Below are 54806 nucleotides of genomic sequence, written 5' to 3'. Positions count from 1 at the left end.
CGGCCGTACGCCCCGGCCCTCCCGCCCCCGCCCTCCCGTCCCCGTCCGCGGGCCGCGGTCGCCGCCGGGGTGGCCGTGGCCGTCCTGGCGGCGGGTTCCGCCGGCACCTGGCTGGTCTGGGGGAGGGACGACGGGAAGCCCCCGGCGGCGGGCCCGCCCGTCTCCGCCACCGCGGCGACGGAGGAGCCTCCACCCGGTCCGACCGGGGACACGCCGTCGCCCTCCGTCTCCGCCACCGCCACGTCCACCCCCTCGGACGACGTGCCCCCGCCCGGCTACCGCGCCGTGAAGGACCTCAAGAGCTTCACGATCGCGATCCCCGAGGGCTGGAACCGCACCGAGTCCGACCAGGGCGTCTTCTACAACGCGCCGGACGGCCGGAGCCTGCTCCAGGTCTTCGTCGTCACCGAGCGGGGCCTGACGCCGTACGAGGCCCTGCGCGCGGTCTCCGAGAACAGCAGGACCGCCAAGCCCGGCTACGAGGAGATCGGCCTCGAACGGGTCACCGGCGATCCGGACGCCCCGGCCGACGCCGCCGAGCTGGTGTACGCGTACTCCCGCGAGGGAGGGCGCCGCAAGGTGGTGGACCGGGCGTTCACGGCGGAGGACGGCAACCACTACGCGATCCTGGCCGCCGGCCCGGAGGCGGACTGGCCGAAACAGCGCGAAGTGCTCCGCGTGGCCCTGGACTTCTTCCGGCCGGGTCCGTACTGATTCGGGCCCGTACCGACCCGGGCCCGGCCCGTACGGCTCCGGCCGGGCCCGGGGCCCGCCGGCCCCCTCGCGGGAGCCGGCGGGTCGCCGGGAGGGGCCCTACGCGGAGCGCGGGGCGTAGTGGCCGGGCGCCATCCGGGTGGTGACGCCGATCCGGTTCCAGGCGTTGATGGTGACGACGGCGGCGATGACCCGGGCCAGCTCGGTCTCGTCGAAGTGGGCGGCGGCCCGCGCGTACACCTCGTCGGGGACGAAGCCGTCGGTGAGGACGGTGACGGCCTCGGTCAGGGCGAGCGCCGCCAGCTCCCGGTCGGTGTAGAAGTGCCGCGACTCCTCCCAGGCGGAGAGCTGCACGATCCTCTCCACGCTCTCGCCCTCCGCCAGGGCGTCCTTGCTGTGCATGTCCACGCAGAACGCGCAGTGGTTGATCTGCGAGGCCCGGATCTTGATCAGGTGGTACAGGACGGGGTCGATGTCCTTCGCGGCCGCCGCCTCCAGGCGGGTCATCGCCCGGTAGAAGTCGGGGACCCGCTCGGCGAGGAGGAGCCGGGGCGCGTGCTCGTGGGCGGTTCCGGCCCGTCCGGCCGGCGCGGCGGACTGTCTCGTGGTCGTCATGGTTTCACGGTAGGAGCCGGGTGGCGCAGGGGTATGGTCCATTTCCATGGCGAACGACTGGTCCACTTTCGGGGCCGACCTCCATCTGGAGCTGCGGGGGCCGCGCCTGCGCGCGGGCCTCACGGACGCCCTGCGGGAGGCGGTGCGCGGCGGACGCCTGGAGGCGGGCACCCGGCTGCCGTCCTCCCGCTCGCTCGCCGCCGACCTGGGCATCGCCCGCAACACCGTCGCCGACGCGTACGCGGAGCTGGTCGCCGAGGGCTGGCTGACCGCCCGGCAGGGTTCCGGCACCCGGGTCGCCCACCGCACCGCCCCGCGCGCCCCGGCGCCCCGGTCCCGGACGCGCGCCCCCCGGCCCGCCGCCCCCGCCCACGACCTCAAGGCCGGCACCCCCGACCTCGCCTCCTTCCCCCGCGCCGACTGGCTCAAGGCGTACCGGCGCGCCCTCACCACCGCCCCCCACGCCGCCTTCGGGTACGGGGACCCGCGCGGCCGGGACGAACTGCGCACCGCGCTCGCCGGATACCTCGCCCGCGCGCGGGGCGTGCACGCCCGGCCCGAACGGATCGTGGTCTGCGCGGGGTTCACGCACGGCCTGTCGCTGCTCGGGCAGGTGCTGCGGGCCCGGGGGGCGCGAGCCGCGGCCGTGGAGTCGTACGGGCTCCGGCTCCATGCCGACGCCCTCGGCCGGGCGGGGCTCGACACCCCCGTCCTGCCCTTCGACGGGGCCGGCACGAGCGTCCGGGAGCCGGCGGACCTCGACGGCTGCGGGGCGGTCCTCATGACGGCGGCCCACCAGTTCCCGCTCGGCGGCGCCCTGCCGCCGGACCGGCGCGCGGCCGTGGTCGACTGGGCGCGCGGAGCGGGCGGCTTCGTCCTGGAGGACGACTACGACGGGGAGTTCCGCTACGACCGGCAGCCGGTGGGCGCCCTCCAGGGCCTCGACCCCGAACGGGTCGTTTACCTCGGGACCGCCAGCAAGTCCCTCGCGCCCGCCCTCCGCCTCGCCTGGATGGTCCTGCCGGAGGGCCTGGTGGACGAGGTGGTGGAGGCGAAGCGGGCCGCCGACCAGGTGTCCGCGGTGCCGGACCAGCTGGCGTTCGCGGAGTTCCTGGGGTCGGGGGCGTACGACCGGCACGTGCGGGCGATGCGGCTGCGCTACCGGCGCCGCCGCGACCAGCTCGTGGCGGCGGTGGCCGCCCGCTCCCCGGAGACCCGGATCGCCGGGATCGCGGCCGGCCTCCACGCCGTTCTCGTCCTCCCGCCGGGCACCGAGCGGGAGACCCTGCGCTCCGCCGCCTGGCACGGGCTCGCCGTCCGGGGCCTGGACGACTACCGCCGCCCCGGCGCGTCCCGGGCGGCGGACGGCCTCGTCGTCGGCTACGCCACGCCGTCGGACAGCGCGTGGCCGGGAGCCCTGGAGGCCCTTCTCCGCACGCTCCCCCTCCGCGCCGGATAGCGGGCGGACCCAGGGCCGGGGCCCGGCCGGAACGGGCGGCCGGGCGGACGCGCGCCGTCCCGGGGGGCGCGGAACGGCTCCGGTCGGCGGGGCCGGGAACCACCGGCCTACACTGTGCGGTCGCGAGCGGCGCGAGCGCGCCGGCCGCGAGCGCGAAGGGGAGGGCGCCGAACATGCGGAGGCTGAGGTCGAGCACGGTGGTGCTCGGGGGGATGGGTGTGCTGGCGGCGGCGATCACCTCGTGCGGCAGCGAACCGGACAAGCGGTGCGTGGACCCGGTGACCCGGGAGGAGCTGCCCAACTACCGCTGCGACGGCGGCGGGCGGGGCGACGACGATGACGACGGCGGCACCCGCGGCTCGTACTACTACGGCGGTTCCGTCCGCGACAGGAAGGTCAGCGGCGGCAGCTTCGACAAGACCGCCGTCGACACCGGCGGATTCGGCTGCTCCGGCTCCAGCGGCGGCTGAGGCGGACCCGGCACCGTGGAACGCCACACCATCGAACCCCGCCCCGACTGGCAGCGGATCGTCGAGGAGCAGGGGCTCGTCTACCCGCTGACCCGCCACCCCGACGGCTCGCTGCGCCCGTACTGGGACGAGAGCGCGTACTACTCCTTCTCGCTGCCCGAGGTCGAGGCCCTGGAGGAGACCGTCGAGGAGCTGCACGGGATGTGCCTCGCGGCGGCCGCGCACATCGTCGAGCGGGAACGTTTCGCCGACCTCGGCATCACCGATCCCGCGCTGGCGGCCCTGGTCGCCGAGTCCTGGCGGCGTCGCGCCGAACTGCCCACCATCTACGGCCGGTTCGACCTGCACTACGACGGCACGGGCCCGGCCAGGATGCTGGAGTACAACGCCGACACCCCCACCTCGCTCGTGGAGGCCGCCGGCCCGCAGTGGTTCTGGATGGAGGAGCGGTTCCCCGGCGCCGACCAGTGGAACTCCCTCCACGAACGGCTCGTGGACGCCTGGAGGCGACAGGCCCACCTCCTGCCGCCCGGCCCCGTCCACTTCGCCCACTCGGACGGCGACGAGCTGGGCGAGGACCTGATGACGGTCGCGTACCTGCGGGAGACCGCCCAGCAGGCCGGCCTGGAGACCGAGGCGCTCTCCGTCGAGCGGATCGGCTGGGACCGGCTCTCGCGCCGCTTCGTGGACGACCGGCTCCGCTTCCTCCGCAGCTGCTTCAAGCTCTACCCGTGGGAGTGGCTGACCACCGACCGCTTCGGCCCGCACGTCCTGGACACCCTCGACAACGGCGGCGGCACCGGCACCACCTGCTGGATCGAGCCCGCCTGGAAGATGCTGCTCTCCAACAAGGCGCTCCTCGCGATCCTGTGGGAGCTGTACCCGGGCCACCCCAACCTGCTGCCCTCCTACCTCGACGGCCCGCGCGAACTCGCCGCCACCACGGGCTGGGCCGCCAAACCGCTGCTCGGCCGCGAGGGCGCGGGCGTCACCCTCCACGAGGCCGGCACGGAACCCTTCGCGCGGGACGGGGAGGCGTGCTGCTACCAGGCCCTGGCCCCGCTCCCCGACTTCGACGGCAACCGGGTGGTGCTCGGCGCGTGGGTGGTCCGGGACGAGGCGGCGGGCCTCGGCATCCGCGAGTCGGCCGGGCCCGTCACCGACGAGTACGCCCGCTTCCTGCCGCACGTGATCCTGTGACGGGGCGGGCGGACCGGCCCGGCCGCCCCGCCCGCCCCGGGAGCGGGGATCAGGCCGACAGCACCTCCCGCAGCTGTTCGAGACCCCAGTCCAGGTCCTCCTTCGAGACGACCAGCGGCGGGGCGATCCGGATCGTGGAGCCGTGGGTGTCCTTCACCAGGACCCCGCGCTCCAGCAGCCGCTCCGAGATCTCCCGGCCCGTCCCCCGCGCCGGATCGACGTCCACCCCGGCCCACAGCCCGCGCCCGCGCACCGCCCGCACCGCGCCGCCGCCCACGAGCAGCCCCAGCTCGGCGTGGAGGTGCTCGCCGAGCACCGCCGCCCGCTCCTGGTACTCGCCCGTCCGCAGCATCGCGATCACCTCCAGGGCCACCGCGCAGGCCAGCGGGTTCCCGCCGAAGGTCGAACCGTGCTCGCCCGGCCGGAAGACCCCGAGCACGTCGCGGTCCGCGACCACCGCCGACACCGGCACCACCCCGCCCCCCAGCGCCTTCCCGAGCAGGTACACGTCCGGGACCACCCCCTCGTGCTCGCACGCGAACGTCCTCCCCGTGCGGCCGAGGCCCGACTGGATCTCGTCCGCCACGAACAGCACGTTCCGCCGGCGCGTCAGCTCCCGCACCCCCGGCAGGTAGCCGGCCGGGGGGACCAGGACCCCCGCCTCGCCCTGGATCGGTTCGAGGAGCACCGCCACCGTGTTCTCGGTGACCGCCGCCTCCATGGCCGTCAGGTCCCCGTACGGCACGATCTCGAACCCCGGCGTGTACGGCCCGTAGTGGTCCCGCGCCTCGTGGTCCGTGGAGAAGCTCACGATCGTCGTCGTCCGGCCGTGGAAGTTGTTCGCCGCCACCACGATCTTCGCGTGCCCGTCCGGCACGCCCTTCACCTCGTACCCCCACTTCCGGGCCGTCTTCACCGCCGTCTCCACCGCCTCCGCGCCGGTGTTCATCGGCAGCACCGCCTCCTTGCCGCACAGCTCCGCGAGCCGCGCGCAGAAGTCGGCGAACCGGTCGTGGTGGAAGGCGCGCGAGGTCAGCGTCACCCGCTCCAGCTGGGCCTTCGCCGCGTCGATCAGACGCCGGTTGCCGTGCCCGAAGTTGAGCGCCGAGTACCCGGCGAGCAGGTCGAGGTACCGGCGGCCCTCGACGTCGGTCATCCAGGCGCCGTCCGCCGAGGCGACGACGACCGGAAGGGGGTGGTAGTTGTGGGCGCTGTGCGCCTCCGCCGAAGCGATCGCGTCTGCTGTCCTCGACACGGGGTCTCCGTTCGTCCTGCGGCCCGGGGCGGGTGTGGCCCCTTTTTCTATCGTCGGTCGGATGCCGGACGCGGAAACCTCGGCCGCGGCGCGCCCGCTACCCTGTCGGCACGCGCGGCGACTGGCGCACGGGGAAACGACCCCGGGGGAGCCGCGCGCGGCAGACCGCACGAGACGCCGCCCGCCTGGGCGTCCCGGGACCGACGTCCCGGCGGCGCCGCGCCCCGGGACCCCGCACACGCCCGGAGGACGCCACCGTGACCGTCACCACCAGCGAAACCGCCACCCGCCCCGCGCCCGCCCCGGCCGGAACCGCCGCCCACCCCGCGCTCGCCGCCACCGACCCCGAACTCGCCGCCCTCGTCGGTGCCGAGGAAGAGCTCCAGGCCGAGACCCTGCGCCTCATCCCCAGCGAGAACTACGTCTCCGCCGCCGTCCTCGAAGCCTCCGGCACCGTCCTCCAGAACAAGTACAGCGAGGGCTACCCCGGCCGCCGCTACTACGAGGGCCAGCAGAACATCGACAGGATCGAGGCCCTGGCCGTCGAACGCGCCAAGGCCCTCTTCGGCGTCGAACACGCCAACGTCCAGCCCTACTCGGGCTCCCCCGCCAACCTCGCCGTGTACCTCGCCTTCGCCGAGCCCGGCGACACCGTCATGGGCATGGCCCTGCCCATGGGCGGCCACCTCACCCACGGCTGGGGCGTCTCCGCGACCGGCTCGTGGTTCCGGGGCGTCCAGTACGGCGTACGCCGCGACAACGGGCTCGTCGACCTCGACGAGGTCCGCGAGACCGCCCTCAGGGAGCGACCGAAGGTGATCTTCTGCGGCGGCACCGCGCTGCCCCGCACCGTCGACTTCGCCGCCTTCGGCGAGATCGCCCGCGAGGCCGGCGCCGTGCTCGTCGCCGACATCGCCCACGTCGCGGGCCTGATCGCGGGCGGTGCCCACCCCTCCCCGGCCGGGCACGCGGACGTGATCTCCACGACCACCCACAAGACCCTGCGCGGCCCGCGCGGCGCCATGCTCCTGTCCCGCGAGGAGCACGCGAGGGCCCTCGACCGGGCCGTCTTCCCCGGCCTCCAGGGCGGCCCCCACAACCAGACCACCGCCGCCGTCGCCGTCGCCCTGCGCGAGGCCGCCCTGCCCTCCTTCCGCACCTACGCCCACGCCGTCGTCGCCAACGCGAAGGCCCTCGCCGACGCCCTCCTCGCCCGCGGTTTCGACCTGGTCTCCGGCGGCACCGACACCCACCTGATCCTGATGGACCTCACCTCCAGGGGCGTCCCGGGCAAGACCGCCGCGAAGGCCCTCGACCGGGCGGGCGTCGTCGTCAACCACAACACCGTCCCCCACGACCCCCGGAAGCCCTTCGACCCCTCCGGCCTCCGCGTCGGCACCCCCGCCCTCACCTCCCGCGGCCTCGGCACGGAGCACATGGACCGGGTCGCGGACTGGATCGACCGGGGCGTCGCGGCGGCCCGCCGGGGCGACGAGGAGGCCCTCGCCGCGATCCGCCACGAGGTCGCCGACCTGATGGCCGCCTTCCCGGCCCCGGGCCTCCCGGTCTGACCCCCGGCGGGACCGGGCGGGGGCGCCGCGCGCCGCGCCCCCTCCCGGTCCCGCCCCCGCTCCCGCCCCGCCCGGGACACCGGCAGTCCGGGGCACCCTCCGTACCTGAGAGAATGATGTGCATGGCCTTTGACAGCCCGCCCGTCGCCCACCACCACCCCCAGGGGAATGGCTCCGCCATGCAGCATCGTCCGCGCGTGCTCTCCGGAATCCAGCCCACCGCAGGCTCGTTCCACCTCGGCAACTACCTCGGCGCCGTGCGCCAGTGGGTCGCCCTGCAGGAGACGCACGACGCCTTCTACATGGTCGTCGACCTCCACGCGATCACGGTCCCGCAGGACCCCGCCGAGCTGCGCGCCAACACCCGGCTCGCCGCCGCCCAGCTCCTCGCCGCCGGCCTCGACCCGGAGCGCTGCACCCTCTTCGTCCAGAGCCACGTGCCCGAGCACGCCCAGCTCGGCTGGGTCATGAACTGCCTCACCGGCTTCGGCGAGGCGTCCCGCATGACCCAGTTCAAGGACAAGTCCGCCAAGCAGGGCGCCGACCGCGCCACCGTCGGCCTCTTCACGTACCCGGTGCTCCAGGTCGCGGACATCCTGCTCTACCAGGCGAACGAGGTCCCGGTCGGCGAGGACCAGCGCCAGCACATCGAGCTGACCCGCGACCTCGCGGAGCGGTTCAACGGGCGCTTCGGCGACACCTTCACGATCCCCTCGCCGTACATCCTGAAGGAGACGGCGAAGATCTACGACCTCCAGGACCCCTCGGTCAAGATGAGCAAGTCGGCCTCCACGCCGAAGGGCCTCATCAACCTCCTGGACGAGCCGAAGGCCACCGCGAAGAAGGTGAGGAGCGCCGTCACCGACACCGACACGGTGATCCGCTTCGACCCGGAGAACAAGGCCGGCGTCTCCAACCTCCTCACCATCATGTCCACCCTCACCGGGACGGCCGTCGCCGACCTGGAGAAGAGCTACGAGGGCAAGATGTACGGCGCGCTGAAGACGGACCTCGCCGAGGTGATGGTGGACTTCGTCACGCCGTTCCGGACCCGCACCCAGGAATACCTGGACGACCCGGAGACGCTGGACTCGGTCCTGGCCAAGGGCGCGGAGAAGGCCCGCGCGGTCGCCGCCGAGACGCTCGCGCAGACGTACGAGCGCATCGGCTTCCTGCCCGCCAAGCACTGATTCCGGGGACGCTGGCCACGAAGGCGGTGCAGGCCGCACACTGGCGGCTGCACCACCGCACACGAGTCGCCCCGGGGCGACGGACGACGGAGGAGAACGACGTGGGGACCGTAACGCTCGGCGTTTCGATCGCGGTCCCGGAGCCCTACGGCAGCCTGCTCCAGGAGCGGCGCGCCGGCTTCGGGGACCGGGCGGCGCACGGCATCCCCACCCACGTCACCCTCGTCCCGCCGACCGAGGTCCCGGGGGAGCGGCTGCCGGAGATCGAGGCGCACCTCGCGCGCGTCGCCGCCGGCTACCAGCCCTTCCCGGTCCGCCTGAGGGGCACCGGGACCTTCCGGCCGCTCTCCCCGGTGGTCTACGTGAAGCTGGAGGAGGGCGTCGCCCCCTGCGACCGGCTCCAGCGGCGGATCAGGGACGAGTCGGGGCCGCTCGTGCGCGAGCTCCAGTTCCCGTACCACCCGCACGTCACCGTGGCGCACGGCATCTCCGAGGAGGGGATGGACCGGGCGTTCGAGGAGCTGGCCGGGTACGAGGCGGCCTGGACCTGCCGCTCCTTCGCGCTGTACGAGCAGGGCGCGGACGGGGTGTGGCGGAAGCTGTACGACTACGAGTTCGGCAGCGGCCACTCGATCCGCGCCGTCCCGGCACAGGGCGGCAGCCCGGTGGACGCCCCGACGACGACACCGGCGGCCGGCTGAGCGCCCCCGCCCCCCGGGGCGCCTTCCCCCGTAGGGGCCCGCAGGGAACCCGTAAGGGAAACCCTCCTCACACCGGCAGCCGCCGGAACAGCGGTCTCGGGACGTGCCGGACCGCCGCCATCACCGGCCGCAGCACCCCCGGCACCCACACCGTCTCCGCGCGCCGCCGCAGCCCCCGCTCGATCGCCGTCGCGACCTCCTCCGGGGTGCTCGCGAACGGCTCCCCGGGGCGCCCGCCCGCCCTCCCCGGCCGGACGGGGCCGGGCCGCACCACCATCACGTGCACCCCGGTGCCGTGCAGCGCGTCCCCGAGGCCCTGGGCGAAGACGTCGAGTCCCGCCTTCGAGGAGCCGTAGATGAAGTCGGCGCGCCGGGCCCGCTCGGCCGCCACCGAGGAGAGCACCACGAGCGAGCCGTGCCCCTGCGCCTGGAGCGCGCCCGCGCACACCAGGCCCGCCGAGACGGCGCCGGTGTAGTTGGTCCCGGCGACCCGGACGGCTGCGGCCGGGTCGGTCTCGTCGCGCGCCTGGTCGCCCGGGACGCCGAAGGCGAGGAGCACCATGTCGACGGGCCCCTCGGCGAAGACCCCGCCGAGCCGTTCCCCGTGCGACGCGGGGTCGAGCGCGTCGAAGGGGACCGTGCGCACCTCGGCGCCGAGCGCGCGCAGCGAGCCGGCGGCGGCCGTGAGCGCGGGGGAGGGGCGGCCGGCCAGCCGGACCGTACGGGTGCGCCGGGCGATCAGCCGGCGGGCGGTGGCGAGCCCGATCCCGGAGGTGCCGCCGAGGACGAGCAGGGACTGCGGCGCGTGGAAGACGTCCTGCACGGTGAACTCCTCCTGGGGTCCGGGACGGCGGGAAGGGCCCGGACGGAACGGCCCCGGCCGGTGACCGCCGCGCGGTCGCCGCCCCGGGCACGGGTCCCGACGGCCATGAAGGCGACCGTATATCCGCTGGTGCGGCTTATGTCGGTATTGCCGGGCGGTTCGGCGAAACGGGTGATGAACCGATCGAAGGACCATCGGAAGACAATCCCCGCCCCCTCGCCATGTCGGTCGCGCATACACGGACCGGAGCGGGGGATTCTCGTACTCCGGTCAACCCGCGGCGCACGGATCGAGGGGAACACGCACGACATGGACTGGCTGACCACGCTCCCCGTCATCGGCCCCTGGGTCGCCCGCCTCATGCGCACCCACGCCTGGCGCTCCTACGAGACCCTCGACAGGGCCCACTGGACCCGGCTCGCGGCCGCCCTCACCTTCCTCTCCTTCCTCGCCCTCTTCCCGCTCATCACCGTCGGCGCCGCGATCGGGGCCGCGCTCCTGAGCGACGGACAGCTCGACCGGATCGAGGAGAAGCTCGGCGAGCAGGTGCCCGGCATCTCCGACCAGCTCGACATCGGCGGGCTGGTCGCCAACGCGGGCACCGTCGGGGTCGTCGCCGGCGCCGTCCTCCTCTTCACCGGCATCAGCTGGATCGGCTCCATGCGGGAGTGCCTGCGCGCGGTGTGGGGCCTCGACGACGTCGAGGCCAACCCGATCGTGCTCAAGGGGAAGGACGCCGTCGTCCTCGTCGGGCTCGGCGGCGTCGCCCTCGGTTCGTTCGCCGCTTCCTGGCTCGGCTCCACCGCGATCGGCTGGAGCGCCGAGCGGCTCGGCATCTCCGAGGGCGGGGCGGGCGGCGTCCTCCTCCAGACCGCCGCCGTCCTCGTCGCCGCCGTCGCCGACTTCCTGATCCTGCTCTACGTCCTGACGCTGCTGCCCGGCGTGGAACCGCCCCGCAAGGCGCTCGTGGTGGCCGGGCTCATGGGGGCGGTCGGCTTCGAACTGCTCAAGCTGCTGCTCGGCGGGTACATGAGGGGGGTCGCGGCGAAGTCGATGTACGGGGCCTTCGGCGTCCCGGTCGCCCTGATGGTGTGGATCAACCTGACGGCGAAGCTGCTGCTGTTCTGCGCCGCCTGGACGGCCACGGGAACGCCCGGGAAGGACGGGGAGCCCGACCGGACCGACGACCCGGACCGTCCCGGCCGACCCGGCCGTCCGGACCCGGACTCCCCGGACGGCGGGGGAGGCGTCCCGCTCGCGAAGTCCCCGGACGGGGAAGGGGACGCCCGCCCGCCGGGGCCTCCGGGACGGACGGGCGGCTCCCACCTGGCGCGGGCGCCGGGCCGGAGGCCCTCGGGCCCGGGGGGCGCCTTCCTCGCGACGCTCCTGGGCCGTTCGGGGCCCTCCGGCCCCCTGTGGTTCTGACCGGCCCGGGGACCTTCCGCCCTTCGCGGCCCCGGTCGGCCCGGGAGCCCGCCCGCCGTGGTCCCGGCCGTTCCGGCGGTCTTCCGCCTACGAGGTCTTCCGGCCGTCCGGGGAGTCCCCGTCCGCCGGAACGCCCGCGTCCCCGGCGCGGCGGCGGAGCGCCCCCGGCGCGGCGGACGGCCAGCGGCGGTTGACCAGGAAGACGCCGCTCGCCAGGAGGACGACGGCCCCGCCCGTCACGGCCAGCGCGATCCCGATCCCGCCGGATCCGCCGGCGACGGTCGCGTGGGCGGCCTCCGGCGCGGTGCCCTTGCCGGAGGCCGGATCCGACGCGGCGGAGGGACCGGTCGTCGCCGTGCGGACCGAGCGCGGCGGCACCAGCTCGCCCACCGGCTCCACCTTCCCGATCGCCGCGAACCCCCAGTCGAACAGCCGGGCGGTCTCCCGGTAGACGGCGTGCTGCTCCTTCGAGGAGGGGTTCATCACGGTGACGAGCAGGACCTTGCCGTTCCGCTCCGCGACCCCGGTGAAGGTGGCGCCCGCGTGCGTGGTGTTGCCGTTCTTCACCCCCGCGACCCCCTGGTACGGGGGGACGCCGAAGTCGCCCGTGAGCAGCCGGTTGGTGTTCTGGATCTCGAAGGTCTCGCGCTTCTTCTCGCCCGGCTTCTGTATGCCGGGGAAGGCGGCGCGGGGCGTGGCGGCGTACTCGCGGAAGTCCGCCTTCGTCATGCCGTTGCGGGCGATGAGCGTGAGGTCGTACGCGGAGGAGACCTGGCCCGGGGCGTCGTAGCCGTCCGGGGTGACCACGTGGGTGTCGAGCGCCTGGAGCTCGACCGCGTGGTCGTTCATCTCCTTCACGGTCTGGGCGAGGCCCTTGTTCATGTTCGTCAGGACGTGCACGGCGTCGTTGCCGGAACGGAGGAAGACGCCGAGCCACAGGTCGTGGACGCTGTAGGTCTGCTTCTCCTTGACGCCGACCAGGCTGGAACCCGCCCCGAGCCCCGCCAGGTCCTGCACGGTGACCAGGTGCTTCTCCTTCTTGTCGAACTTCGGGAGGAGCGTGTCGGCGAAGAGCATCTTGAGGGTGGACGCCGGGGCGAGCGGCCAGTGCGCGTTGTGCGCGGCCAGGACCTTCCCGCTCTCCGCGTCCGCGACGATCCAGGAGCGGGCCGACAGCTCCTTCGGCAGCACGGGGACGCCGGGCGCGAGCCGCACCTGTGTGCCCGGCATGCCGAGCAGGGCGCCGCCGACCCTGGACATGGAGGCGGGGGGCCTGGGCTGCTTGTCCTGGGAGTCCTTGCCGTCGGCGTGGGCCGCGGGCGCGGCGAGGACGAGCGGGAGGAACACGGCGGTGGCGGCGGCGACCGCCCGGGCGGTCATCTGGGAAGCGGACACACTCGTGAAATTACAGGCACGGAACAGATATCCGAACCCGGGTGGTCCGTTCGATCCGCTCCGTCCACCCGGACGCGGGGCGCGCGGGGCCGGTGGTGATACTGGGTGCATGAAGCTCAGCCGTCGCGTCTCCTGGTTCCTGCTCGCGTTCGGGGTGTGGAGCTGGTTCATCTGGGTCACTTTCGTCAAGAACCTGTGGAAGGACGGGAGCGGTCTCGCCTTCGACGACGCGGGCGACCCGACGGCCTACTTCTGGGTGCATCTGATGCTCGCCGTCACGTCCTTTGTTCTGGGGACGGTCATCGGCGGTATCGGGTTGCGCGGGGTGCGCGCCGCGCGCCGCGCGGACGTCTAGAAGAGACCTCGGGAAGAAGGGGTACCGGGACGTGATCGTCCTCCTGCTGGTCGTGGTCCTCGCGCTGCTCGGCGCCGTCCACGGATACGTGTGGCGGCGCCTGGTGCGCGACGTGACGTCCCCCGGCGGCCTGCCGCGCCGCCTGGGCACGGCCGCCGCCGTGGTCCTGCCGCTGCTCTCGCTCGCGGCCCTGGTCTCCTCCCGGGCGGGCGTGCCCTTCCGGCTCCAGCAGGTGCTCGCCTGGCCCGGCTTCCTGTGGCTCGCCGTGCTGCTGTACCTGGTCCTGGCCCTGGTGGCGGGCGAGGCCGTCCGCCCCGTCCTGCGCGCCTGGCTCGCCCGCCGCGCGGGCGCGACCGCCCCGGCCGCCCCCGCCCCCGTGCCGGCGCCGGTCGCCGCGGAACCGGCGGGCGTCCCGGCGGGCCCTGCCGCCGGAGCCCCCGCCGGAGTCCCCGCCGACGCCCCTCCGGAGCCCTCCGCCGGGCCTCCCGCCACCGCCCCGGCCACCGCGTCCGCCGACGTCTCCCGCCGTCTCTTCGTCTCGCGCGCCGTCGGCGGCGCGGCCGCCGCCGTCGCCCTCGGGACCGTGGGGTACGGCACGTACGGCGTCCTGCGCGGCCCCCGGGTCGAGCGGGTCACCGTGCCGCTCGCCAAGGTGCCGCGCGCCGCGCACGGTTACCGGATCGCCGTCGTCTCCGACGTCCACCTGGGGCCGATCCTGGGCCGCGCCCACACCCGGCGCATCGTGGACGCGGTCAACGCCACGCAGCCCGACCTGATCGCGGTCGTCGGCGACCTCGTGGACGGCACCGTGGCGGACCTCGGCTCCGCCGCCGAACCGCTCGCCCGGCTCCGCGCCCGCCACGGCTCCTTCTTCGTCACCGGCAACCACGAGTACTTCTCGGGCGCCGACGCCTGGGTCGACCACGTACGGGAACTCGGTCTGCGTCCGCTGCGCAACGAGCGCGTGGAGATCGCGGCCGGCTTCGACCTCGCGGGCGTGGACGACGTGGCGGGCGAGAGGGAGGGCGGGGGTCCCGACTTCGGGCGCGCCCTGGGCGACCGCGACCGGAGCCGCGCCGCCGTCCTCCTCGCGCACCAGCCGGTCGTGATCCACGACGCCGTGCGCCACGGCGTGGACCTCCAGCTCTCCGGCCACACCCACGGCGGCCAGCTCTGGCCCGGCGGCATGATCGCCGGACTCGCCAACCCGACCGTCGCGGGGCTCGAACGGTACGGCGACACCCAGCTGTACGTGTCGCGGGGCGCGGGCGCCTGGGGACCCCCCGTCCGGGTCGGCGCGCCCTCCGACATCACCCTCGTCGAAATCGCCTCGAAACAGGCGTGATCCGACGTGGTCACTCACCGCACCGAGAGCGATACGTGCTGCTCATCGACTTAAAGTCTCATATCCCGGACATATGCCTGTGATATGAAATTTTTCTCTTCCGCTTGCGAAAACGGTGTGATGGGATGACGCCATCGCGACGGTTTTCGGGGGATGTCGTCGCAACTGGGGTGGTACCAAAAAAAGGAAGCACGGCAATGCGGTCGACGGTCCGTCTGCGGATCCTCATCACTTGTGGAGTACTGGTGGCGGCCGGAGTGGGGGGCTGGCAACTCCTGCCCTCCAACGGCGTCAAGGCGGATCCGATCACCGTCGGCACCACCGACGAGGTCACTTCACTCGACCCGGCCGGCGCGTACGACGCCGGTTCCTGGGCCATGTACAGCAACATCTACCAGTCGTTGCTGACGTTCAAGCCGGGCTTCACCACGCCGGTCCCGGACGCCGCCGAGAGCTGCAGGTTCGTGGGCACCGCGCTCACCACGTACGAGTGCACGCTCCGCGACGACCTGACGTTCGCCGGCGGGCGCAAGATCACCGCCGAGGACGTCAAGTACTCCTTCGACCGGATGATGCGGATCAAGACGGACGTCGGTCCGCAGCCGCTGTTCCCGATGCTGAAGGGCGTCGACGCCGCGGGCCGCGTCGTCACCTTCCACCTGAGCGGCAAGGACGTCACCTTCCCGCTGAAGCTGGCCACCGGCGCCGGCTCGATCGTGGACCGCGAGCAGTACCCGGACAAGAAGCTGCGCGAGGGCGGCACGGCCGAGGGATCGGGGCCGTACGTCCTCAAGGAGTACAAGCCGGGCGAGTCCGCCCTCCTGGAGCCCAACCCGAGGTACAAGGGCGCCGTCACCAAGACCGGCCGGCCGGTCCTCGTGAAGTACTACGCCAAGTCCGAGGACCTCGCCAACGCCTGGAAGGCGAAGCAGGTCGCGGTGACGCACCGCGAGCTGCCGCCGGCCTTCCTCTCCACCCTGGAGAGCACGGACAGCGTCCGGGTCACCGAGGCGGAGAGTGCCGAGATCCGCAACATCAACTTCAACGTCCGGCCCGGCTCGCCCATGGCGGACAAGGCCGTACGGCAGGCCGTCGCGGCGGTCATCGACCGCCCGGCGATCACCACCGGGGCCTACAAGGGCACGGTCGAGCCGCTCTACTCCCTCATCCCGCAGGGCTTCGTCGGCCACAGCACCGCGTTCTACGACCTCTACCCGGAGCCGAGCGCGAAGAAGGCGAAGCAGATCCTGAAGGACGCCGGGGTCAAGACGCCGGTGAAGTTCACCTTCGGCTTCCGCAAGGGCGACACCTACGCCACCGAGACCACCGAGATCAAGCGGCAGCTGGAGGAGACCGGCCTCTTCGAGGTCGAGACCGTCGAGGTCAAGTGGGAGGACTTCCAGAAGCAGTACGCGAAGGGCACCTTCGACGTCTACACCGTCGGCTGGCTCCCCGACTTCCCCGACTCCGACAGCTTCACCGCGCCGCTCGTCGGCACCGACAACACCCTGCACAACGGGTACTCGAACAAGAAGATCGACACGCTGATCGCCTCCACGCAGCAGTTCAGCGACCGCTCCCGGGCCACCACCGACTTCAGGACGATCCAGAGCGAGGTCGCGGCCGAGGTCCCGCTCGTGCCGCTGTGGCAGAAGAAGGACTACGTCCTCGCCACGGACGCGGTCGCCGGCTCCCAGTACCTGACGGACGGCACCGGCATCTGGCGCCTGTGGGAACTCAGCTGGATCTGAGGCCCGGCGCGGAGGGCTGCGGCGCGGGGGCGGGACCCGGAGGAATCCGGGTCCCGCCCCCGTACGCGTTCACGGCCGCTTCGCGGCGGCCCGGCCGGGCCTGCCCGAGGCCGCCATGCCCGCCGCCGTCGGCATGAAGTCGGCCAGCAGCTCGTGCGTCTCCTTGACCAGCGGGCGCAGGACGCGGAAGCGGGAGAGCGAGATCGCGCGGGCGGTGACCGGCGCCAGCCGCTCCACGAGCCGCCGGCTGTTGGCGGCCCCCTCCGAGCGGTCGTACACCCAGAACAGCACCAGGCCCATCTGCTGGAGCCACAGCAACCGGGGCAGGGCCTCGGACAGTTCGGGGTCGACCTTCACCGAGGCGCCGGAGATGACGCGCCGGTGCACCTCGATCACCGCCTCGCGCGGGCCCTCCGACTCGGGCGAGAACGGGCTGAGCGGACTGTCCGGGTCGGCGGCGTTCTTGAAGAACTGGGCCGCGAACTCGTGGTACGGCTCCGCGATGTCGAGCCAGCTGAGGAGGACGCCCCGGATGCGGGCCGCGAGGTCCTTCTCGCCGCCCGCCAGGACGGTTTCGACGGCGGCCTGGTGCTCCTCGGCGATCCGGTCGTAGAAGCCCTGGACCAGGTGCTCCTTGGACGAGAAGTAGTAGTAGGCGTTGCCGACGGAGACCCCGGCCTCCTGGGCGACGGCCCGCATCGTCGTCTTGTCGTAGCCGCGCTCCCTGAACAGCCGGAGCGCGGTTTCGAGGATGAGCGTGCGGGTCTGCTCGCTCTTGGGGGCCTTCTTCTCTTCCTTCGCGTCCTTCACGGCGCCGAGCCTAACCGGGCGGACCGGGGCGGCGGCGCCGTCCGGCCCCGCCGTCCCCGTCACCGGGTGAACCTCCGCACCCCCGGCACCAGTGCCGTCCCCAGGCAGCAGCCGCCCACCGCCACCGCGGCGGCGGCCAGCGGCACCCCGGGGCCCCAGGCGGAGGCGGCGAGCGGGGCCAGGGCGTAGCCGAGGGGCATCGCGCCCAGCGAGAGCAGCCAGTCGTACGAGGTGACGCGGGCCAGCGCGTGGGCGGGCACCGCGCGCTGGACGGCGGTCTCCCAGACGGGGGAGAGGAAGCCGAGCCCCGCCTGCGCGAGCCCGTACGCCGCGATCGTCACCGGCGCGGGCGCGTCGGCGGCCAGCAGGGCCAGCGGCAGCGCGTACGTGGCGAGTCCGAGGTTGGCCGCCAGGACCGGGCGCCGGGGGCGGGCCCGGTCCGCGAGCAGCGCGCCGAGGAGGAAGCCGACGGCGCCGGTCTGGAGGAGGGCGACCCAGACCGCCGCCCCGCCGAGGCGCTGCACGGCCAGGGCGGGTCCGAGGGTCATCAGGACGGCGGCGGCGCCGTTCCAGGCGCTGTGGCCGATCAGGCTGGTCCAGTACCAGTCCCGGGAGCGGACCTCGCGCCACCCCTCCACGAGGTCGGCGCGCAGCGAGCGGCGGGGGAGCGGCACCCGCTTCGTCCGTACGGCGGTCAGGAGCAGGGCGGCGGCGCCGAAGGTGGCCGCGTCCAGGACGAACACCCAGCCCGCGCCCGCGGTCAGCACCAGCGTGCCCGCGAGCGCCGGACCCGCGAGGCGGGTGGCGCTCTGGGCGACGCCCATGGCCGCGTTGGCCCGGTGCAGCGCCTCCGCCGGCACGGTGCCCTTCACCAGGGGCGCCCCGGTCGGCACGGCGAAGGCGCCGGCGGCCCCGCCGAGGGCCTCCGCGACCGCCAGCACGGCCAGGCTCGGGGCGCCGCCGAGGAGCTGGACGCCGACGAGGAGCTGGGTGGCGCAGCGTACGAGGTCGGTGGTGAGCGCGACCGTCCGCGCGTCGAAGCGGTCGCCGACGACTCCGCCCACCGGCAGCAGGAGCAGTTTGGGGACCATGGCGCAGCCGAGCACCAGGGCGAGTGCCGAGGTGGAGCCGGTGGCCTCCAGGACGGCGAGGGCGAGGGCGGCGGGTAGGGCGGCGTCGCCCAGGAGCGAGAGGGCCCGGCCGGTGAACAGGAGCCGGAAGGAGCGGGTGCGCAGGGGGTGGGGGACGGGGGCCGGGACGGCGGGCGCGGCGGACATGGCCCGAAGGGTATTTCCGTACCGAATGATTCGTCAACGAAATATTTGCCGCCGAATTACCTTGGGGGAGTGGCGCGCACCTCCCCGACGTACGATCTGACCATGGACCCGACCGAAGAGGCCGGCCCCGCGGACGCGGCCCCCGCCCCCTCCGGGCGGAGCGACTGGACCGACGCGCACGTGGCCCGCTGGCAGCCCGTCCTGCCCGGCCTCGACCCCGTGGTCGAGGGCGCCGTCACCCGGATGAAGAAGCTCTCCGTCCACCTGCGCCGGGTCAGGGAGCAGTCGCTCGTCGACTTCGACCTGGAGCGCCACGAGTTCGACACGCTCCACAAGCTGGCCGGCCGCGGCGGCAGCGCCGCCCCCTCCGAACTGGCGCAGGACCTCGACCTGGCCCCCGCCTCCGTCTCCGGGCGCCTCGACGCCCTGGAGCGGCGCGGCTTCGTCCGCCGCATCCGGTCGACCGCCGACCGGCGCCGGGTCGTCGTCGAGCTCACCGGCCCCGGCCGCGAGACCTGGCTCGGCGCCATGGACGTCCTCGGCCACGAGGAGGAGCGGCTCCTCGGCGTCCTCGGCCCCGCCGAACGCGTCCTGCTCAACGACATGCTGCGGCGGATCATGGTCGCCGCGGAGGCGGGGGAGAACCCGGCTCCCCCGCCGGAGAACCCGGCGCCCCGGCACGGCTGACCCGCGCCGCCGCCCGGGGCCGGGCCCGGGGCCGCCACCGGCCCCGGGGCGTCACACGCTCAGCGTGCGCGCGTAGTTGATCTGGCCCATCACCTGGTGGAAGGTGTCCGGGGTCGTCGCCGGGACCATCGTCACGTGGTGGCGTCCCCCGCTGGTCACCATGATCTGGACGAAGCCCGTCGTCTGCTTCTCCTTCATCAGGAGGAACAGCAGACCCACCAGGCAGAACAGCGCGAAGACGATCGCGAGCACGATGGCGACCGTCGGGATCTTCTCCTCGACCCGCGACATGTCCGTCGCGTTCCACACCGCGCCCTTCAGGGGCATCGTCCCGGCCGGCGTGATGATGTGGTCCCCCACGACGGTGATGTCACCGAGCGCGAGCAGCGGCATCGCCCCGGCCGCACCGGGCGGGAACGGCGCGAAATGCGGCGGCACGGGCACGCCCCCGGCCAGGGTCGGCGGGTGGGACGGCCCGGTCTGCGGGTAGCCGTACCCCGGAACCGCGTCCTGCGGGTAGCCGTACCCCGGAGCCCCGGGCGCGCCCCCCTGCCCCGGTCCCCACGTGTACTCACCGTCCGCGTAAGGGTTCGGCTCGCTCATCAGTCCCCGCTCTCCACGACGTCACCTGCGAAAGGAAAAGCCCGCTCCCGCACGCCGCAGCGTACAGAAGCGGGCATCCCGCCGCGTCCGGGCTCAGAAACGACGCGTGATCAGCGCGCGCTTCACTTCCTGGATCGCCTTCGTGACCTCGATGCCGCGCGGGCAGGCGTCCGTGCAGTTGAACGTCGTGCGGCAGCGCCACACGCCGTCCTTGTCGTTCAGGATCTCCAGGCGCTGCTCGCCCGCCTCGTCGCGCGAGTCGAAGATGAAGCGGTGCGCGTTGACGATCGCGGCCGGACCGAAGTACTGGCCGTCGTTCCAGAAGACCGGGCAGGACGACGTGCACGCGGCGCACAGGATGCACTTGGTGGTGTCGTCGAAGCGCTCGCGGTCCTCGGCGGACTGCAGGCGCTCACGGGTCGGCTCGTTCCCCTTGGTGACCAGGAACGGCATGACGTCCCGGTACGCCTGGAAGAACGGCTCCATGTCCACGACCAGGTCCTTCAGGACCGTCAGGCCCTTGATGGCCTCGACCGTGATCGGCTTCTCGGGGTTGATGTCCTTGATCAGCGTCTTGCAGGCGAGCCTGTTCTTGCCGTTGATCCGCATCGCGTCCGAGCCACAGATGCCGTGGGCGCACGAGCGGCGGAAGGTCAGGGTGCCGTCGACGTCCCACTTGATCTTGTGGAGGGCGTCGAGCACGCGCTCCTTGGGGTCGATCTCGATCCGGAAGTCCTCCCAGACCGCCGCGTCCGAGATCTCGGGGTTGAAGCGGCGGATCCGCATCGTGACCGTGATGTACGGCGAGGCGGCGGAGTCCTTCTCCACCTTGTCCAGTACGGGGGTAGCCATCAGTACTTACGCTCCATCGGCTGGTAGCGGGTCTGGACGACCGGCTTGTAGTCGAGACGCACGGTCTCGGTGCCGTCCTCGCCGACCTCGCGGTACGCCATCGTGTGGCGCATGAAGTTGACGTCGTCGCGGTTGGGGTAGTCCTCGCGGTAGTGACCGCCGCGGGACTCCTTGCGCGCCAGGGCCGAGACGGCCATGACCTCGGCCAGGTCGAGCAGGTTGCCCAGCTCGATGGCCTCCAGGAGGTCGGTGTTGAAGCGCTTGCCCTTGTCCTGGACGGACACGTTCCGGTAGCGCTCGCGCAGCTCGGCGATCTTCTCGACGGCCGTCTTGATGGTCTGCTCCGTGCGGAACACCATCACGTTGGCGTCCATCGTCTCCTGGAGCTCGCGGCGCAGGTCGGCGACCCGCTCGTCGCCCGTGGAGTTGCGCAGCTTCTCGATCTGCCCGACGACGAACGCCTCGGGGTTCTCGGGGAGCTCGACGAAGTCGGTCGTGGCGGAGTACTCGGCCGCGGCGATGCCGGACCGCTTGCCGAAGACGTTGATGTCGAGCAGCGAGTTGGTGCCGAGGCGGTTGGCGCCGTGCACCGACACGCAGGCGACCTCGCCGGCCGCGTACAGGCCCGGGACGACGGTGGTGTTGTCCGACAGGACCTCGCCCTGGACGTTGGTCGGGATGCCGCCCATGGCGTAGTGCGCGGTGGGCTGGATCGGGATCGGGTCCGTGTACGGCTCGATGCCGAGGTACGTACGGGCGAACTCGGTGATGTCCGGCAGCTTGGCGTCGAGCTGCTCCGGCGGGAGGTGCGTCAGGTCCAGGTAGACGTGGTCGCCCTCGGGACCGCAGCCGCGGCCCTCGCGGATCTCCGTGTAGATGGAGCGGGAGACGACGTCACGGGACGCGAGGTCCTTCATGACCGGCGCGTACTTCTCCATGAAGCGCTCGCCGTCCTTGTTGCGCAGGATGCCGCCCTCGCCGCGGGCGCCCTCCGTGAGCAGGATGCCCATGCGCCAGATGCCCGTCGGGTGGAACTGGAAGAACTCCATGTCCTCCAGCGGGATGCCGCGGCGGTAGCAGGCGGCCTGGCCGTCACCGGTCAGGGTGTGCGCGTTGGAGGTCACCTTGAAGAACTTGCCGGTGCCGCCGGACGCGTAGATCACGGCCTTGGCCTGGAAGACGTGGATCTCGCCGGTGGCCAGCTCGTAGGCGACGACGCCCGCGGAGTGCTTGACCCCGTCGACCTCGGTGATCAGCTGGTCCAGGACGTAGAACTCGTTGAAGAACTCCACGCCCTCCTTGACGCAGTTCTGGTACAGCGTCTGGAGGATCATGTGGCCGGTGCGGTCCGCGGCGTAGCAGGACCGGCGGACCGGGGCCTCGCCGTGGTTGCGGGAGTGGCCGCCGAAGCGGCGCTGGTCGATGGTGCCGTCCGGGGTCCGGTTGAACGGCAGGCCCATCTTCTCCAGGTCGAGGACGGCGTCGATGGCCTCCTTCGCCAGGATCTCGGCGGCGTCCTGGTCGACCAGGTAGTCACCGCCCTTGACCGTGTCGAAGGTGTGCCACTCCCAGTTGTCCTCCTCCACGTTGGCCAGCGCGGCGGCCATGCCGCCCTGCGCGGCGCCCGTGTGGGAGCGGGTGGGGTAGAGCTTCGTGAGCACGGCGGTGCGGCTGCGCTTCGTCGCCTCGATGGCGGCGCGCATGCCGGCGCCGCCGGCGCCGACGATGACGGTGTCGTACTTGTGGATCTTCATGACGTGGTTTACCTCAGCCCCGTGCCTAGCGGATGTTCGGGTCGAAGGTGAAGATCACCAGCGTGCCCAGAAGGATGGTGAACACCGTGGCGGTGTACAGCAGGCCCTTGAGCCACAGGCGCGTGCCGGCCCGCTCCGCGTAGTCGTTGATGACCGTGCGGAGGCCGTTGGCGCCGTGCAGCATGGCGAGCCAGAGCATCAGCAGGTCCCAGACCTGCCAGAACGGGGACGCCCAGCGGCCGGCCACGAAGGCGAAGCCGATCTTGGAGACGCCGCCGTCCAGGAAGAGCTGGATCAGCAGGTGGCCGAGGACCAGGACGACGAGGACCACGCCGGAGAGGCGCATGAAGAGCCACGCGGCCATCTCGAAGTTGCCGCGAGTCGCGCGCGGGGTCCTGCCCGTGCGCTTGCGGGGGGCCTCGATGTACGGCGCGGGGTTGTCCACGTCGTAGGGGGCGCCGTCCTCGACGGGGCCGATCGCGGAAGTGGTGTCAGTCGACATGTCTGGCGTCAGCTCCCGAACAGTTCACGTGCGGCGTGCCCGAGCACGGGGTAGAGCGAGCCCGCCATCAGCACGACCCAGATGCCCACGACGGTCCAGAGCATCTGCTTCTGGTAGCGCGGGCCCTTGGACCAGAAGTCCACGGCGATGACCCGGAGGCCGTTCAGCGCGTGGAAGAGGATGGCGGCCACGAGGCCGTACTCCAGCAGAGCGACGATCGGCGTCTTGTAGGTCGCGACGACCTCGTCGTACGCCTCGGGGGAGACGCGGACGAGAGCGGTGTCAAGGACGTGTACGAACAGGAAGAAGAAGATGAGGACGCCGGTGACTCGGTGAGCCACCCAGCTCCACATTCCTTCCCGGCCGCGGTACAGCGTTCCAGCCGGCACGGAAAAACCCTCCGGGAGCGGGGATCAGGGTCGGCCGGCTTCTCTGTCGGTCTGACCCGGCCGGGTACGGTCCACCGGCCCCGGTCATCGTAGCGACGAGTCGTCGGTTCGCTCGCGCGGGGTCCATAGGTGTGATCAAACAGGCACGGACGGGCTATCGCGGGGCCCGAATCGTCGCGTTCCGGGCGTCCTCACGGCTCGGAGCGGCCGGAAACGGTTCTTTCGGCCATCCGGAAGGCCAGCCGGGCGCGGGCGAGCCGGCGCAGTTCCTCGGCCGCGATCACCCGTTCCTCCTCCGGTTCGTTGCCGAGACGTGACCGGATGCCCGTCAGGACCCGGTCCAGCCGTTCCCCGGGACGCACTCCGTCGAGGCTGATCACGAACGCGTGTCCGAAACTGCTCTCGTACGCGGCGTGCGCGGCCCGCAGCGCGGTCCGGGCCGCGGGCGGGGCGCCGGGGTGCGGCGGCGCCGGGCACTCGGCCGCCAGGGCCCCGTCGAGATCGGTGCGGGACAGGTCGTACCCGGCCTCGTCGGCGGCGGCGAGCAGCGCGTCCACGGTGGGGTAGGGGCGGTGCGCCACCACCCGTTCGGCCCAGCGGAGGCTGCGGCAGCAGGAGAGCAGCAGCTCCACGGCCTCGGCGGGGGAGGCCGCGTTGAAACCGGCGAGGCCGTCCGGGCGGGACGGAAGGGTCCCCCGGGCGGATATGGCGGGCGTGTCCCCGGGCCCCGGTGTCCGGCAGGGGGCGTGGGTGTCGCTGGTCAGCGTGGGCTCCGGTGCTCCGGGATGAATGGGGTGGGCGTGACGCAACGTTACCGACGGGCGGGGGAAAGTGTCCGACGGATGCGCGATTTTCACCCGGAAGGGAGAGTTTCGGAACAGGCGATGGACGCTCGGGTCCCGATGGCCCCGTCCTGGGCGGCCGACGGACCCCGGGCCGGCCGCCTCCCCCTCGGGCGGCGCGCTCCCGGTCGTTCGCGCCATCCTCGGAGGGCGGGCTTCCGGTCGCTCCCCTCCCCGGCGGAGGATGGGCTTCCGGCAGCTTCTCCGTTCCGTCCCCCGAGGGGCCGGACCGCTCGCCCTACGGAAGGATTCCGATGACGCGGTACTCCATACGGGGGCCCCGGCGGGGCCCCGCCCTCCTGGCGGCCTCGGTGGCGCTGGCGGCCACCGCGGCCTGTTCCGGCGGCGGCCCGTCGGGCCCGTCCGGCTCCCCCTCGGCCGCCCCGCCCCCCGGCGCGGGCACCGGCGCCACCCCCACGGGCGCGTCCCCCTCCCCGAAGCCGACGCCCACCCCGACCCGTGCGTACCCCCTCTCCGCGGCGCCCCGCACGGTTCCGGCCGTCCGCGCCCACGAGGCCGCCCGGGGCCCCGGCTGGAAGCCCGCGGGCGCCGGCGGGGTCGTCGTCGCCGCGAACGGCGCGGGCCTCGCCGACGAGGGGAAGCTGCTGGCCGGGGAGCTGGGCATCCCCTACCGGGGCGCCGTCGCCGCCGGACCCGGGGACGTCGAGCTGGCCCTGGGCGGGAAGGGCGCCCCCGAGTCGTACACCCTGACCGTCCGGGACGGCCGGGTGCGGATCAGCGGCCCGGACGAGGCCGGGGTCTTCTACGGCACCCGCACCCTCAAGCAGTCGGTGCGGGCGACCGGCGCGATGCCCGAGGGGACCGTCACCGACCGGCCCGCCAAGCCGCAGCGCGGCCTCAACCTGGACATCGCCCGCAAGCACTTCACGGCCGCCTGGATCGAGGACCGGATCCGGGAGATGGGCGACCTCAAGCTCAACCAGCTCGGACTGCACTTCTCCGACGACCAGGGCTTCCGGATCGAGTCGGAGAGCCACCCCGAGGTGGTCTCCGCGCAGCACCTCACCAAGGCCGAGGTCCGCCGCATCCTGGCCCTCGCCGCCGAACGGCACGTCACCGTCGTCCCCGAGATCGACTCGCCGGGACACCTCGGCGCCGTCATCGACGCCCACCCCGGCCTCCAGCTCCGCAGCGCGAGCGGCCGGGCGCCGCGCGGCGCCGTGGACATCGCGGACCCGGAGTCGGCGAGGATCGTCGACGACCTGCTGCGCGAGTACTCCCGGCTCTTCCCCGGCGCGTACTGGCACCTCGGCGCCGACGAGTACGTGGCCCTCATGGCGAAGGACCCCGAGGCCACCTACCCGGAGCTGGCGCGGGCCGCGAAGGCGAGGTACGGGCCCTCCGCCCGCGTCCAGGACCTGGCCACCGGCTGGCTCAACGACCGCGCCGCCGTCGTCCGCCCCACCGGCAAGACCCTCAAGGCGTGGAACGACGGCTTCTTCACGGGCGGGGTCGTGGACGCGGCCCGTGACCTGGAGGTCGAGTACTGGACCGGCAAGGAGATCGGCGCCCGGCAGCCCGTCTCGTACCTGAGCCGGGGCCGGAAGATGGTCAACCTCAACGACGAGTACCTGTACTACGTCCTCGGCCAGCCGAACGACTTCACCTACCCCACCGGCCGCCGGATCTACGAGCAGTGGACCCCGCTCGTCGTGCGCGGCACGAGCCCCGTCCCGGCGAAGTACGACGCCCAGATCCTCGGTGCCCGGTTCGCCGTCTGGTGCGACCTGTCGAAGTCCCAGACCCCGGGGCAGGTGGCGAACGGCATCCGGCTGCCCCTGGCGGCGCTGTCCCAGAAGCTGTGGAACCCGTCCAAACCGACGATGAGCTGGGCCCGGTTCCAGGAGCTGGCGACGAAGGTACGGGGCTGAGCTGGGCTTTTGGCATGGACGTACCGACTTCGCATCGCGTACGTTCCCCCGGCGGCGGCCGTTCGGCCGCCCGGCGCCCCGGGGGAGGGGCGCCGTCTCGTTCCTGGGGGGAACAGCTTCCGTGCTCCGCAATCCCAACGGCCTCTCGTACGCCGTCGTCATGCTGCTCGGCGTGACCGCCTTCGTCGACCTGCTCGGCCTCTACGCCACTTTCGTGCTCCGGACGGCGGTCTCGGGCGCCTCCGGGGGCGACGTGGCCCCGCTGGACGACGCGGTCGTCTTCCTGGGCGTGGTGGGAGTGCTCCAGTTCCTCGCGTTCCTCGTGACCGGCATCCTCTTCCTCGTCTGGTTCCACCGGCTGCGGCAGAACGCCGAGGTGTGGGCCGGGGACCTGCAGGAGCGGAAGCCGGGCTGGGCCATCGGCGGCTGGTTCGTCCCGATCGCCAACTTCTGGATTCCGCGCGGGGTCGCCGCGGACATCTGGCGGGCGAGCCGCGCCGAACCCTCGGCGGCGGACCGGCCGGGCGAGTTCAGGCTGCTCAACTGCTGGTGGGCGCTCTTCGTGGCCAGTGCGTTCGCGTCGCGGGCGGCGGGCAGGATCTACGACCGGGCCGAGACGTTGGAGGCGTACGCGTCCGCCACGAACTGGCTCCTCGCCAGTGACGCCCTCGACGTCGCCGCGGCCGTCTCCGCGATCCTCTTCGTCCGGCGCCTCACCTCCCTGCAGCACGCCAAGGCCACGGGCCTGGTTCCGGCCGCGCGGTAGGGGGCGCCCGGGGCGGGACCGCCGCCGAGACCAGGGTCCGGACCAGGGTCCGGACCCTGGCTTCCGGCTAGGACCCCGCCCCGGTCTCCGTCTCCGTCTCCGGCGCCTGGATCGCGAGCGACGCGACCGTCTCCGAGATCTCCCGCTCCGCCCGCTCCTTGTCGAGGCCGAGCCCGCTCAGGACGCCCTGCCCGTCCTCGTGCTCCAGGAGCGCGAGCAGGATGTGCTCGGTGCCGACGTAGGGGTGCCCGAGGCGCAGGGCCTCGCGGAACGCCAGCTCCAGGACCTTCTTCGCCGCCGCGTCGTACGGGACGAGGGCGGGCGGCTCCTCCACGGCCGGCGGCAGGGTCGCCGCGACGGCCTCGCGGACCCGCTCGGGGGACACGCCCCGCGAGGCGATCCAGTGCGCCGCGAGCCCCTCGGGCTCGGCGAGCAGGCCGAGCGCCAGGTGGGCGGGGGTGATCTCGGCGTTGCGGGCGGCCGTGGCCTCGTTCTGGGAGGCCATGACCACGTTCCGCGCCCGGGGGGTGAAGCGGCTGAACCCGGCGTTCGGGTCCGCCTTCTCCGCGTCGGGCTCCTTGGGCACGAACCGCTTCTGGGCCGCCTGGCGGGTCACGCCCATGCTGCGGCCGATGTCGGTCCAGGAGGCGCCGGAGCGCCGGGCCTGGTCCACGAAGTGGCCGATGAGGTGGTCGGCGATGTCTCCGAGGTGGTCCGCCGCGATGACCGCGTCGGAGAGCTGGTCCAGCGCGTCGGGGTGGACCTTCTTGATGGCCTCGATGAGTTCGTCGAGGCGGACGGGGATCTTCGGACGGACGGGATTCGTCATGACGCAACCGTAGGTTGACAACAGAAGGGTGTCAACCGTTGGTTGTCAGTTGGTGGGGTGTGCGCTTCCCGGGGCCGGCGAAGGGGGCGGGAAAGGGGCAGGGAAGGGCGGGGAAAGTGGGCGAAAGGGGGCGGAAGAGAAGACGACCGGGGCCGCCACCCCCCACAGGAGAGGCCCCGGTCGTCGTCGACGGAGCCGCAGCACGGTTCCGTACTCCTTTCAGCGCCGGGGGAGGACTTTCTGTCACACCCGGTCCGGTCACCGGATGGTTGCGAGTCGCGCCCGGTTCCGGGGGCGCGTGGACGCGGTGCCGGGACACGACGTAGCGTGCGGGTGCGCCGGGGTCCGCGCGCCCGCGATCCGCGGGACGGTCCCTGGGCGGCGTGGCGGCGACGACCGGCCGTGACGACGCGAACGACGGACAGGGTTTGGGGAGTGCTGGGGGACGACGCGGAGCTGACGGCCGCGGTGCTCGCCGCACAGCAGGGGGACGAGGACGCCTTCCGCGCTGTGTACCGCGCCGTGCACCCCCGGCTGCTCGGCTACATACGCACACTGGTCGGCGACGGCGACGCCGAGGACGTGGCCTCCGAGGCGTGGCTCCAGATCACCCGCGACCTCGACCGCTTCGGCGGCGACGCGGACCGCTTCCGGGGCTGGGCGGCCCGGATCGCCCGCAACCGCGCCCTCGACCACATCCGGACGCGCGGCCGGCGCCCCGTCGTGGGCGCCGACGAGACCGAACTCACCGACAGGCCGGCCGAGTCCGACACCGCGGACGAGGCGATCGAGGCCCTGGCCACCGGACACACCATGGACCTGATCGCCCGGCTCCCGCGGGACCAGGCCGAGGCCGTCGTGCTGCGCGTGGTCGTCGGGCTGGACGCCAAGAGCGCCGCCGACACCCTGGGCAAGCGCCCCGGCGCCGTGCGCACCGCCGCGCACCGGGGCCTCAAGAAGCTCGCCGAACTCCTCGGGACCGACGGCGGGGGCGTGGCCCCGCTGGACGGCGTGCCTCCGCAGCGCGGCCGGAGGCCGGGGCCGATCGCCCCCGACGGTGTGACGCGAACACGGCCGCGTACGCAGAAGGACATGTGATGGCCGACGACCGGTACCCGTGGCTCGATCAGGAGGCCGCCGAGCGACTGCTCCGCGGCGACCCGGTCGAACCCGCCGCATCCGCCGGCGACTCCGGGCGGGTCCGGGCGGCCCGCCTCGCCGAAGCGCTCGACGCCGTCCGCACCCCCACTGCCGGGGCCGAACTGCCCGGGGAGGCGGCGGCGCTCGCCGCCTTCCGGGAGGCGTCGGCGGCCCGCGCCTCCGCCTCCGCCGGCCCGGGTCGGGTACGGCTCGCCCGCCGCGCCTCCCCGCCCCGCCGCTGGGGCCGCTCCACCCGGTACGGCCTGGCCGCCGCGATCGCCGCCGTCGCGGTCGGCGGGGTCGCCGTCGCGGCCGGCACCGGCGTCCTCCCCCTGACCGGCCCCTCGCCCGCCACCTCCGTCACGGCGCGGGACACCGCCCGGCCGCCCGCCTCCCCGGGACCCGGGACGCTCCGGGACCCCGGAACCTCCGGGGGTCTGCCGCGCGGCGGCGACCGCACACCCGGCGCGTCCCCCTCCGCCGGTACGGACGCCGGTACGGGCGCGGGCACGGGCGGCGACGGCACCGCGTCGTCCCGCACTCCGGCACCGGACGGAACCGGCCCCGGCGAGCCGAAGCGGAACGGCACCCGGGGGCCGGACGGCGGCGCGGCGGACCCGGACGGGGAGGACGGCCCCGGCCGTACGGGCGGCCAGGACGACACCGGTGGCGCGGACGCCCGGGAGAAGGCCCTCAAGGCGTGCCGGGCCTACCGTTCGGGGAAGCTCGACGGCAACGGCCGGCGGCAGCTCGCGGGCGCCCTGCGCAACGGCGAGACCCTGCGCCGTTACTGCGACCGGATTCTCGCCGGCCCCGCCGGGAACACCCCTCCGGACACGTCCCGGGGCGACACGGAGGACGGCGGCGGGCGCGGCGGCGACCAGGAGCCCCCGGCCTCCGGGAACGACGGCGGACGCGGGAACGGGAACGGGAGCAGTCGCGCCGACGCCCGGAACCCGGCGGGACCCTCCACCGGCCGGCCCGGAGCCTCCCCGGCCCCCGCGAGGGCCGGAGGAACGGGAACGCCGGTGGGTGCGGGAAAGCCCGCTGGGGCGGGAACGCCCGCAGGACCGGGAACGCCCGCAGGGACCGGGAAGCCCGGGAAGGCCGCGAAGGCCGCCGCCCCGGCCCACGCGCCGGGGCCGGTGTAACACTTCCCGGCCCGGCGGCGCAGTAAGGGATGCCGACTGGTCATCGGCCGTGCGGCGAGCCGGGTTCCCCCCGTACCTGCGGCTCGTCGCACCCGGCGCGGGTGGGACACGTTCCCCCGGTCCCACCCGCGCCCCTTCCCTTCCGGCGCCGCTACCAGTGGACGACCACCTTGTCCCCGACCCTCACCTGCTCGAAGAGGGCCGCCAGCTTGGCCCGGTCCCGGACGTTGACGCAGCCGTGCGAGGCGCCGGCGTAGCCGCGGGCCGCGAAGTCCGCCGAGTAGTGCACGGCCTGGCCGCCGCTGAAGAACATCGCGTACGGCATGGGCGTGTGGTAGAGCGTCGACGTCCACGCGCGGGCCTTCCAGCCCACGCGGAACGTGCCCTCCCTGGTCGGGGTGTTCTCCGAGCCGAAGCGGACGTCCATGGACGAGACGACCTTGCCGTCGATCATCCAGGCGAGGGTCCGGCTCTCCTTGCTGACGCACAGCACCCGGCCGGTCAGGCACGCCGGGGCCGGGGCGTCCAGGGCGTTGGTGGTCGACGGCTTCAGCTCGTCGGCGGTGGGCTTCCGGCTCGCCGCGAGCAGCCGTTCCCAGGTCGTCCCGTCCACCGTGCCGGTGCGGGGCAGTCCCTGCTTCTTCTGGAAGCCCTTGACCGAGGCGGCCGTCATGGTCCCGTAGAAACCGGTGGGGGCGCGGTCGAAGACGCCGAGCTGCCGCAGCCGCGCCTGGAGCTCGCGCACCTTCTCGTTCTCGTCCCCGTCGTCCATCAGGACCCGGGCCCCCGGCTTGCCGTCGGCCGCCGGGGAGGAACCGGACGGGGCAGGACCGGACGGGCCGGGAGACGGGGTGCGGGAGGAGGCGGCGCCGGGAGCGGCGGGCGCCGACGCCTTCGCCGGAGGACGCGCGGAGCCGCCTCCCGCGCCCCCGGCGCTCCCCGTACCGGCCGCCTGGGCCGTACAGCCCGCGGCGAGCGCCACCGAGACCCCTGCCAGTACCACTCTGCGCACGACACCCCTGCGCACGACACCCCTGCGCACGACGCCTCTGCGTATGACGGCCACGGACCGCTTCATCTCTGCCCCCCGGAAAATCCTTCTGTACGGAAGGGGATGCTTCCCGCACGCGTGCGGTTGCGCACCGGGGCCGCGAACCGTCCGCCGCGCGGGAGGGGCGGCCGTGCCCCGGCGCCCGCTCTTCCACCCCGTGGAACACGGCGGCGGAGTGTCGCACCCGCGTGCGAGACTCCGCGCATGCTGGGTGTCACCGATCTGCCGACCTATCTCGCCGGCCTCGTCCTCATCATCCTCCTGCCGGGGCCGAACTCCCTGTACGTCCTGTCCGTCGCCGCCCGCAGGGGCGCCCGGACCGGGTACCGGGCCGCCGCCGGCGTCTTCACCGGCGACGCGGTCCTCATGACCCTGGCCGCCCTCGGCGCGGCCTCCCTGCTCCGGACCACCCCGGCGCTCTTCATGATCGTGAAGTACGCGGGCGCCGGGTACCTGGCCTGGATGGCGTACGGGATGCTGCGGGCGGCCCCGGCGATGTGGCGCTCGCGGGCGGAGGCGGCCCCGGAGGAGCCCGCGGGCGCCCCGGCGGCCCCCGCCGAACGCCCGTACCGGCGCGCGCTGGTCATCAGCCTGCTCAACCCGAAGGCGATCCTCTTCCTGCTCTCCTTCTTCGTGCAGTTCGTGGACCCCTCCTACGCCCACCCGGCGCTCTCCTTCCTGCTCCTCGGCACCCTGCTCCAGCTCGGCAGCTTCCTCTACCTCACGGCCCTGATCCTCGGCGGCACCCGCCTCGCCGCCGCCTTCCGCCGCCGTCGCCGGCTCTCCGCCGGGGCGACCTCGGCGGCCGGCCTCCTCTTCCTCGGCTTCGCCGCGAAGCTCTCGCTCGCCGGCGCCGCTTGACCCTCACACCGTGTGAGGCCGTTCCGTAGGGGTCGTCATGTTCACCATCGGAGACTTCGCCCGGCACGGGCGGGTGTCGGTCCGGATGCTGCGTCACTACGACGCCGTCGGACTGCTGCGCCCGGCCCGGGTCGACCCGCACACGGGCTACCGCTTCTACGCCGCGGACCAGCTCGCACGGCTCAACCGCGTCATCGCGCTCAAGGACCTCGGCTTCACCCTCGAACAGGTGGGGGCCGTCCTCGACGAGCGGATCGACGCGCACGAGCTGCGGGGCATGCTGCGCCTGCGCCGGACCGAGCTGGAAACGGCCATGGCGGAGGCGCGGGCCCGGCTCGACCGGGTCGACGCGAGGCTCCGGGCCATCGAGAGCGAGGGACGCATGTCCACCCAGGAAGTCGTCGTCAAGAAGATCCCCGCCGTGCGGATCGCCGAACTGAGCGCGGTCGCCGCGAGCTTCGGCCCACAGGACATCTCCCCGGTCATCGGGCCGCTGTACGAGGAGCTGTGCGGCCGGCTCGAGGGCGCGGGCCTCACCGGCTTCGGCCCGGGCATCGCGTACTACGAGGACGCGGGCCGGGGCGACGGGTCGGTCGTCGTCCACGCCGGCACGACCGTCCCCGAGGGCACGGCCGTGGAGGGCGTCCTCGTGCACGTGCTCCCCGGCATCGAGGAGGCCGCGACCGTCGTCCACCACGGTGCGATGGACGACCTGCTGCCGACCGCGCAGACCCTGGCGACCTGGATCGACACCCACGGGTACGCCTCCGCCGGGTACGCCCGCGAGCTGTACCTGGAGTGCCCGGACGACCGGACGCGGTGGGTGACCGAACTCCAGGAGCCGGTCGTCCGCGCCTGACCGGCCGCGCCCGCCCCCCCGGCGGCCCCGGGACCCCCGCACGGGTCCCGGGGCCGCCGCCCCGCCCCTCCCGGCTACCGCTTCAGCGCCCTGCGCAGCCGCAGCGCCCGCCGGGCCAGGCGGCGGACCTTCGGGTGCCGGGGGAGGGGCAGGCCGCCCGGGAGGTTCAGGACGGTGAGGCGGCGCAGGCCGAAGTGGTGCCGGGTGCGCCCGGCGAGCGGCCCCGACAGGTGCCGCACCGCCGCCTCCCGCAGCTCCGGCCGGATCTTCGGCTGCATCGCGTACCCGACCGCCGCGACCAGGTCGTTCAGCTCCTCCGTGCCGATCCCGCCGCCTCCCTCCGGACCGTCGTCGAACAGCGGCGGGACCACCGCGTCCACGACCGTCAGCGGGACGCGGTTGCTGTTCTGGAACGGGGCGAGCCGTTCCAGCAGGGCGCGCGTGCCGACCCGGGCGACCGGCAGCCCGTAGAACGTCCGGGCCGTGAGCAGCGCCGTCGAGAAGCAGCCGACGACGAGGGCGGGCCGCAGCTCGCGGTAGAGCACCTCCGCGAGGACGGGCCGGTCCTCGACCGTCAGCTCCGCGCCCAGCTTCTTCGCCGCCCGCACGAGCGCGCGCGACCAGGAGTCCGGGGCCGTCGGGTGCGGTTTGAAGACGAGCCGCCGGTGGCCCCGGGCGACCGCGCCCCGGACCATCCGCAGGTGCAGCTCCTCCTCCTCGGCGGCCGTCAGCAGGTTCAGCGCCGCCAGGTACTGGCCGAGGAGCAGCGCCGGGCCCCCGCCCTCCTCCGGGACCGCCCCGGCGGCGGGGGGCCCCGCCAGCTCCTCGACGCACCGGGTGAACGCCTCCGTCGGCACGGTCTCCGGCACCGCCCCGAACTCCCCGAGCAGCAGCGGTGCGAGTCCGGGGACGAGATCCAGGTGGAGCAGCCGGGACACGCGCCCGCCGATGAGCGGGTCGATCTTGTTGCGGGTCGGCCCGTAGCTCATCAGGCCGTCCGCGTACACGGTGATCGACGCCTCGGGCAGCAGCTGCGCGACGGCGAGCGCGGGCGTCACCTGGATCGACTCCAGGGCCAGTTCGACCCGGTCGTCCCCGAGGTCCCAGAGCGTGCGCAGATGGCGCTGGAGGAGCGGCAGGTCGCTCGCGCGGGGGGTCCAGCCGCCCGGGTGGAGCGGGGAGATCGTCTCGTTCCAGGAGAGGACGGAGTCGAAGCGGTCGCGCAGCCGCGCGAAGCCCTCGGCCTCGTCCGGGGCGGGCGTCGTCTCCGGCACGGGCGCGTTGTTGGTGACCAGGAGGAGGCGCCGGTCGGCGGGGCCGAAGCGGCCGCTGTCGATCGCGGCGGCGAGCGTCACCACCCCGTAGAGGGTGGAGGCGCAGAAGATCTGGGTGGTGCGGCGGGGGCTCACGCGGCCACCTCCGCCGGGGCGGGGGCCGCCGGTCCGGCCGGTCCCGACCCTGGCCCCGGCCCCGACCCTGGTCCCGGTCCCGCCGGTCCCGGTCCCGCCGGTCCCGGTCCGGCCGTTCCCGGTTCCGCCGGCGGCGGCGCCGGCCGGCGGCGGCGCAGCCGGCGCAGCATCGCCGCGCGGTCGCCGCCCATCGCCGTCAGGGCCTCGTCGAGGACGTCCTGCGGCATCCGCCGCAGGGCTCCCGCGCTCATCGCCCTCAGCCGGCGCGCCACCTCCGGCTCGAACCGCTCGGCCGAGCCGTTGTGGTGGGCGATCACCGCGCAGTAGGTGCGCACGGCCTTCGGCAGGAGCCGGTCCGCCTCCGGGTCCCGCGCCGTCTCCTCGATCACCCGGTCGAAGGCACGGACGAAGTCCAGCTGCCGGACGTCGCCGATCTGGGTGAGGGAGGTCGCCACCCCGCGCCGGTAGAAGACGCCGAGTTCGCCGACGGCCGCGAAGGACTCCGCCTCGCGGTGCAGCCTCCAGATCCACGGCCGGTCCTCGGCCGTCCGCAGACCGTGCGGGAAGTGCAGCAGCCCCCGTTCGAGGAGCCGCCGGTGGTAGATCCCGGCCCAGGCGTACGGGTAGTCGACCGAGGTCGTCCGGTGCGACGGCAGGATCGCGTCCCGGGGCCGCAGCACCTCGCCGCGCCGGGGGACCGGCACCCGGCGGACCGTCCGGTCGCGGCCGGTGACGGAGACGTGGTCGGTGCGCAGGAAGTCGCAGCCCAGCCCCTCGGCCGCCACCACGAGCCGCCCGTAGTACCCCGGGGCGAGCCAGTCGTCCCCGTCGAGGAAGGCGACGTACTCGCCGCGGGCCGCGTCGAGGCCGGTGTTCCGGGCCGTGGCGAGGCCCTCGTTGCGCGCGTGCCGGATCAGGACGGCACCCGGGACCTCGCGCGCGGCCCGTTCGAGGAGCTCCGGGGTCCCGTCCGACGAACAGTCGTCGACCAGCAGGAACTCGAAGTCCTCGCGGGCGTTGGCACGCAGGCTCGTGAGGGTGTCGGGAGCGTATGTCTGCACGTTGAAGAACGGCACGACGACGGAGAGCTTGACCACGCGGCCGACGCTAGGGTCCGCCCCGGCACGCCCCCCGACCGGCGGAGGGATGTCCGGTGAACACCGGACGTCGGACTGGTGAAACGCCATGCCCGCGGAACGCGAACGCGCCCCGCACAAACGGGTGTTGGCCCACTTCAGCTCGCGGCGGCGCCCTGTTCACCGGCTGTTGCGGCCCAGTTGGGCCGCGCAGCGGAATGCCCTTCTAGCGTCCTCGGCGTGCCAGCAAGTACCAGAGAAGCGGTGCGGGTCGCCGTGCTCGCCGACTCCGACACCCGGTGGAAATGGGGCGCCCTCACCGCGCGCCGCATCACGACGGCGACCGCCGCGCCGACCGGTTTCGTCCTGCGCGGACGGGCCACTCCCACGGCCCGCCAGCTCGCCGAGACCGGGGCGTCCACGACCGCCCCGCGCGAGGTGACGGGCGTGGAGTTCCTGCGCGCGGTGCGGGACGCGGAGGCGCGCGGCGAGGGGTACGACGTCCTCGTCCTCGCCCTCGTCGGCGGCACCGTCCGGGCGGTCCTCCAGGGCCTGGCCGACCTGCGCCCGAAACGGCGCCCGGTGATCGTCACCGGCTACGTCGGCGTGGTCTACGAGAAGCTGACGGACGGCCTCCTGCTGCGTCACGGCGCCGACGTCGTCCTGGCCAACTCCCGGCACGACGCCGACCGCTTCCGCGCCGTGTACGAGGGCGTGGGCGCCAGGGCCGACGCGGTGGTGGAGGCCGCGCTGCCCTTCCTCGGCGGCGCCCCGTACACCCCCCTGGCCGGCCGCGACACCCTGGTCTTCGCCGCCCAGCCCTCCGTCCCCGCCACCCGCGCCGAACGCGCCTACGTCCTGCGCCGGCTGGTCGGCCACGCCCGCCTCCACCCGGGCCGCGAGGTCCTCCTCAAGCTCCGCTCCAAGCCGGGCGAACACACCACGCACCTGGAGGAGTTCCCCTTCCAGAAGCTGGTCCGCGACATCGCTCCGCCCCCCAACTTCCGCCTGCTGTACGGGCACATGGGCGAGGTCCTCGACCGCACCGACCTGCTGGTCACCGTCTCCTCGACGGCCGCCCTCGAAGCCCTCCACCGGCGCGTCCCCACCGCGGTCCTCACCGACCTGGGAGTCCGCGAGGCGCTCGGCAACCACCACTTCGTCGGCTCCGGCCTGCTCACCTCCTTCGACCGGCTCGACCGGGGGGCCGTCCCGGAGCCCGACGAGACCTGGCTCGCCCGCCAGGGCGTCGCGTCCGACAGCCCGTACGAGAAGGCGTTCGACGCGGCCCGCGACCGGGTCGCGGAACTCCTGGCGCTTCCCGCGCTGCCCCCGATCACCCCCTACTACACCGCGGAGACGGCCCCCGGCTACCTGCCCGGGATCCTCGCCCGCCACCGCCTGGACGTCACCGCGCCCGCACCCCGCGACAGCGGGCTGCGCCGGATCGTCCGGGAGGCCGCGCGGGGCGCGTACCGCCACGGCGTGCAGCGCGTCGCCCCCGTCGTCCGCCGCCTGGGAGAACTCTGATGACCTCGACCGCGCAGCCGACCGACGCACCGGACGCGGAGCCCGTCGCGGTCCCGGCGGCGCCCGCCGCCGGGACCGCCCCCACGGTGCTCGCCGTCGTCCCCGCCCGGGGCGGCTCCAAGGGCGTGCCCGCCAAGAACCTCGCCCCGGTGGCCGGGGTCCCCCTGGTCGGCCGCGCCGTCCGCGCCTGCCTCGGCGCCCGCTCCGTCACCCACGTCCTGGTCTCCACCGACGACGACGCCATCGCGGCGGCGGCCCGCGCCGCCGGCGCCGGGACCGTACGGCGCCCCGCCGGGATCGCGGGCGACACCGCCACCAGCGAGGCCGCCGTCCTGCACGCCCTGGACGCCTTCGAGGCCGCCCACGGCCGCCCGGCCGACGTGGTCCTCCTCGTCCAGTGCACGAGCCCCTTCCTCACCTCCGCCGAGATCGACGGGACCGCCGGCCGGGTCGTGTCGGGCGCCGCCGACGCGGCCTTCACCGCCGCCCCGTCGCACGGCTTCCTCTGGCGCGAGACCGAGCGGGGCGCCGAGGGCGTCAACCACGACAAGGCGCACCGCCCCCGCCGCCAGGACCGGGAGCCCGAGTACCTGGAGACCGGCGCCGTCTACGCCATGGCCGTGCCCGGCTTCCGCACCCACCGGCACCGCTTCTTCGGCCGCACCGCGCTCGTCGTCACCGACCCCGCCCGGGTCCTGGAGATCGACGACCCCCACGACCTGGCCCGTGCCCGCGCCCTCGCGCCGCTCCTCGACACGCCCGTCACCCCCGGCCTCGCCGACGTGGACGCGGTGGTCCTGGACTTCGACGGCACCCAGACCGACGACCGGGTCCACCTCGACGCCGAGGGCCGCGAGTTCGTCTCCGCGCACCGCGGCGACGGCCTCGGCATCGCCGCCCTGCGCCGCGCCGGCCTCCCCGTCCTCATCCTCTCCACCGAACAGAACGCCGTCGTCGCCGCCCGCGCCCGCAAGCTGAGGATCCCCGTCCTGCACGGCGTCGACCGCAAGGACCGCGCCCTCAAGGAGTGGTGCGAGACCGAGGGCATCGACCCGCAGCGCGTCCTCTACGCCGGCAACGACGTCAACGACCTGCCCTGCTTCCACCTCGTCGGCTGGCCCGTCGCGGTGAGCAGCGCCCACGACTCCGTACGGTCCGCCGCCCGCGCGGTCACCGTCACCCCGGGCGGCGCCGGAGCGATTCGCGAGATCGCCGCCTGGCTCCTCGGACCCGAGCTCGACACCCCCAACCCGCCCCACCCGTAAGGAACGATCATGAACACCCGTCTGCGCACCCTCGGCACCAAGACCGCCGGTCCTGGTCACCCCGTCTACGTCTGCGGCGAGATCGGCATCAACCACAACGGCGACCTCGACAACGCCTTCAGGCTGATCGACGTGGCCGCCGAGGCCGGCTGCGACGCCGTCAAGTTCCAGAAGCGCACCCCGGAGATCTGCACCCCGCGCGACCAGTGGGACATCGAGCGGGACACCCCCTGGGGCCGCATGACCTACATCGACTACCGCCACCGCGTGGAGTTCGGCGAGGACGAGTACCGCGCCATCGACGCGCACTGCAGGGAGCGCGGCATCGACTGGTTCGCCTCCCCCTGGGACACCGAGGCCGTCGCCTTCCTGGAGAAGTTCGACGTCCCCGCCCACAAGGTCGCCTCCGCCTCCCTCACCGACGACGAGCTGCTGCGCGAGCTGCGCGCCACCGGCCGCACGGTCATCCTCTCCACCGGCATGTCCACCCCGAAGCAGATCCGGCACGCCGTCGAGGTCCTCGGCAGCGACAACATCCTGCTCTGCCACGCCACCTCGACCTACCCGGCCAGGGCCGAGGAGCTGAACCTGCGCGTCATCCAGACGCTCCGGGAGGAGTACCCGAACGTCCCGATCGGCTACTCCGGCCACGAGACCGGCCTCCAGACCACGCTGGCCGCCGTCGCCCTCGGCGCCGCCTTCGTCGAGCGCCACATCACCCTCGACCGCGCCATGTGGGGCTCCGACCAGGCCGCCTCCGTCGAGCCCCAGGGCCTGACGCGCCTGGTCCGCGACATCCGCACCATCGAGACGGCCCTCGGAGACGGCGTCAAGAAGGTCTACGAGTCCGAGCTCGGCCCGATGAAGAAGCTCCGCCGGGTCCAGGACACCGTCGCCGCATGACCGGGCAGCTGGCGTTCGTCGAGAGCCCGGTCCAGCTTCTGAACGTCCTGGAGTGGGCGCACACGCGGAGCCCCGGGGGCCGCGCGGCCCCCTCGACCGGGGGACCGGCGGACGCCGCTTCCCCCCTCACGGTCGTCGTCCTCTCGCCGACCGACCCCATGTCGCGGGGCCAGCTGCGCCGGATGGCCCGGCTGGCCCGCGACGAGGGCCTCGCCGTCCACTGGCAGGAGGCCCGCGGCGGCCGGGGCGCCCTCGTCCGCACCCTGCGGCGGCTGGCCGGGCCGCTGCGCTCGGCGGAGCGGGTGATCATCGGGGACCCGTTCTCCCGGTACGTCCAGCTCCTCCTGACGCTCTTCGCCCCCCGGCACCTGACCGTGGTCGACGACGGCACCGCGACCATGGAGTTCGCCGCCCGGCTCGGCAGCGGCGAGCGCCTGGTCCGCTGGCACCGCGCCGGCGGCCTCGGCCCGCGCGAGCTGGTGCTCGCCCCCGTGACGGCGCTCGCCCGGCGGCGGCTCGCCCCGGCCGGGAACCGCACCGTCGAGGTCTTCACCTCGCTGCCCGTGGAGGCCCCGGAGGGCGTCGCGGTCACCGGGAACGGTTACGCCTGGACCCGGTCCCGCTTCGGCCCGCCGCTGCTGACCGGCGGCGCGGACCTGGTGGGCACCTCGCTGGTGGAGACGGGCGTGGTCGACGCCGACCACTACGTCCGCGTGGTCGGCGGGCTCGCCCGCGCCCACGGCGCCACCCGCTACTTCGCCCACCGCAGGGAGGGCGCCGGGAAACTGCACCGGATCGCGGTGGAGACGGGGCTCCAGGTGGTCCGGCCCGAACTCCCCCTCGAACTGGTCGCCCGGCGGGGCCCGGTCGGCCGGACGATCGTCAGCTTCCCCTCCACCGTCGTGCACACCCTGCCCCTCGCCCTGGCCGGGACGGGCGTGAGGGTCGCCGTCTGCGAGGTCGCGCCCGCGTGGCTGCGGGCGACCGCGTCACCGCGCGCCCAGGGCTTCCTCTCCGGCGTGACGGGCACGGCGGCCCGCGAGGTGGACCGGCTCGAATACGGATGAGCGGCCGACCCGGACCGGGGCGGACGGCGGGAGGCACCCGAGGACCGACGGGGCCGAGGCGCACCGGCTGGAACCAGCGGAAGCCGCTCTGAAAACGGGTGAGCTTACCCACAAGGAGGACCCCTCAAGCCCCGGAAACAAGGGATCTTTCCCCTAACGGGTTGAACTTTTCGTGATCAACGGGCAGTTGACCACCCCGAAGGCATACCCTTCAAAAGGTGAACCAGCCCAAGTCCCGTGAGCCAGGCTCCGCCACCCTGCCCGGAAAGCTGTCCGCCTCCCTGCGCGCCGAACTGATCGCGTTCCGCAGAGACCTGCACATGCACCCCGAGCTGGGAAAGCAGGAGTTCCGTACGACCGCCGCGCTCAAGGCCCGCCTGGAGGCGGCCGGACTCGCGCCGCAGGTCCTTCCGGCCGGGACGGGACTCGTCTGCGACATCGGCACCCCGGACCCCGCCCGTCCCGTGCTGGCCCTCCGTGCCGACCTGGACGCGCTCCCCATCCCCGACATCAAGACCGTCGCCTACCGCTCCACCGTGGCCAACCGCGCCCACGCCTGCGGACACGACGTCCACACCACCACCGTCCTCGGTGCCGGTCTCGTCCTCGCCGACCTCGACCGGCAGGGGCTCCTCCCGAACGCCGTGCGGCTGATCTTCCAGCCCGCCGAGGAGGTCCTCCCCGGCGGCGCCGCCGACGCGGTCGAGGCGGGCGTCCTGAACGGCGTCGGCCGGATCATCGCCGTCCACTGCGACCCCAAGGTCGACGCGGGGAAGATCGGCCTCCGCGCCGGTCCCATCACCTCCGCCTGCGACCGGCTCGAAGTGACCCTCGACGGCCCCGGCGGCCACACCGCGCGGCCGCACCTCACCACCGACCTGGTCACCGCCGCCGCCCGCGTCGCCACCGACGTCCCGGCCGTCCTGGCCCGCCGCGTCGACGCCCGCTCGGGCCTCTCGGTCACCTGGGGCCGCATCGAGTCCGGCCACGCCCCCAACGTCATCCCGCAGCACGCCGAACTCTCCGGCACCGTCCGCTGCCTCGACCTGCCGGCCTGGCGCGACGCGCCCGACCTGGTGCACGCGGCCATCGACGAGATCGCCTCCCTGCACCGCGCCAAGTCGACCGTCACCTACGTCCGGGGCGTCCCCCCGGTGGTCAACGACACGGACGTCGCCGAACTGCTCCGCGACGCCATGACCGCCCGGCGCGGGCTGCACGCGATCGAGGACACCGAGCAGAGCCTCGGCGGCGAGGACTTCTCCTGGTACCTGGAGCACGTCCCCGGCGCCATGGCGCGCCTCGGCGTCCGCACCCCCGGCGACACCCGGGTCCGCGACCTCCATGCCGGCGACTTCGACGTGGACGAGAGCTGCATCGAGACCGCCGTGGAGCTCTTCACGGCGGCGGCCCTGATCGACGGCCTGCCGCAGCCCTGACCCCCGAACAGCAGGCCGGACGGGCGGGCGGCCCGGACCCACGGGCCGCCGCCCGGCTCCGGCGGGACGGCCCCCGGCCCCGGGCCGCCCCGGTTCCGGCACCGTCCGGACGCCTCCCGTCCGACCGCCTCCCGTCCGACCGCCTCCCACCCGGACGGCTCCCGCCGAGTCCGCCCGCCCGGTTCACCCGTCCGGCCCGGCGCCCGCGTGTCGTGCGCACGCCCCGGTCCCGGCGCCGCCGCCCGCCGGTATAACCGGCGGTACCGGCCCGAACGCCCTCGGTGGCCCGGGACCGACCGGTTCGCGACGATCCGATAACGACTCATGAACGGGTCTTTAACTGACATCTACGCGCGTTACGATCGCCGCGAAACCAGCGCCGGAAGAGGCGCTTTCGGTCAGTCTTGAAGGGACCCTCCTCTTGCGCCGGATCACCAGGATCACGACCGTGGGCATCGCCTCCGCGGCGCTCGCTCTCTCCGCCACCGCGTGTGGCAAGTCCTCGTCGGGCTCCGGCTCCAGCTCCAGCTCGGACACGAAGTCGGTCACCGCCGCCATCGCGTACGACATCGGCGGCCGCGGCGACCAGTCCTTCAACGACGCCGCCTACGCGGGCCTCCAGAAGGCCGAGAAGGAGCTGGGCGTCAAGGGCAAGGAGGCCGAGCCCTCGGCCGGTGAGGGCGACGCCGACAAGGTGCAGCGCCTCACCGCCCTCGCCCGCGGCGGCAACAACCCGGTCATCGGCGTCGGCTTCGCCTACGCCCCGGCCATCGAGAAGGTGGCCAAGGCGTACCCGAAGACCACCTTCGGCATCATCGACGACACCTCGGTGACCGGCCCGAACATCGCCAACCTCGTCTTCAACGAGGAGCAGGGCTCCTACCTGGCCGGCGTCGCCGCCGCCAAGGCGTCCAAGACCGGCATCGTCGGCTTCATCGGCGGCGTCGAGGTCCCGCTGATCAAGAAGTTCGAGGCGGGCTTCGCGCAGGGCGCCAAGGACACCAACCCCAAGGCGAAGGTGCTCGTCCAGTACCTGACCCAGCCGCCGAACTTCGACGGCTTCTCCAAGCCCGACCTCGGCAAGGCCGCCGCGCAGGGCCAGCTCGACAAGGGCGCCGACGTGATCTACGCCGCCGCCGGTCTGGCCGGTTCCGGCTCGATCGAGGCCGCCGCGACCGCGGGCAAGTGGGCCATCGGCGTCGACTCCGACCAGTACAGCCAGGCGGGTCTGGCCAAGTACAAGGACCACATCCTGACCTCGGTCACCAAGGACGTCTCGGACTCCGTCTTCAACCTGATCAAGTCGGTCAAGGACGGCAAGCCGCAGACCGGTGAGGTCCGCTACGGCCTCGCCCAGGACGGTGTCGGCCTGGCCGACTCCAACCCGGCGTACCAGAAGATGACCGACGTCACCGCCGCCGTCGCGAAGGCGAAGAAGGACATCGTCGACGGCAAGATCACGGTCAAGACCGCTCCGTAAGGAACCGCAGGTCAGCGACCGCTGGGCCCGGTCACGGTGGGACCTCCACCGGGGCCGGGCCCCGTTCCCGTACGGATTTTCATTCTCCGGCAGTGCTACGCGTGTAGATGTCTCCTCGGCACGATAGCTTCGCCCCGCCCTGCCCTCCCGCTCCCGCTCCTTCCGGCCAAGGAGAGTGCGTCATCAACGCGTCCAGCCCCCCCGCCGTAGAACTGCACGGCATCACCAAGCGATTCCCCGGCGTCGTCGCCAACAAGGACATCGCCATCACGGTCCGCAAGGGCACCGTGCACGCCCTCATCGGCGAGAACGGTGCCGGCAAGTCGACCCTCATGAAGATCCTCTACGGCATGCAGAAGCCGGACGAGGGCACCATCGCCGTCGACGGCGAGCAGGTCACCTTCTCCAGCCCCGGTGACGCCATCGCGCGCGGCATCGGCATGGTGCACCAGCACTTCATGCTCGCCGACAACCTCACCGTCCTGGAGAACGTCGTCCTCGGCGGCGAGAAGCTCCACGGCATCGGCGCCGGGGCCCGGAAGAAGATCCGGGAGATCTCCGACCAGTACGGCCTCGGGGTCCGCCCGGACGCCCTCGTCGAGGACCTCGGCGTCGCCGACCGGCAGCGCGTGGAGATCCTCAAGGTCCTCTACCGCGGCGCCCGCATCCTCATCCTCGACGAGCCGACCGCCGTGCTCGTCCCGCAGGAGGTCGACGCGCTCTTCGACAACCTGCGGGAGCTCAAGTCCGAGGGCCTGACCGTCATCTTCATCTCGCACAAGCTGGGCGAGGTCCTGAAGGTCGCCGACGACATCACCGTCATCCGCCGGGGTACCACGGTCGGCACCGCCGACCCGAAGACCGCCACCACCAAGCAGCTCGCCGAGCTGATGGTCGGCAGCGAGCTGCCCTCGCCGGAGACCCGCGAGTCGACCGTCACCGACGTGCCGATGCTCCGGGTGGAGGGCCTGACCCTGTCCGAGGCCGGCTCCACCGGTGCCGCTCCGCTGACCAGCGCCGCCCCGCCGGACCCCGCCGGTTCCGCCGCCGTGCACGAGGAGGCCGCGGGGGGCCGCAAGCTCCTCGACGACGTCTCCCTCACCATCCACAAGGGCGAGATCCTCGGCATCGCGGGCGTCGAGGGCAACGGCCAGACCGAGCTGATCGAGGCCCTGATGGGCATGTCCGTCCCCGACGCGGGTGTCATCACCCTCGACGGCACGGACATCACCAGGGTCTCGGTGCGCAAGCGCCGCGAGGGCGGCATCGGCTACATCCCCGAGGACCGGCACCGCCACGGCCTGCTCCTGGAGTCTCCCCTCTGGGAGAACCGCATCCTCGGCCACGTCACCGAGGCCCCCAACTCCCGGCGGGGCGTCCTCGACCCGAAGGCCGCCCGCAAGGACACCGAGCGGATCGTCCGCGAGTACGACGTGCGCACCCCCGGCATCGACGTCACCGCGGCCTCCCTCTCCGGCGGCAACCAGCAGAAGCTGATCGTCGGCCGCGAGATGAGCCACGCCCCCAAGTTCCTGATCGCCGCCCACCCCACCCGCGGCGTGGACGTCGGCGCGCAGGCGCAGATCTGGGACGCGATCCGGGACGCCCGCCGCGAGGGCCTGGCGGTGCTGCTGATCTCCGCCGACCTCGACGAGCTGATCGGCCTCTCCGACACCCTCAAGGTCATGTACCGCGGCAGGCTCGTCGCCGACGCGGACCCCGCCACCATCACGCCCGAGGAGCTGGGCTCCGCCATGACCGGCGCGGCCACCGGACGCCTCGAAGGCACTGAAGAGCACTCCGGAGACGGTGACGCCCGATGATGAAATTCGACAAGGACAAGCTGATCATCGGGGCCGCCGGCCCGGTGCTCGCGCTCGTCTCCGCGTTCGTGCTCACCGTCCTGGTGCTGCTCGCGACGGGCCTGGACCCGATCGAGCCGATCACGCTGATGATCGACAACGCCGCGTACTCCGACATCCAGGTGCTGATCGTCAACCAGGCCGGGATCTACTACCTGGCGGCCCTGGCCGTGGCCATCGGGTTCCGGATGAACCTGTTCAACATCGGCGTCGACGGCCAGTACCGGCTCGCCGCGATGGTGTCGGCCCTGGTCGGCGCCTCGATCGAGCTGCCCGGCCCGCTGCACATCCTGGTGATCGTGCTCGTCGCCATGCTCACCGGCGCCTTCTGGTCCGGCATCGCCGGCGTCCTGAAGACCACCCGGGGCGTCTCCGAGGTCGTCTCGACGATCATGCTGAACGCCATCGCGACCTCCCTGGTCGCCTGGCTGATCCTGCCGAAGAACTTCGGCGTGCAGCCCGCGGGCTCCAACAACCTCACCACCGGAAAGATCGCGGAGTCCGGCTGGTTCCCCGGCATCGACATGGGGGAGGGCAACGGCGTCGTCTACGGCTTCACCTTCGTCGCCCTCGCCCTCGGCGTCGTCTACTGGTTCGTCCTCAACCGCACCCGGTTCGGCTTCGACCTGCGCGCCACCGGCGCCAGCGAGTCCGCCGCCCAGGCCAGCGGCGTCGACGCCAAGAAGATGGTCCTCACCTCGATGCTGCTCTCGGGCGCGCTGGCCGGTCTCTCCGGCATGCCGACGCTGCTCGGCGAGTCCCACACGTACAGCCTCGACTTCCCCACCGGTGTCGGCTTCACCGCCATCACCATCGCCCTGCTCGGCCGCAACCACCCGGTCGGCATCCTGTTCGCGGCCCTGCTCTTCGCGTTCCTCGACAAGGCGTCCTCGACGCTGGACACCGAGGGTTACCCGAAGGAGATCACCCAGATCATGCAGGGCATCATCGTGATCGCCGTGGTCGTCTCCTACGAGCTCGTCCGCCGTTACGGCCTCCGCCGCCAGCAGCAGAAGGTCGGCGAGGAACTCGCCGCCGGCGGCGCCCTCAAGACCGACAAGGAGGTCTCGGCATGAGCACCGCCGCCGCCACCAAGCCGAGCGCCGCGCCCAAGGGCGGCGGGCGCCGCAAGCTCACCCTGCCGTGGATCCTGCTGATCGTCGCGGCCGGACTCGTCCTCTTCTCCCTGGTCCGGGTCGTCTCCGGGGCCGACGACCTCACCTCCGTGGGCCAGGTCTCCGGCGCGCTCCAGCTCGCCGTCCCGATCGGCCTCGCCGGTCTCGGCGGTCTGTGGGCCGAGCGCGCGGGCGTCGTCAACATCGGCCTCGAAGGCATGATGGTGCTCGGCACCTGGTTCGGCGCCTGGGCCGGCTACCAGTGGGGCCCCTGGACGGGCGTCCTGCTCGGCCTCGTCGGCGGCGCGCTCGGCGGTCTGCTCCACGCGGTCATCACCGTCACGTTCAACGTGAACCACATCGTCTCCGGCGTGGCGATCAACATCCTCGCGGTCGGCTTCACCCAGTACCTGTCGAACTTCACGTTCGCCGAGGCCGAGGGCGGCTCCTCCAAGCAGTCGCCGCGCGTCGAGGAGATCACCAAGATCACGGTACCGGGGCTGTCGGACTGGCTCCAGGACCTCCAGGCCAAGCACTGGTTCCTGGTCTCCGACCTCGCCGGCATCCTCGGCGGCCTGGTCACCAACCTGTCGCTGCTCACCGTCGTCGCGATCCTGCTGATCCCGGCCACCTGGTGGGTGCTGTGGCGCACGGCCTTCGGCCTGCGGCTGCGCTCCTGCGGCGAGAACCCGGTCGCCGCCGAGTCCCTGGGCGTCAACGTCTACAAGTACAAGTACATCGCCGTCACCGTCTCCGGCGCCCTCGCCGGCCTCGGCGGCGCCTTCCTCGCGATCGTCGCCACCGGCATCTACCAGGAGGGCCAGACCGGCGGCCGCGGCTACATCGGTCTCGCCGCGATGATCTTCGGCAACTGGATGCCCGGCGGCATGGCGCTCGGCGCGGGCCTCTTCGGCTTCACCGACAGCCTCAAGCTGCGCGGCGGCGCCGAGAACGTCCACGCGCTGCTGCTCCTGGTCGCGGTCCTCCTGGTGATCGCCGCCCTGTGGCAGCTCTACAAGAAGAAGTACGTGGCCGCGGTGGTCTCCGCCGTCTTCTCCGCCGGGTTCTTCCTCTGGTACGGGCTGACCGACGAGGTCCCGAGCCAGTTCGTCGACGCCGCCCCGTACATCACCACCCTGCTCGTGCTCGCCCTGTCGGCGCAGCGCCTGCGGATGCCGAAGGCGGACGGCCTTCCGTACCGGAAGGGGCAGGGCAAGTGAGCGCGGACCCCTCCGGCACCGGTCTTCCCGAGTCCGGCTGGGAGGCCCTGCGGGTCGCGGCGCGCGAGGCGATGTCCCACGCGTACGCCCCCTACTCGGACTATCCGGTCGGCGCGGCGGCCCTCGTGGACGACGGGCGGACGGTCTCCGGCTGCAACGTGGAGAACGCCTCCTTCGGCATCGGCCTGTGCGCCGAGTGCGGGCTCGTCTCGCAGCTCCGGGCGACCGGCGGCGGCCGGCTGACCCACTTCGTCTGCGTGGACGGCCGGGGCGAGTCCCTGGTCCCGTGCGGCCGCTGCCGGCAGCTCTTGTACGAGTTCGGCGGGCCCGAGCTGGTCCTGGAGACCCCGGCCGGGTTCCTGACCCTGGCCGAGATGCTCCCGCAGGCGTTCGGCCCGGACCACCTCAGCACGTAGCACTTCGGAGCGGCCCTTCCGGCACGATGGGGAGGGCCGCTCCTCCTTTCCCCTTCTATGCGCGTAGAAAGAGGCACCACCCCATGGACGTCATCTCCGTCATCCGCACCAAGCGGGACAAGGGCGAGCTGAGCCCGGAACAGATCGACTGGGTCATCGACGCCTACACCCGCGGCGCGGTCGCCGACGAGCAGATGTCCGCCCTGGCCATGGCGATCCTGCTGAACGGCATGAACCGCGACGAGATCGCCCGCTGGACCGCGGCCATGATCGCCTCCGGCGAGCGCATGGACTTCTCCTCGCTCTCCCGCCCCACCGCCGACAAGCACTCCACCGGCGGCGTCGGCGACAAGATCACCCTCCCGCTCGCCCCGCTCGTCGCCGCCTGCGGCGCGGCCGTGCCGCAGCTCTCCGGCCGGGGCCTCGGCCACACCGGCGGCACCCTCGACAAGCTGGAGTCGATCCCCGGCTGGCGCGCGCTGCTCTCCAACGAGGAGATGCTGCACGTCCTCGACACCACCGGCGCGGTCATCTGCGCGGCGGGCGACGGCCTCGCCCCGGCGGACAAGAAGCTGTACGCGCTCCGCGACGTCACCGGCACGGTCGAGGCGATCCCGCTGATCGCCTCCTCGATCATGTCCAAGAAGATCGCCGAGGGCACCGGCTCGCTCGTCCTGGACGTCAAGGTCGGCACCGGCGCCTTCATGAAGACCATCGAGGACGCCCGCGAGCTGGCCTCCACCATGGTGCGGCTCGGCACCGACAGCGGCGTGAAGACGGTCGCGCTCCTCACCGACATGTCCACCCCGCTCGGCCTGACCGCCGGCAACGCCCTGGAGATCCGCGAGTCGGTCGAGGTCCTCGCGGGCGGCGGCCCGGCGGACGTCGTCGAGCTGACGCTCGCGCTCGCCCGCGAGATGCTCGACGCGGCCGGGATCAAGGACGCCGACCCGGCGAAGGCCCTCGCGGACGGCTCCGCGATGGACGTCTGGCGCCGGATGATCGCGGCCCAGGGCGGCGACCCGGACGCGGCCCTCCCGGTCGCCCGCGAGCAGCACGTCGTGACGGCCCCGTCGTCCGGCGTCCTGACCCGCCTGGACGCGTACGACGTCGGCGTCGCCGCCTGGCGCCTGGGCGCGGGCCGCGCCCGCAAGGAGGACCCGGTGCAGGCGGGCGCGGGCGTCGAGCTGCACGCCAAGCCGGGCGACACGGTCACGGCGGGGCAGCCCCTGATGACCCTGCACACGGACACCCCGGAGAAGTTCGACTACGCCCTGGGCTCCCTGGAGGGCGCCTGGGACATCGCCCCGGCGGGCACGGACTTCACGGCCTCCCCGATCGTCCTGGACCGCATCGCGTAACGGCCTCGGCATGTGCCGATGACACCTTCGGGCGAACGGGACCGGTGGACCCCCACCGGTCCCGTTCGGCATGCTGGGATCGGTGACGACCGACCGAGGAGCACACCATGAGCGCACTCGCTGCCGAGCCCGGGCAGGGCTGGGACGACGTCGTCCGCCTCTGGCACGAGATGGACGGGCCCGAGGGCTGCAAGGTGGAGATCATCGAGGGGATCATCACCGTGGCACCGTCACCCGCCAACCAGCACAACAGCATCGCGGAAGAGATCCAGCGCAGGCTGTACCGGGTGATCCCGGACGACCTGGGCGTCTATCAGACGCAGGCCGTCGCGATCCCCGCACGGGCGGGTATGTACATCCCCGACCTGTTGATCGTGCCCAAGGCGGCACTGCGAGAGTCCGACGGCCACTCCGTCCCGGCCGTGGAGGCGGAACTCGTCGTGGAGATCACCTCGAAGTCGAACGCGAACCACGACCGGATCGCGAAGGCGGCCGGCTACGCGACAGCCGGCGTGCCGCTCTACCTCCTGGTCGACCGCTGGGCGCCGGGCGGGCCGACGGTCACGCTCTACGGGCAGCCCGCGTCCGACGTCTACCGCGTCCTCCGTGCCGTCCCCTTCGGCGAGAAGATCCACCTTCCCGCCCCCTTCGACCTCACCCTCGACACGGGCGAGTTCCCTACCGGCTGACCCCCAACAGCCCCGGCAGCACCCGCATGTCCTCGAAGACCACCGTCCCCGGCCCCGCCAGCCGGTCCGCGCGGGTCAGGCCGCCGCAGTAGCCGAAGGCGCGCATGCCGGCCGCGCGGGCCGCCTCCACTCCGTACGGGCTGTCCTCCACGACGGCGCAGCGTTCCGGCCGGGCCCCCATGACGGCGGCGGCGTGCAGGAAGAGGTCCGGGGCGGGCTTGCCCCGGGCCACGTCACGGGCGCTGAAGATCCGGCCCTCGAAGCGCTCCAGGAGCCCGGTGCGGCCGAGGTTGCGCCGAATGTCGGAGTGGCTGCCGTTGGAGGCCAGGCAGTACGGGACGGACAACGTGTCCAGCACGCCGGCGACGCCCTCGACGGCGGTCAGCTCCGCGTCCAGGGCGTCCTCGTACCGTTGCCGGAAGGGCTCGTGCCAGCCGGGCTCCAGGGGGCGACCGATCCGCTCCTCCAGGATCGCCGTCAGCACCTCGTGGGAGGAGCCCACGAACCGCTCGACGATCTCCGCCTCGGTGAACTCCGCCCCGAGACCGGAGAACACCTCCCGGTCCACTCGGCAGTAGATCCGCTCGCTGTCCACCAGGACGCCGTCACAGTCGAAGATCACCAGTTCGACAGGGTCGAGATTCATGATCGACAGCGTACGCAGGGTCCCTCCGGTGCTTCCCCGCCCCTCCTTGCCCGGTCACACCGGGCGGCTCCTCGCCGTGCCCCCGATGGCCTCCGCGCGCGGCTCACCGCCGCACCGCCCGCCGCCGATCGCTCCCCGGACGGCACGTGGGTCACGGGGAGGGCCCGGGCCCGGACTCCGTCGGGCCCGGCCCGTACGGCGGCCCGTTACCGCTGTTCCGCCGGCTGCGCGCGTTGGCCTCGGCGACGAGGGCGCTCAGCAGCTCCGCGCCGGTGAGGCGATGCAGATCCGCCGGTACGACCTCCCACGCGGGGCCGCCGCAGAGGGGGCGGAGCCGGAGGTACGCGCCCCCGGCCCCCGTGACGCGGCCCACGACGTTGCGGGCGGTGTCGAGGACGACCGCGCCGACGCGGGGGACGCCGTCGCCTTCGCGGGTCACCGCGCGAGCCCGTTCGTGATCACGGCGGCGAGCGCGTGGGCGACGGGCGCGGAGCAGACGCCGAGGTGGACGAGGGCGTAACGGGCGTCCTCCTCGCGCTCGTCCGGCCACGGGGTGCGGACGTCCAGGGCGGGGAGCTGGACGCCGGCCCGGGAGAGCGCGGCGGCGAGGGCGTCCCGCGCGTCCAGGGCCTCCCGGATCTTGGGCGTGGTGGTGGTCGGCTGGTGCGGGGCGGGTGTCATGGGGCTCACTCCTCGTGGGTCGGTTCGGTCGTTTCCCGGACCCGATGACATGCGGTGGATTACGCTGCGTAGCCCAGGTGTGACGAGGATGTGCTTGGAGGTGGGCGGGCCGGCTGTGGACGGGGGTGTGCTTCCCCGCCGTGCTGCACCGGTTCCACACCTTCCACAGCCCGTCGTACGGTCCACCCGCGCGAGCGACCCGGAGGGAAGAGCGTTATGCCGCAGCGACGAGTGGTCAGCGGCCGCAGCCAGGAGCCGCGCCAGCGGTTCGCCGAGGAGCTGCGGATACTCCGGACCGGTCGCAAGCTGAGCCTGCGGCAGCTCGGGGAACGGGTGGGCTGGGACTGGTCCCTGTTCGGGAAGATGGAGAAGGGCGAGACGCTGGGCAGCCCGGACGTGGTCCGGGCCCTGGACACGTTCTACGGGACGCCGGAGCTGCTGCTCGCCCTGTGGGAACTGGCGGCGGGGGACAAGTCGCAGTTCAAGGAGCGCTACCGGCGGTACATCACGCTGGAGTCCGAGGCGGTGAGCCTGTGGCACTTCGCGGTGAGCGTGATGCCGGGCTTGTTGCAGACGCCGGAGTACGCGCGGGAACTGCTGGCGGCGGGCGGATACAAGGGCAAGGAGCTGGACCAGCAGGTCGAAGCCCGAATGGGTCGGAAGGTATTGCTGGAGGGGGAGGACGCACCGCCGTTCCGGACGATCCTGTCGGAGGCAGTCCTGCGGACACCGCTGAGGGACGCGGGGGAGTGGCGCACGCAGCTCGAATACCTGCTGGAGGTGGCGGAGCGCCCGGACGTGACGTTGCAGATCCTCCCTCTGCGCGCTGGTGTGCACGGCCTGAACAGCACGGACGTGTGGTTCCTGCGATTGCAGAGCGGGCGCACCGTCGCGTACACGGAAAACGCTCGTCATGGCGAGCTGATCGAAGAGAGCACGTCGGTCGAGCCCTTGCAGCGTGCGTACGATGTGATGCGCGACCGGGCGCTTTCTCCGGCTGAGTCGCAGAAGTTCATCCTGGCCTTGTTGGAGGAAGTACCGTGCGACGACGCATCGACCTGAGCGCCGCTTCTTGGCGCAAGAGTTCCTACAGCAACTCCGACGGTGGTGCATGTGTCGAAGTCTCCGACGACTTCGCCCCCGTCGTCCCGGTGCGGGACAGCAAGGCTCCGCGCGGCCCGGTCCTCGTGTTCCCGGCGGGCGGCTGGTCCTCCTTCGTCGCGGCGGTCAAGGGCGGGTGCCTGAACGGCTGAGTGTGTGGCGACGGCCCCGCGGACCTTCCGGTTCGCGGGGCCGTCGGCGTATCCGGGTCTGCTGCTGCCGCAGGATGCGGGGTTGTGCGGGTCGTGGTTCCTGCGACTGCCGGGTGGGCGCACCGTGGCGTACACGGAGCACGGATACGGAGGCGAACTGTTCGAGTGCAGCGCGGTGGTGGAGCACATGCGGCGTGCGTACGATGCGATGCGTGACGTGACTCTTTCCCTTGCCGAGTCGCGGAAGTTCGTCCTGCGTATGTTGGAGGAGCTGTTGTGCGATTCATCGACCTGAGCGCTGCGAGCTGGCGCAAGAGCAGTTACAGCAACCAGGACGGCGGCGCGTGTGTCGAGGTCTCCGACGACTTCACCTCTCTTGTCCCGGTGCGGGACAGCAAGGCTCCGCGCGGTCCGGTCCTCGTGTTCCCGATGGGTGGCTGGTCCTCCTTTGTCACGGCAGTCAAGGGCGGGCGGCTGAACCGCTGAGCGTGTGGTGACGGCACGGCGCTGTGAACCTTCAGAGCACGAGGATCGAGCGCATGCGGCGTGCCTACGATGTGGTGCGCGACATGGCCCTGTCCCCTGCTGAGTCGCGGAAGTTCATCCTGCGCATGTTGGAGGAAGTGCCGTGCGAGCCGTTGACCTGAATGCCGTGACTTGGCGCAAGAGCAGTTACAGCAACCCGGACGGTGGCGCGTGCGTCGAGGTCTCCGACGACTTCACCTCGCTTGTCCCGGTGCGGGACAGCAAGGCTCCGCACGGTCCGGTCCTCGTGTTCCCGGAGGGCGGCTGGTCCTCCTTCGTCGCGGCGGTCAAGGGCGGGCGCCTGAACGGCTGAGAGCGTGTCGACGGCCCCGCGAACCGGAAGGTTCGCGGGGCCGTCGTCGTCGGGCCGTGCCGCCCCGCTCCACCCGCCGGCCGCCCCGACCGGAGGCGTCTCCGATGAGTTTCCGCCCCCGGGCCGGTCACATCGGGCGTGGACACCAGCCAGCCGGGCGCCGGCGAACCGGACACCGGCCGCCCCCTCGTCGTGACCCTGACCGCCCGGCCCGGGCGGGAGGAGGTCGCCCGCCTCTGCGCGCGGCTCGCCGCCGCCCCGCCCGCCGGGGTGGTCTGCGAGGCCGGCGCGCTCGTACGGGCCGACCTCGCCGCCGTCGACGCCCTCGCCCGGCTCGGGCTCGCGGCGGCCCGGCACGGCCACCGCATCCGCTTTCGCGGAGTGGGGCCCGACCTGCGGGCCCTGCTCCGGCTCGCCGGGCTGGAGGAGACGCTAGGCCCCTAGCCGCTCCGGCAGCTCGAAGAGCGGGAACCAGCGCGGGGTGTCCAGGAAGAAGTCCATCCCGGCCACCTTGCCGTCCCGCAGCTCCAGGACGATCAGCGCCCACGGGCTGTAACCGCCCTCCGGGTCCGGGTGGTAGTGCGCGAAGGCCGGGGAGCCGTTGGCCACCGTCGGGACCAGCTTCGAGCCGCGGCACACGTCGCCGACGCCCAGCATCCAGCCCACGATGTCGTCGTGGCCCCGGAGCCACAGGTCGTACGGCGGCATGGTCATCGTCGCGTCCTCGTGGAGGAGCGCGGTCAGCGCCTTCATGTCGTAGCCCTCGAAGGCGGCCACGTACCGCTCCAGGAGCGCCTTCTGCTCCTCGTCCAGCGGGTCCGCCGCGTCCGAGGCGGCCGGCGCCCGCTCGGCCAGGGTCGCGCGGGCCCGCTGGAGCGCGCTGTTGACCGAGGCGACGGAGGTGTCGAGGAGTTCCGCGACCTCGCTCGCCCGCCAGGCCAGCACCTCGCGCAGGATGAGGACCGCCCGCTGTTTGGGCGGCAGGTGCTGGAGCGCGGCCACGAACGCGAGCCGCACGGTCTCCCGGGCGACGGCCGCCTCCGCCGGGTCCGCCACCGAGGGCAGCACCCGCCCGTCCGGCACCGGCTCCAGCCAGGTGATCTCGGGCTGCTTCACGAGCTGTGCCCGCGCCACCGGCGTCGGGCCGGTCAGGTCCATCGGCCGCGCCCGCCGGTTGCCCGCGTTCAGCGCGTCCAGGCAGACGTTGGTGGCGATCCGGTACAGCCAGGACCGCAGCGAGGAGCGGCCCTCGAAGGAGTCGACGGCCTTCCAGGCGCGGACCATGGTGTCCTGCACCGCGTCCTCCGCCTCGAAGGACGAGCCGAGCATCCGGTAGCAGTAACCGGTCAGTTCACGGCGGTACTTGTCGAGTTCCTCGGTCGTCACGACCGCGGCGTCGTTCATCGGGTCACACCCCACTCACCCCTCACCGGCACCCGTCCGGTGCCGGTGAGAGGGAAGTTACCGGGTCCGGCGCTCCGGCCGCACGGGTTCACCGGGGTAATCCGGCCGGAACGGGCCCGGGAGTCCGGGTAGCCTCGCCCCGTGACGGATCAGGAGCAGTACGTCCGGTACCGGGAGGACTCCAAGGTGCTGGCGGCCATCGGGAAACATGTCGACGCCCAGGTCGGCCGCGTCACGGTGCGCCTGCCCGGGGCCGTGGCCGAGGCCGCGGTGGCCGCCTGGGAGCGTGACGAGTCGGACGACGTCGACGAGGAGACCCATGAGCAGTACGAGCTGCGGAGCCGGGCCGGTGACCTGGCGCTGATCGGCCTGGCGATCTCGGAGCGCGGGCGCCGGGAGGGCGAGGAGGTCGTCGTCGACCTGCACGTCCACTCCGCGGGGGCGGCCTGGCTGGCGTCGCAGTAGTCGGGCCGGGGCGGCCACCGGCCTGCCGCCCCGGCGGTGCCGGCCCGGGGGGGGGGGGGGGTCTTCCTCCGGGGAGAGGGGGGGGGGGGGCGTCCGGGGCGCGGTCCCCGTTTTTTTCCTGCGCCGAAAAAATCCTTCCCCCTTTTTCCCCAG

The 54806-nt window shown here is 73.2% G+C and carries 56 protein-coding genes, 2 pseudogenes and 1 riboswitch (1 of these 59 cut by a window edge); of the genes and pseudogenes, 38 read left to right on the top strand and 20 right to left on the bottom strand.

What is annotated here, in order from left to right:
* Positions 1–714, top strand: the 3' portion of a protein-coding gene (locus tag ACZ6AQ_RS03390; RefSeq protein WP_468757150.1) for a serine/arginine repetitive matrix protein 2. It extends 243 nt beyond the left edge of the window; the window shows 714 of its 957 coding nt (coding positions 244–957); its start codon lies beyond the left edge, outside the window; the stop codon is at positions 712–714.
* Between the two features lie 99 nt (positions 715–813).
* On the opposite strand, the gene ACZ6AQ_RS03385 is transcribed toward ACZ6AQ_RS03390, so the two are convergent.
* Positions 814–1329, bottom strand: coding sequence for a carboxymuconolactone decarboxylase family protein (locus tag ACZ6AQ_RS03385; RefSeq protein ID WP_388697721.1), 516 nt, complete (start codon positions 1327–1329; stop codon positions 814–816).
* Positions 1330–1375: 46 nt separating this feature from the next.
* On the opposite strand from ACZ6AQ_RS03385, the gene pdxR reads away from it, so the two are divergent.
* From pdxR to ACZ6AQ_RS03370, 3 genes are all read left to right on the top strand, one after another.
* Positions 1376–2788 (top strand): MocR-like pyridoxine biosynthesis transcription factor PdxR, encoded by a 1413-nt coding sequence (pdxR, locus tag ACZ6AQ_RS03380; protein WP_468757149.1) that lies wholly within the window; start codon positions 1376–1378, stop codon positions 2786–2788.
* A 173-nt stretch (positions 2789–2961) separates the two neighbouring features.
* Positions 2962–3258 (top strand): hypothetical protein, encoded by a 297-nt coding sequence (locus ACZ6AQ_RS03375; protein WP_468757148.1) that lies wholly within the window; start codon positions 2962–2964, stop codon positions 3256–3258.
* Between the two features lie 15 nt (positions 3259–3273).
* Positions 3274–4458 carry a glutathionylspermidine synthase family protein gene (locus ACZ6AQ_RS03370; protein WP_468757146.1) on the top strand — a complete coding sequence of 395 codons (1185 nt, stop codon included), beginning with the start codon at positions 3274–3276 and terminating at the stop codon, positions 4456–4458.
* Between the two features lie 49 nt (positions 4459–4507).
* Here ACZ6AQ_RS03370 and rocD read toward each other — a convergent pair whose 3' ends face one another.
* Positions 4508–5713 (bottom strand): ornithine--oxo-acid transaminase, encoded by a 1206-nt coding sequence (gene rocD, locus ACZ6AQ_RS03365; RefSeq protein WP_468757145.1) that lies wholly within the window; start codon positions 5711–5713, stop codon positions 4508–4510.
* Positions 5714–5820: 107 nt separating this feature from the next.
* A riboswitch (ZMP/ZTP riboswitch) is annotated at positions 5821–5911 on the top strand.
* Between the two features lie 59 nt (positions 5912–5970).
* On the opposite strand from rocD, the gene ACZ6AQ_RS03360 reads away from it, so the two are divergent.
* The 3 genes from ACZ6AQ_RS03360 to ACZ6AQ_RS03350 all read left to right on the top strand — a co-directional run bounded on the left by ACZ6AQ_RS03360 (position 5971) and on the right by ACZ6AQ_RS03350 (position 9175).
* A complete protein-coding gene (locus tag ACZ6AQ_RS03360) occupies positions 5971–7284 on the top strand; it encodes a serine hydroxymethyltransferase (RefSeq protein WP_468757143.1) in 1314 nt (437 codons plus the stop codon).
* A gap of 179 nt (positions 7285–7463) precedes the next feature.
* Positions 7464–8474 (top strand): tryptophan--tRNA ligase, encoded by a 1011-nt coding sequence (trpS, locus tag ACZ6AQ_RS03355; RefSeq protein ID WP_468757834.1) that lies wholly within the window; start codon positions 7464–7466, stop codon positions 8472–8474.
* A 101-nt stretch (positions 8475–8575) separates the two neighbouring features.
* The gene (locus ACZ6AQ_RS03350; RefSeq protein WP_468757142.1) at positions 8576–9175 is read left to right on the top strand and encodes a 2'-5' RNA ligase family protein; all 600 of its coding nucleotides are present in this window, start codon (positions 8576–8578) and stop codon (positions 9173–9175) included.
* A 67-nt stretch (positions 9176–9242) separates the two neighbouring features.
* On the opposite strand, the gene ACZ6AQ_RS03345 is transcribed toward ACZ6AQ_RS03350, so the two are convergent.
* Positions 9243–9998: an SDR family NAD(P)-dependent oxidoreductase gene (locus ACZ6AQ_RS03345; RefSeq protein WP_468757141.1), complete on the bottom strand. Its 756-nt coding sequence runs from the start codon at positions 9996–9998 to the stop codon at positions 9243–9245.
* 309 nt (positions 9999–10307) lie between these two features.
* Between ACZ6AQ_RS03345 and ACZ6AQ_RS03340 the strand changes: the two genes are divergently transcribed.
* A complete protein-coding gene (locus ACZ6AQ_RS03340) occupies positions 10308–11423 on the top strand; it encodes a YihY/virulence factor BrkB family protein (RefSeq protein ID WP_468757139.1) in 1116 nt (371 codons plus the stop codon).
* Between the two features lie 87 nt (positions 11424–11510).
* On the opposite strand, the gene ACZ6AQ_RS03335 is transcribed toward ACZ6AQ_RS03340, so the two are convergent.
* Complete coding sequence (locus tag ACZ6AQ_RS03335; protein ID WP_468757833.1) at positions 11511–12803, bottom strand: D-alanyl-D-alanine carboxypeptidase family protein; 1293 nt, start codon at positions 12801–12803, stop codon at positions 11511–11513.
* Between the two features lie 124 nt (positions 12804–12927).
* Here ACZ6AQ_RS03335 and ACZ6AQ_RS03330 point away from each other — a divergent pair, with 124 nt between their 5' ends.
* From ACZ6AQ_RS03330 to ACZ6AQ_RS03320, 3 genes are all read left to right on the top strand, one after another.
* Positions 12928–13173, top strand: coding sequence for an SCO4848 family membrane protein (locus ACZ6AQ_RS03330; RefSeq protein ID WP_468757137.1), 246 nt, complete (start codon positions 12928–12930; stop codon positions 13171–13173).
* Positions 13174–13204: 31 nt separating this feature from the next.
* Positions 13205–14518 (top strand): metallophosphoesterase, encoded by a 1314-nt coding sequence (locus tag ACZ6AQ_RS03325; RefSeq protein ID WP_468757136.1) that lies wholly within the window; start codon positions 13205–13207, stop codon positions 14516–14518.
* Positions 14519–14715: 197 nt separating this feature from the next.
* Positions 14716–16269 carry an ABC transporter substrate-binding protein gene (locus ACZ6AQ_RS03320; RefSeq protein WP_468757135.1) on the top strand — a complete coding sequence of 518 codons (1554 nt, stop codon included), beginning with the start codon at positions 14716–14718 and terminating at the stop codon, positions 16267–16269.
* A gap of 69 nt (positions 16270–16338) precedes the next feature.
* On the opposite strand, the gene ACZ6AQ_RS03315 is transcribed toward ACZ6AQ_RS03320, so the two are convergent.
* Together ACZ6AQ_RS03315 and ACZ6AQ_RS03310 are read right to left on the bottom strand one after the other, a co-directional pair.
* Positions 16339–17079 carry a TetR/AcrR family transcriptional regulator gene (locus tag ACZ6AQ_RS03315; protein ID WP_468757134.1) on the bottom strand — a complete coding sequence of 247 codons (741 nt, stop codon included), beginning with the start codon at positions 17077–17079 and terminating at the stop codon, positions 16339–16341.
* A gap of 59 nt (positions 17080–17138) precedes the next feature.
* A complete protein-coding gene (locus tag ACZ6AQ_RS03310; RefSeq protein ID WP_468757133.1) occupies positions 17139–18356 on the bottom strand; it encodes an MFS transporter in 1218 nt (405 codons plus the stop codon).
* A gap of 102 nt (positions 18357–18458) precedes the next feature.
* Here ACZ6AQ_RS03310 and ACZ6AQ_RS03305 point away from each other — a divergent pair, with 102 nt between their 5' ends.
* Entirely contained in the window at positions 18459–19043 is a 585-nt protein-coding gene (locus ACZ6AQ_RS03305) for a MarR family winged helix-turn-helix transcriptional regulator (protein ID WP_468757132.1), read from the top strand.
* Between the two features lie 51 nt (positions 19044–19094).
* On the opposite strand, the gene ACZ6AQ_RS03300 is transcribed toward ACZ6AQ_RS03305, so the two are convergent.
* The 6 genes from ACZ6AQ_RS03300 to ACZ6AQ_RS03275 form a co-directional block, all read right to left on the bottom strand.
* Entirely contained in the window at positions 19095–19646 is a 552-nt protein-coding gene (locus tag ACZ6AQ_RS03300) for a hypothetical protein (RefSeq protein WP_468757131.1), read from the bottom strand.
* A 93-nt stretch (positions 19647–19739) separates the two neighbouring features.
* On the bottom strand, positions 19740–20498 hold the full coding sequence (locus ACZ6AQ_RS03295) for a succinate dehydrogenase iron-sulfur subunit (protein ID WP_030218087.1): 759 nt from the start codon (positions 20496–20498) through the stop codon (positions 19740–19742).
* Entirely contained in the window at positions 20498–22252 is a 1755-nt protein-coding gene (gene sdhA / locus ACZ6AQ_RS03290) for a succinate dehydrogenase flavoprotein subunit (RefSeq protein WP_468757130.1), read from the bottom strand. The genes ACZ6AQ_RS03295 and sdhA overlap by 1 nt, the downstream gene beginning before the upstream one ends.
* A gap of 25 nt (positions 22253–22277) precedes the next feature.
* Entirely contained in the window at positions 22278–22754 is a 477-nt protein-coding gene (locus tag ACZ6AQ_RS03285; protein WP_388697678.1) for a succinate dehydrogenase hydrophobic membrane anchor subunit, read from the bottom strand.
* Between the two features lie 8 nt (positions 22755–22762).
* Positions 22763–23143, bottom strand: a complete 381-nt coding sequence (sdhC, locus tag ACZ6AQ_RS03280; protein WP_015035721.1) for a succinate dehydrogenase, cytochrome b556 subunit — start codon at positions 23141–23143, stop codon at positions 22763–22765.
* 191 nt (positions 23144–23334) lie between these two features.
* Positions 23335–23952 carry a 2-oxo-4-hydroxy-4-carboxy-5-ureidoimidazoline decarboxylase gene (locus tag ACZ6AQ_RS03275; protein ID WP_468757128.1) on the bottom strand — a complete coding sequence of 206 codons (618 nt, stop codon included), beginning with the start codon at positions 23950–23952 and terminating at the stop codon, positions 23335–23337.
* Positions 23953–24239: 287 nt separating this feature from the next.
* On the opposite strand from ACZ6AQ_RS03275, the gene ACZ6AQ_RS03270 reads away from it, so the two are divergent.
* Together ACZ6AQ_RS03270 and ACZ6AQ_RS03265 are read left to right on the top strand one after the other, a co-directional pair.
* Positions 24240–25877 (top strand): beta-N-acetylhexosaminidase, encoded by a 1638-nt coding sequence (locus tag ACZ6AQ_RS03270; RefSeq protein ID WP_468757127.1) that lies wholly within the window; start codon positions 24240–24242, stop codon positions 25875–25877.
* A gap of 121 nt (positions 25878–25998) precedes the next feature.
* The gene (locus tag ACZ6AQ_RS03265; protein WP_468757126.1) at positions 25999–26643 is read left to right on the top strand and encodes a DUF4328 domain-containing protein; all 645 of its coding nucleotides are present in this window, start codon (positions 25999–26001) and stop codon (positions 26641–26643) included.
* A 67-nt stretch (positions 26644–26710) separates the two neighbouring features.
* Here the strand turns inward: ACZ6AQ_RS03265 and ACZ6AQ_RS03260 are convergent, their stop codons facing one another.
* Entirely contained in the window at positions 26711–27472 is a 762-nt protein-coding gene (locus ACZ6AQ_RS03260; RefSeq protein WP_468757125.1) for a Clp protease N-terminal domain-containing protein, read from the bottom strand.
* A 435-nt stretch (positions 27473–27907) separates the two neighbouring features.
* On the opposite strand from ACZ6AQ_RS03260, the gene ACZ6AQ_RS03255 reads away from it, so the two are divergent.
* Complete coding sequence (locus ACZ6AQ_RS03255) at positions 27908–28570, top strand: RNA polymerase sigma factor (RefSeq protein WP_468757124.1); 663 nt, start codon at positions 27908–27910, stop codon at positions 28568–28570.
* Positions 28570–29763, top strand: coding sequence for a hypothetical protein (locus ACZ6AQ_RS03250; RefSeq protein WP_468757123.1), 1194 nt, complete (start codon positions 28570–28572; stop codon positions 29761–29763). The genes ACZ6AQ_RS03255 and ACZ6AQ_RS03250 overlap by 1 nt, the downstream gene beginning before the upstream one ends.
* 151 nt (positions 29764–29914) lie before the next feature.
* Here ACZ6AQ_RS03250 and ACZ6AQ_RS03245 read toward each other — a convergent pair whose 3' ends face one another.
* Complete coding sequence (locus tag ACZ6AQ_RS03245) at positions 29915–30775, bottom strand: L,D-transpeptidase family protein (RefSeq protein WP_468757122.1); 861 nt, start codon at positions 30773–30775, stop codon at positions 29915–29917.
* A gap of 243 nt (positions 30776–31018) precedes the next feature.
* Between ACZ6AQ_RS03245 and leuE the strand changes: the two genes are divergently transcribed.
* Positions 31019–31675, top strand: a complete 657-nt coding sequence (gene leuE, locus ACZ6AQ_RS03240; protein ID WP_468757121.1) for a leucine efflux protein LeuE — start codon at positions 31019–31021, stop codon at positions 31673–31675.
* A 37-nt stretch (positions 31676–31712) separates the two neighbouring features.
* On the top strand, positions 31713–32534 hold the full coding sequence (locus ACZ6AQ_RS03235) for a MerR family transcriptional regulator (RefSeq protein ID WP_468757119.1): 822 nt from the start codon (positions 31713–31715) through the stop codon (positions 32532–32534).
* A gap of 74 nt (positions 32535–32608) precedes the next feature.
* Here the strand turns inward: ACZ6AQ_RS03235 and ACZ6AQ_RS03230 are convergent, their stop codons facing one another.
* Both ACZ6AQ_RS03230 and ACZ6AQ_RS03225 read right to left on the bottom strand, forming a co-directional pair.
* Positions 32609–33943 carry a polysialyltransferase family glycosyltransferase gene (locus ACZ6AQ_RS03230; protein ID WP_468757118.1) on the bottom strand — a complete coding sequence of 445 codons (1335 nt, stop codon included), beginning with the start codon at positions 33941–33943 and terminating at the stop codon, positions 32609–32611.
* Positions 33940–35040, bottom strand: coding sequence for a glycosyltransferase family 2 protein (locus ACZ6AQ_RS03225; protein ID WP_468757117.1), 1101 nt, complete (start codon positions 35038–35040; stop codon positions 33940–33942). The genes ACZ6AQ_RS03230 and ACZ6AQ_RS03225 overlap by 4 nt, the downstream gene beginning before the upstream one ends.
* Positions 35041–35259: 219 nt before the next feature.
* Between ACZ6AQ_RS03225 and ACZ6AQ_RS03220 the strand changes: the two genes are divergently transcribed.
* The 12 genes from ACZ6AQ_RS03220 to ACZ6AQ_RS03165 all read left to right on the top strand — a co-directional run bounded on the left by ACZ6AQ_RS03220 (position 35260) and on the right by ACZ6AQ_RS03165 (position 49366).
* Positions 35260–36549, top strand: coding sequence for a DUF6716 putative glycosyltransferase (locus tag ACZ6AQ_RS03220; RefSeq protein ID WP_468757116.1), 1290 nt, complete (start codon positions 35260–35262; stop codon positions 36547–36549).
* Complete coding sequence (locus ACZ6AQ_RS03215; RefSeq protein ID WP_468757115.1) at positions 36549–37814, top strand: cytidylyltransferase domain-containing protein; 1266 nt, start codon at positions 36549–36551, stop codon at positions 37812–37814. The genes ACZ6AQ_RS03220 and ACZ6AQ_RS03215 overlap by 1 nt, the downstream gene beginning before the upstream one ends.
* 9 nt (positions 37815–37823) lie before the next feature.
* A complete protein-coding gene (locus ACZ6AQ_RS03210) occupies positions 37824–38717 on the top strand; it encodes an N-acetylneuraminate synthase family protein (RefSeq protein WP_468757114.1) in 894 nt (297 codons plus the stop codon).
* Complete coding sequence (locus tag ACZ6AQ_RS03205) at positions 38714–39784, top strand: hypothetical protein (RefSeq protein WP_468757113.1); 1071 nt, start codon at positions 38714–38716, stop codon at positions 39782–39784. The genes ACZ6AQ_RS03210 and ACZ6AQ_RS03205 overlap by 4 nt, the downstream gene beginning before the upstream one ends.
* Before the next feature lie 218 nt (positions 39785–40002).
* Positions 40003–41223 (top strand): amidohydrolase, encoded by a 1221-nt coding sequence (locus tag ACZ6AQ_RS03200; RefSeq protein WP_468757112.1) that lies wholly within the window; start codon positions 40003–40005, stop codon positions 41221–41223.
* Between the two features lie 421 nt (positions 41224–41644).
* Positions 41645–42703 carry a BMP family lipoprotein gene (locus ACZ6AQ_RS03195; protein WP_468757111.1) on the top strand — a complete coding sequence of 353 codons (1059 nt, stop codon included), beginning with the start codon at positions 41645–41647 and terminating at the stop codon, positions 42701–42703.
* A gap of 107 nt (positions 42704–42810) precedes the next feature.
* Positions 42811–44526 carry an ABC transporter ATP-binding protein gene (locus tag ACZ6AQ_RS03190; RefSeq protein WP_468757110.1) on the top strand — a complete coding sequence of 572 codons (1716 nt, stop codon included), beginning with the start codon at positions 42811–42813 and terminating at the stop codon, positions 44524–44526.
* A complete protein-coding gene (locus ACZ6AQ_RS03185) occupies positions 44523–45641 on the top strand; it encodes an ABC transporter permease (RefSeq protein ID WP_468757109.1) in 1119 nt (372 codons plus the stop codon). Before ACZ6AQ_RS03190 ends, ACZ6AQ_RS03185 begins: the two co-directional genes overlap by 4 nt.
* Positions 45638–46900: an ABC transporter permease gene (locus tag ACZ6AQ_RS03180; RefSeq protein ID WP_468757108.1), complete on the top strand. Its 1263-nt coding sequence runs from the start codon at positions 45638–45640 to the stop codon at positions 46898–46900. Before ACZ6AQ_RS03185 ends, ACZ6AQ_RS03180 begins: the two co-directional genes overlap by 4 nt.
* Positions 46897–47316, top strand: a complete 420-nt coding sequence (locus ACZ6AQ_RS03175) for a cytidine deaminase (RefSeq protein WP_468757107.1) — start codon at positions 46897–46899, stop codon at positions 47314–47316. Before ACZ6AQ_RS03180 ends, ACZ6AQ_RS03175 begins: the two co-directional genes overlap by 4 nt.
* Before the next feature lie 83 nt (positions 47317–47399).
* Positions 47400–48677 (top strand): thymidine phosphorylase, encoded by a 1278-nt coding sequence (locus ACZ6AQ_RS03170; protein ID WP_468757105.1) that lies wholly within the window; start codon positions 47400–47402, stop codon positions 48675–48677.
* 107 nt (positions 48678–48784) lie between these two features.
* Positions 48785–49366, top strand: coding sequence for a Uma2 family endonuclease (locus tag ACZ6AQ_RS03165; RefSeq protein ID WP_468757103.1), 582 nt, complete (start codon positions 48785–48787; stop codon positions 49364–49366).
* Here the strand turns inward: ACZ6AQ_RS03165 and ACZ6AQ_RS03160 are convergent.
* The 3 genes from ACZ6AQ_RS03160 to ACZ6AQ_RS03150 all read right to left on the bottom strand — a co-directional run bounded on the left by ACZ6AQ_RS03160 (position 49356) and on the right by ACZ6AQ_RS03150 (position 50693).
* Positions 49356–50012, bottom strand: a complete 657-nt coding sequence (locus tag ACZ6AQ_RS03160; RefSeq protein ID WP_468757102.1) for an HAD family hydrolase — start codon at positions 50010–50012, stop codon at positions 49356–49358. The two genes, ACZ6AQ_RS03165 and ACZ6AQ_RS03160, sit on opposite strands and share 11 nt — an antisense overlap.
* A gap of 151 nt (positions 50013–50163) precedes the next feature.
* On the bottom strand, positions 50164–50451 hold the full coding sequence (locus ACZ6AQ_RS03155) for a hypothetical protein (RefSeq protein ID WP_468757100.1): 288 nt from the start codon (positions 50449–50451) through the stop codon (positions 50164–50166).
* Positions 50448–50693, bottom strand: coding sequence for a hypothetical protein (locus ACZ6AQ_RS03150; protein WP_468757098.1), 246 nt, complete (start codon positions 50691–50693; stop codon positions 50448–50450). The genes ACZ6AQ_RS03155 and ACZ6AQ_RS03150 overlap by 4 nt, the downstream gene beginning before the upstream one ends.
* 216 nt (positions 50694–50909) lie before the next feature.
* On the opposite strand from ACZ6AQ_RS03150, the gene ACZ6AQ_RS03145 reads away from it, so the two are divergent.
* The 7 genes and pseudogenes from ACZ6AQ_RS03145 (at position 50910) to ACZ6AQ_RS03115 (ending at position 53228) form a co-directional block, all read left to right on the top strand.
* The gene (locus ACZ6AQ_RS03145; protein WP_468757096.1) at positions 50910–51755 is read left to right on the top strand and encodes a helix-turn-helix domain-containing protein; all 846 of its coding nucleotides are present in this window, start codon (positions 50910–50912) and stop codon (positions 51753–51755) included.
* Entirely contained in the window at positions 51734–51946 is a 213-nt protein-coding gene (locus tag ACZ6AQ_RS03140; RefSeq protein ID WP_468757094.1) for a DUF397 domain-containing protein, read from the top strand. Before ACZ6AQ_RS03145 ends, ACZ6AQ_RS03140 begins: the two co-directional genes overlap by 22 nt.
* A gap of 61 nt (positions 51947–52007) precedes the next feature.
* Positions 52008–52241 (top strand): annotated as a pseudogene (locus ACZ6AQ_RS03135) (Scr1 family TA system antitoxin-like transcriptional regulator); the annotation flags it as partial.
* Positions 52223–52432 carry a DUF397 domain-containing protein gene (locus ACZ6AQ_RS03130; RefSeq protein WP_468757093.1) on the top strand — a complete coding sequence of 70 codons (210 nt, stop codon included), beginning with the start codon at positions 52223–52225 and terminating at the stop codon, positions 52430–52432. The pseudogene ACZ6AQ_RS03135 and the gene ACZ6AQ_RS03130, both read left to right, overlap by 19 nt.
* A gap of 47 nt (positions 52433–52479) precedes the next feature.
* Positions 52480–52593: pseudogene (locus ACZ6AQ_RS03125) on the top strand (XRE family transcriptional regulator); the annotation flags it as partial.
* Positions 52575–52784 carry a DUF397 domain-containing protein gene (locus ACZ6AQ_RS03120; protein ID WP_468757091.1) on the top strand — a complete coding sequence of 70 codons (210 nt, stop codon included), beginning with the start codon at positions 52575–52577 and terminating at the stop codon, positions 52782–52784. The pseudogene ACZ6AQ_RS03125 and the gene ACZ6AQ_RS03120, both read left to right, overlap by 19 nt.
* 138 nt (positions 52785–52922) lie before the next feature.
* A complete protein-coding gene (locus tag ACZ6AQ_RS03115; protein ID WP_468757090.1) occupies positions 52923–53228 on the top strand; it encodes an STAS domain-containing protein in 306 nt (101 codons plus the stop codon).
* On the opposite strand, the gene ACZ6AQ_RS03110 is transcribed toward ACZ6AQ_RS03115, so the two are convergent.
* Complete coding sequence (locus ACZ6AQ_RS03110; RefSeq protein ID WP_468757088.1) at positions 53217–54188, bottom strand: sigma-70 family RNA polymerase sigma factor; 972 nt, start codon at positions 54186–54188, stop codon at positions 53217–53219. The two genes, ACZ6AQ_RS03115 and ACZ6AQ_RS03110, sit on opposite strands and share 12 nt — an antisense overlap.
* A 141-nt stretch (positions 54189–54329) precedes the next feature.
* Between ACZ6AQ_RS03110 and ACZ6AQ_RS03105 the strand changes: the two genes are divergently transcribed.
* On the top strand, positions 54330–54653 hold the full coding sequence (locus ACZ6AQ_RS03105; protein ID WP_468757087.1) for a hypothetical protein: 324 nt from the start codon (positions 54330–54332) through the stop codon (positions 54651–54653).
* Positions 54654–54806: the final 153 nt, after the last annotated feature.

Source organism: Streptomyces sp. NPDC041191 (genome assembly GCF_055591945.1).
The sequence above is the reverse complement of the archived record's forward strand: the minus strand, read 5'-3'. Positions and strand labels throughout refer to the sequence as shown.

Bases quoted from the DNA above. Each gene is read 5' to 3' on its own strand.
- ACZ6AQ_RS03385 (WP_388697721.1), bottom strand. From the start codon at position 1,329: ATGACGACCACGAGACAGTCCGCCGCGCCGGCCGGACGGGCCGGAACC.
- pdxR (WP_468757149.1), top strand. From the start codon at position 1,376: ATGGCGAACGACTGGTCCACTTTCGGGGCCGACCTCCATCTGGAGCTG.
- ACZ6AQ_RS03375 (WP_468757148.1), top strand. From the start codon at position 2,962: ATGCGGAGGCTGAGGTCGAGCACGGTGGTGCTCGGGGGGATGGGTGTG.
- trpS (WP_468757834.1), top strand. From the start codon at position 7,464: ATGCAGCATCGTCCGCGCGTGCTCTCCGGAATCCAGCCCACCGCAGGC.
- ACZ6AQ_RS03340 (WP_468757139.1), top strand. From the start codon at position 10,308: ATGGACTGGCTGACCACGCTCCCCGTCATCGGCCCCTGGGTCGCCCGC.
- ACZ6AQ_RS03335 (WP_468757833.1), bottom strand. From the start codon at position 12,803: ATGACCGCCCGGGCGGTCGCCGCCGCCACCGCCGTGTTCCTCCCGCTC.
- ACZ6AQ_RS03330 (WP_468757137.1), top strand. From the start codon at position 12,928: ATGAAGCTCAGCCGTCGCGTCTCCTGGTTCCTGCTCGCGTTCGGGGTG.
- ACZ6AQ_RS03320 (WP_468757135.1), top strand. From the start codon at position 14,716: ATGCGGTCGACGGTCCGTCTGCGGATCCTCATCACTTGTGGAGTACTG.
- ACZ6AQ_RS03310 (WP_468757133.1), bottom strand. From the start codon at position 18,356: ATGTCCGCCGCGCCCGCCGTCCCGGCCCCCGTCCCCCACCCCCTGCGC.
- ACZ6AQ_RS03305 (WP_468757132.1), top strand. From the start codon at position 18,459: ATGGACCCGACCGAAGAGGCCGGCCCCGCGGACGCGGCCCCCGCCCCC.
- ACZ6AQ_RS03300 (WP_468757131.1), bottom strand. From the start codon at position 19,646: ATGAGCGAGCCGAACCCTTACGCGGACGGTGAGTACACGTGGGGACCG.
- ACZ6AQ_RS03295 (WP_030218087.1), bottom strand. From the start codon at position 20,498: ATGGCTACCCCCGTACTGGACAAGGTGGAGAAGGACTCCGCCGCCTCG.
- sdhA (WP_468757130.1), bottom strand. From the start codon at position 22,252: ATGAAGATCCACAAGTACGACACCGTCATCGTCGGCGCCGGCGGCGCC.
- ACZ6AQ_RS03285 (WP_388697678.1), bottom strand. From the start codon at position 22,754: ATGTCGACTGACACCACTTCCGCGATCGGCCCCGTCGAGGACGGCGCC.
- ACZ6AQ_RS03270 (WP_468757127.1), top strand. From the start codon at position 24,240: ATGACGCGGTACTCCATACGGGGGCCCCGGCGGGGCCCCGCCCTCCTG.
- ACZ6AQ_RS03260 (WP_468757125.1), bottom strand. From the start codon at position 27,472: ATGACGAATCCCGTCCGTCCGAAGATCCCCGTCCGCCTCGACGAACTC.
- ACZ6AQ_RS03250 (WP_468757123.1), top strand. From the start codon at position 28,570: ATGGCCGACGACCGGTACCCGTGGCTCGATCAGGAGGCCGCCGAGCGA.
- leuE (WP_468757121.1), top strand. From the start codon at position 31,019: ATGCTGGGTGTCACCGATCTGCCGACCTATCTCGCCGGCCTCGTCCTC.
- ACZ6AQ_RS03235 (WP_468757119.1), top strand. From the start codon at position 31,713: ATGTTCACCATCGGAGACTTCGCCCGGCACGGGCGGGTGTCGGTCCGG.
- ACZ6AQ_RS03215 (WP_468757115.1), top strand. From the start codon at position 36,549: ATGACCTCGACCGCGCAGCCGACCGACGCACCGGACGCGGAGCCCGTC.
- ACZ6AQ_RS03210 (WP_468757114.1), top strand. From the start codon at position 37,824: ATGAACACCCGTCTGCGCACCCTCGGCACCAAGACCGCCGGTCCTGGT.
- ACZ6AQ_RS03205 (WP_468757113.1), top strand. From the start codon at position 38,714: ATGACCGGGCAGCTGGCGTTCGTCGAGAGCCCGGTCCAGCTTCTGAAC.
- ACZ6AQ_RS03190 (WP_468757110.1), top strand. From the start codon at position 42,811: ATGTCTCCTCGGCACGATAGCTTCGCCCCGCCCTGCCCTCCCGCTCCC.
- ACZ6AQ_RS03185 (WP_468757109.1), top strand. From the start codon at position 44,523: ATGATGAAATTCGACAAGGACAAGCTGATCATCGGGGCCGCCGGCCCG.
- ACZ6AQ_RS03180 (WP_468757108.1), top strand. From the start codon at position 45,638: ATGAGCACCGCCGCCGCCACCAAGCCGAGCGCCGCGCCCAAGGGCGGC.
- ACZ6AQ_RS03170 (WP_468757105.1), top strand. From the start codon at position 47,400: ATGGACGTCATCTCCGTCATCCGCACCAAGCGGGACAAGGGCGAGCTG.
- ACZ6AQ_RS03165 (WP_468757103.1), top strand. From the start codon at position 48,785: ATGAGCGCACTCGCTGCCGAGCCCGGGCAGGGCTGGGACGACGTCGTC.
- ACZ6AQ_RS03160 (WP_468757102.1), bottom strand. From the start codon at position 50,012: ATGAATCTCGACCCTGTCGAACTGGTGATCTTCGACTGTGACGGCGTC.
- ACZ6AQ_RS03150 (WP_468757098.1), bottom strand. From the start codon at position 50,693: ATGACACCCGCCCCGCACCAGCCGACCACCACCACGCCCAAGATCCGG.
- ACZ6AQ_RS03145 (WP_468757096.1), top strand. From the start codon at position 50,910: ATGCCGCAGCGACGAGTGGTCAGCGGCCGCAGCCAGGAGCCGCGCCAG.
- ACZ6AQ_RS03110 (WP_468757088.1), bottom strand. From the start codon at position 54,188: ATGAACGACGCCGCGGTCGTGACGACCGAGGAACTCGACAAGTACCGC.